A 56,732-nucleotide genomic window follows, 5' to 3' on the forward strand; every position below is an offset into this window, starting at 1 on the left:
CCAATTTCGGCTGCGCGATGCAGAACAATCTCGCAGCGCAAGTCGCCAATCCCGCCGATCTTCTTGGACCGCGCGCTTCCTCTCCAATCGATTCCGACCGCACGACAGAACGCCTCAATGGCGATCAGGGTTACACCAAAATGTCGACTGCGCAGACGGATAACTGGAAAGAACCCCGCAGCGAACAGGCAAACTATTAAGAGCGCGCCATGACAGATATCGCCTTCGAACCGGAAGCCGGCAACGACCTTGCCGAACACCGCGCGCCGATCATGCTGGAAAATGTGCGGCCTATTCCGCGCATTTCCATCCAGGCGTTTTGTGAAAACGAAAGCGTCGCCATTCCCATCGAACGCGCCGGTAACGACCGGCGCATGGCCAAGACACATCTGAAAGTCTCGCCGGGCGGCATCGAGGCCGCCATCGACTTCTATCAGACGGCCTCGACGCCCAATCTGATCATTGTCGAATCATCGTCGGAACCGAATGTTCTGCTCGATGAACTCAAGCGCCTGTCGGAAGTCTGCGACCCGGGTTCCAAGGTGCTCGTCGTAGGCCATTCCAACGAAGTCTGGCTCTATCGCGAATTGCTGCGCCGCGGCGTGTCGGAATATATCGTAGCGCCCGTTTCGCTGGCCGATGTTCTGGCCATCGTCTCATCGATCTTTCTCGATCCGGGTGCCGAGCCGCTTGGACGCTCCATCGCCTTTATCGGCGCCAAGGGCGGTGTCGGCGCGTCGACCATCGCCCATAATGTCGCCTGGTCGATCTCGCATCTCTTCCGGCACGATGTCGTTCTTGCCGATATGGATCTGCCTTTCGGCACGGCCAACATCAATTTCGATCAGGACCCGACGCTCGGCATCGCCGACGCCGTGTTTTCTCCTGAGCGCGTGGACGAGGTCTATCTCGACCGCCTGCTGGTGCAATATGGCGAACATCTCTCGATTCTTGCCGCTCCCTCCAGTCTGGAGCGCACCTTCGATTTTCAAGAGGATGCATTCTCCGAAATAATCGACGTTGCACAGCGCACCTCGCCGCTGATCGTTCTCGATCTCGCGCATGGCTGGAACGGCTGGACCCGCACCACATTGATGCGGGCGGATGAAGTGGTGATCGTGGCCGCGCCCGATCTCGCCAATCTGCGCAATACGAAGAACCTGCTCGATACGCTGGCGCAATTGCGCCCCAACGATCTGAAGCCGCATCTGGTGCTCAATCAGGTCGGGGTTCCGAAGCGCCCCGAAATCGCGCTGTCGGATTTCTCCGAACCGCTTGGCATCGACCCGATTGCAGCCATCGAATTCGAGCCGCAGCTTTTCGGCAATGCCGCCAATACCGGACGCATGATCGCGGAAACCAGCCCGGAAAGCCCGGTTTCTGCGACCATCACGCATATAGCGCATGTGCTGACGGGGCGGGCGGATGTTCAACCGCGCAAGAAGAATGGCATCTCCGGTCTTTTGGGCAAATTCGCGCGCAAGACGAAGTAACGGCGGAAAATCATGTTCGGCAAAAGAGGCAACGATTCAGGAAGCAAACAGGACGGCAGCATTGCAAAAGCAATCGCGCCCCAGCCTGTGCAGCGCACGGAGCCCGTTCAGCCGTCCCGCATGCAGGCCGCCGTTCCCAACACGCCAGCGAGACCCGCAGCCGCTGCCAGCAGCGGACGCGAGAAGAACGAAGGCTATTACGACACCAAAGCGCAGGTTTTTTCGGCCCTGATCGACACGATTGATCTGTCGCAGCTTTCGCGCATGGCACCCGATACGGCCCGCGAAGAAATCCGCGATATCGTCAATGATATCATTGCGATCAAGAACTTCGTCATGTCGATTGCCGAACAGGAAGAACTGCTCGACGACATTTGCAACGACGTCCTCGGCTATGGTCCGCTGGAACCGCTGCTCGCCCGCGACGACATTGCCGATATCATGGTCAACGGTTCGCGCCGCACCTATATCGAAGTCGACGGTATGGTGCAGGAAACGGGGATCCGTTTTCGCGACAACCAGCAGCTTCTCAATATCTGCCAGCGCATCGTCAGCCAGGTCGGCAGACGCGTCGACGAATCAAGCCCGATCTGCGATGCGCGCCTGCCGGACGGCTCGCGCGTCAACGTCATCGCCTCGCCGCTGTCGCTTGACGGTCCGACACTGACCATCCGCAAGTTCCGCAAGGACAAGCTGACGCTCGACCAACTGGTCCGCTTCGGTGCGATCTCCAATGCCGGTGCGGAATTGTTGCAGATCATCAGCCGCGTGCGCTGCAATGTCATCATTTCGGGTGGTACGGGTTCCGGCAAAACCACGCTGTTGAACTGCCTCACCCGCTATATCGACACGCATGAACGCATCATCACCTGCGAAGATTCCGCCGAACTGCAATTGCAACAGCCGCATGTCGTGCGCCTCGAAACCCGCCCGCCCAATCTGGAAGGCGAAGGCGAAGTGACGATGCGCGATCTGGTCAAGAACTGCCTGCGTATGCGGCCTGAGCGAATTATCGTCGGCGAAGTGCGCGGACCGGAAGTGTTCGACCTGTTGCAGGCCATGAATACCGGCCATGACGGCTCCATGGGCACCATCCACTCCAACAGTCCGCGCGAATGCCTCAGCCGTATGGAAGCCATGATCGCCATGGGCGGCTATACGCTGCCGCAGAAGACTGTGCGCGAAATTCTGGTCAACTCGATTGATATCATCATTCAGGCGGCGCGCCTGCGTGACGGTTCGCGTCGCATCACCCATGTGACGGAAGTGGTGGGGCTTGAAGGCGACGTCATCATCACCCAGGATTTGATGCTTTACGACATCAAGGGGGAGGATGCATCCGGCCGCATTCTCGGCACGCACAGCTCCACCGGCATTGGCCGCCCGGCTTTCTGGGACCGTGCGCGCTACTACAATGAAGACAGCCGCCTCGCCTCTGTTCTCGACAGTATGGAGAGCGTTGACTGATGACCGCCTCACCCGTCAGCATTCTGGTCTTCATTCTTCTGGCGGTGGTCGCCTGTGCCGCGCTGGCTTACGTGCTGTTCTACGACAGGCTGGCCAGCAAGGACCCCGCTTCGCGGCGGCTGGAAACCGTGCGCAACTATGCCGAACGCAGCGTCACCCGCAGCGAGCGGGACAAGAACACCGATATTCAGAAACGCCGCAAGCAATTGCAGGACAATATCAAGGATCTTGAAGCACGCCAGAAGCAACGCGAGAAGAATCAGAAATACCCGCCGCTGCGCATCATGCTGACGCAGGCCGGGCTTAGCATCACGTTGCGCCAGTTCTATATTTATTCCGGCGTGACAGCCTTTGTCGGAATCCTGATCGGCTTTATCTTCGGTCTTCCGCTCCTGCTTCTTCCGGGCATTGCCATTGCCTGTTTTTTCGGCCTGCCCCGCTGGTTCGTGCTGCAAAAGCGCAAGCGTCGCCTGAAGAAGTTTCTGGAAGAATTTCCAAATGCTCTCGACGTCATTGTCCGCGCGACGCGAGCGGGCCTGCCGCTGAATGATGGGCTGCGCCTGATCGCCAGCGAAGCGCTGGAGCCGGTGAAGGCTGAGTTCAAGAAAGTCGTCGAAGCCCAGCAGATGGGCCTGTCTATACCGGAAGCTGTTGGCAAGATGCCCGACAGCATGCCTTGCCCCGAGACAAATTTTTTCGCCATCGTGATCCAGATTCAGGCTCAGGCCGGCGGCAATCTTTCGGAAGCGCTGAACAATCTCTCCAAGGTGCTGCGTGACCGCAAGAAGATGAAAGCCAAGGTCGACGCGCTTTCCATGGAAGCAAAGGCCTCTGCCGCGATCATCGGTGCACTGCCGCTTATCGTCATGGTGCTCGTCTATCTGACCAGCCCGCAATATATGACGCTGCTCTTCACCTCATCGACCGGCCATATGCTGCTGGGGATCGCTGCCGTTCTCATGGCGACTGGTGTCTTCATCATGAAAAACATGATCAATTTCGATATGTGAGGCGCAAATCATGTTTTCTCTCCTCATCGAAAGGCTGACAGACCCGCAATTCCTGATCGCCATGCTGATCACGATTGCGGTTTTCGCCGCCATCGTCACGGTTCTGTTGCCGATACTCAGCACCAGCATCTTGAAATCGCGCATGAAGTCGGTCGCCACCGAACGCGAGGCGATCCGATCTCGCGAGCGCGCACGACTGGCATCTGAAAACGACCGGCGCAACAGCCTGCGGCATCAGCAGAAGCAGGGCATTCGCGACTTTGTCGAAAGGCTCGACCTGAAAAAGGCGCTTGCCGACGAAAAGACAATAGCCGCGCTCAGAACCGCCGGTTTTCGCGGGCAGAACCCGCTCAACATCTTCCTGTTCATGCGTTTCGTGCTGCCATTCGGCGCAATGACGCTGGCCGCTTTTTACGTCTTCGTGCTCGGCAATCTGCCGGAACATTCCTTCTTCGTCCGACTTCTGGTCTGCATTATCGCCGGTTATATCGGCTTCTATGCGCCGAACCTCTATGTTTCCAACAAGGCAGCCAAACGCAAGCAGTCGATCCGCCGCGCCTGGCCGGATGCGCTGGATTTGATGCTGATCTGCGTGGAATCCGGCATGTCGGTCGAAGCAGCCTTTCGCAAGGTCGCCGATGAAATAGGCATACAATCGGTGGAACTGGCGGAAGAGCTGATGCTCACCAATGCCGAACTGTCATTCCTGCCTGAACGGCGTCAGGCCTATGACAATCTTGCCATCCGCACCGGCGTCGATCAGGTGAAGTCGGTATCGCAAGCGCTCATTCAGGCAGAGCGTTACGGCACGCCGGTCTCGCAGGCGCTTCGGACACTTTCTCAGGAAAGCCGTGATTTGCGTATGCTGGAGGCGGAAAAGAAAGCGGCGGCCCTGCCGCCGAAACTCACCGTGCCGATGATCGTGTTCTTCCTGCCGGTGCTGTTTATCGTCATTCTCGGCCCGGCCTTTATTCAGCTTGGCGCGCAAGGCGGATTCTTCGGCGGGCACTGATCGCCGCCGCCGAAAAAGACCAAAACAAAGAATGTGACTGTCGTATCAGCCCTTCGGCTTGTCCTTGAGCATATTCCAGGAATTTTGCTGCGCCAGCATGGAACGCAGATAATCCGTGTTGGCCTTGGCCTGCTGCGGCGAAAGCTCCTGCGCGGCAATTGTTTCGGCTTCCTGGAAACGCCCCTGCAAGCCGACCGAAAGCGCCAGATTCTGGCGGACGCGGCTGTCCGCGCCCGGCAGCACAGATGCCTGCCGGAAATAGTTTTCCGCCGTCTTGGAATCACCGGCCAGAAGGTAGGACATGCCCATATTGGAGAGGATCGACGGCTCGCCCGGCTTGATCTGTAACGCCTTCTGATACATGGCGCGAGCCTGATCGCGATTGCCCATCTGGTCGAGAATAGCCCCTTCGGCGGATACGAGTTTCCAGTCCGGATAGGCCGGGTCTTGTGCGCGGCGGATCGCATCGAGGGCGGTGTCGAACTGACCCGCACCGGCAAGCGCCTTGCCATAGGCGGCGAGAACCTGCTGATCCTTTGGATAGGTGATGACCAGCGCGCGCATGACGGCTAAAGCCTGATCGTTGCGTCCCAGACGGGTCAGGGCGCTGGCATAATTGAGCGCGGTGCCACGGTCCTTGGGATTGCGCTCATATTGCGCGCCAAGACGGCCCACCATCGCGGCAAGCTGTGCATCGTTCATGTGATCGAAAGTGGCGGCGGTTTCGACGCGTCGCACCGAACCTGTGGTGGTGCGATCCACCGTGTTGCAACCGGTGAGGACGAGCGCTGAAAGGACAGAAGCCACGCCAAGGCGGAAACCAGCGCCGCCCATTAACCCCAAGTTGAGCATCCCGCCTCCATATGCGGCCGGACATTGCACACCGAATGCCCCAGCCCCTCAAGCCCGATTTCTCCTTCATCAATAATCCGTTAACCCTAATGATTGGTTAACGGACCTTGCATGCGCCTGTTTCCAAACGAGGCGAAGCGTTCTATCTGTTTTCAAAACTGCCTTGATCGGCCCAATCTGCCTTGGTGAGAAAGAGTGCCATGTCTGTCGAAATCATTGCCCAAAAATCGGAACAAAGCCGTCCAATCTGGTTTACGAAAAAGGGAAAGCTGGAAGAAAACACGCTTCCGGCTCCTGTGACTGTCTGGGCGAAAGCCCATGATTTCGACGGAGAAGCAGGCAAGGTTCTGGTTCTGCCGGGACCGGATGGTGCGATCTCCGGCGCGCTGTTCGGCATTGGCGATGGCGTCAAGAGCGGCCAGTCGCAACTGCTTGCTGGCAAGCTCGCGCGCAGCTTGCCGGAAGGTGACTGGCATTTCGAAAATGCGGACGACGATGCCGCCCTCGCGGCGCTCGCCTTCCTGATGGGCAGCTATAATTTTGCGCGCTACCGCAAGGCAAATGGCAAGACAATCCGCCTTGCTTTACCGGATGGCGTGGATGAAGCCGAGACGAAGCGCATCGCCGCTGCGGTGACACTCACGCGCGATCTGATCAATACGCCGACCAACGATATGGGCCCGGACGCACTGGAAAACGCCGCACGCGCACTGGCAAGCGAACATAAAGCGGAAATCAGCGTCACGGAAGGCGAAGCTCTTCTGGAACGAAACTTCCCGATGATCCATGCGGTCGGGCGTGCGGGAGCGATTGCGCCGCGTCTGATCGACCTCACATGGGGCAAGGAAAGCGATCCTAAAGTCACGCTGGTCGGCAAGGGTGTCTGCTTCGATACGGGTGGTCTCGACATCAAGCCCGCAAGCGGCATGCTGCTGATGAAAAAGGACATGGGCGGTGCTGCCAATGTGCTTGGCCTTGCCTCTATCGTCATGGACGCGAAACTACCGGTGCGGCTGCGCGTCTTGATCCCGGCGGTTGAAAATTCGATTGCCGGAAATGCCTTCCGTCCGGGCGACGTCCTGCAAAGCCGCAAGGGACTGACCGTCGAAATCGGTAACACAGATGCCGAAGGCAGGCTGGTGCTGGCCGATGCTCTGGCGCTGGCCGATGAGGAAGAGCCGGAATTGCTGATCGACATGGCCACCCTGACCGGTGCTGCACGCGTGGCGCTCGGCCCGGACCTGCCGCCATTTTTCACGCATGATGACGCATTGGCCGAAGCCATTGCCGCCAAGGCCGAGGAGACAGCCGATCCGCTCTGGCGGATGCCGCTCTGGCAGCCTTATGCGCAGAAACTGTCGTCACGCATTGCCGACATCAACAATGTCACCACCGACGGTTTTGCCGGAGCGGTGACGGCGGCCTTGTTCCTCAGCCGTTTTGTGGAAAAGGCCAAGGCGCATGTGCATTTCGATATTTTTGGCTGGGTGCCAGTGGAAAAGCCTGCGTCGCCGGTCGGCGGCGAAGCGCAGGCCATCCGTGCGCTCTATCTGTTGCTCAAGGAAAAATACGGCAAGTAAGAAGCCCGCGGCTTATAACGACAGTTGCAAATTCGTCAGGCCGTGGCGAAAAGAGTGATTTTCGAGCACCGGAGCGGAGCGTACTTAAGGGTACGTGAGCACCGGAGCGCAGAAAATTGCTCTTTGCAGTCCGGCATCACGAAGAATGCAACTGTCGTGTTATCAGTCGAAGACTTCGCCGGGATACACACCCCACAGGTCCGACTGCCGGATCCAGCCGCGCACGCCGCTGACATCCATGCGGCACCACTGGCCATTGCATTGGCGCACGGTGCCGACAACACCCGGCTCGATATCGGCGGCGACAGCCGCCGTATCGTTGGCATCGCGGCGCATGGTGATCATCTTGCTTTTGTCGTTCTTCAACCAGGGCGCGGTGATCGCGGTGCGCTTGCCGGACAGAAGCGACTGGTAGACCCAGCCTTCCGTGCCGTCAGCATCGCGAATGCGCCGCCAGTTGTCATATTCCTGAATGATCTCGACCGGCAGCCCTGATTTCATGAACAGCCACGAAACCGGATAGTCGCGCCCCGGGCCGATGCGCAGATTGACGCGTGCCGGCTTGAGGCTGACGAAGCGCGGCACAGGCAGACCGCTGGCGCCTGTCGCCGTACCGTTTGCGCCTTCGGCTTCGGCTGCGTTCACACTGATCGGCATCGCCACGAACAGGAGGGCCAGACAAGCCGCAAAGGCCATGAGAAGGCGCTTTACCGACATGCCCTTAGCCAAAAACCTTTGGGGAAGTACTCTAATCAACTGCGCCTCTCGCCGTCCTGTTCTTAACCCAAGACGACCATGCCTTCAGCGGAAGCGTAAAACAGCAGGGGCTGCCCGGCATCGTGACCGTCTTGTTTATCGGTCCTGTTTTTCTTTGTCTTTGCCCCGCCGCCTTGATAGAGATGAGCAGCCGAAGCAATATCCCATATTGCGCCTTCTTGGTTAAGGAGGTCTCAACATGAAGCTTCAGCATATAAGTTTGCCCGGAAACAGGCTCAAAAAACGGGGTGGAGATGTCGAACAAAAAGAAGCCGCTGGTCGTTCTTACGAGAAAACTGCCGGACCCGGTGGAAACCCGAATGCGGGAACTGTTCGATGCACGTCTCAACATAGACGATCACCGCATGAGCCAGCCGGAAATCATCGCCGCGCTGAAGGAGGCTGACGTTCTGGTGCCTTGCATCACCGACGTGATCGACGCCGCTGCCATCGAGCAAGCCGGACCCAATCTCAAGCTGATCGCCAATTTCGGTAACGGCGTCGACAATATCGATGTCGCAGCCGCCGCAAAGCGCGGCATTACCGTGACCAATACGCCCAATGTCCTGACCGAAGATACAGCCGACATGACGCTGGCGCTGCTTCTGTCGGCACCGCGCCGCCTCGTGGAAGGCGCGAATGTGCTCAACGAGCGCGACGGCAAATGGCCGGGCTGGTCGCCGACATGGATGCTCGGACGCCGCATCTGGGGCAAGCGCCTTGGCATCGTCGGCATGGGGCGCATCGGAACCGCCGTTGCGCGCCGCGCCAAGGCTTTTGGCCTTTCAATCCATTATCACAATCGCAAGCGCGTCAGCCCGCAGGTTGAGGAAGAACTGGAAGCGACCTATTGGGACAGCCTCGACCAGATGCTGGCCCGCATGGACATCATTTCAGTCAATTGCCCTTCAACGCCCGCAACGTTTCACCTGCTATCGGCCCGTCGCATCGCGTTGATGCAGCCGACGGCCTATCTGGTCAATACGGCGCGCGGTCAGATCATCGATGAAAACGCCCTGATCGATCTGATCGAGCAAGGCCGGATCGCCGGTGCGGGGCTGGACGTGTTCGAGAACGAGCCAGCCGTCAATCCACGCCTGCTGGCGCTTGCGGAAAAGGGCAAGGTTGTACTGCTGCCGCATATGGGTTCGGCCACGATTGAAGGCCGCATCGATATGGGCGACAAGGTCATCATCAATATTAAGGCCTTCGTCGACGGGCACCGGACGCCGGACAGGGTTCTTCCCAATCGGGTTTAAATTCGGCTGTTCGTTTTTCCATCGATGAATTTCAGGACCGTGTGGGCGTAAAGCCGGGGATTTTCCACCGGCACGCCGTGGCCAGAATCGGGCAGAATGATCAGTTCGGCACCGGGAATCTGGCTGGCGATGAATTCCGTATGTTCCCGGGTAATGGCCGTATCATGATCGCCGATCACGATAGCCGTGCGCACCGAGATCTGTGACAGATCTTCATCGGTGTAATTGGGTTCATTGGCCCAGAGCGCGTGGATTTCCTTGTCGATGCTCTCGTAATGGCGAAGCTCAGGGATTGGACGTCCTTCGGCCCGCGCCTCGATATAACCGGTATTGCCCTCGGGCGTGACATTGGCAGCCTGCGCGAAAAGGCTCTTCAGCCGCTCAGGGTACCGCATCGCAATATCCAGCCCGATAATACCGCCATCGCTCCAACCGACCAGATCAACCTTGTCGATATGCAGAAAATCGAGCAGCGCCACATAGTCGTCAGCCATCAGGCCATAAGTCAGCGGCTCCGTCGTGCGGGTGGAACGCCCCTGCCCGCGACTGTCGGCAACGATCACCGTATGATGACGCGCCAGGATCGGCAATTGCGCGTCCCAGACATGCTGGTCGGAAAGACCGCCCGGTATCAGCAGAATAGGCGGTCCTTTGCCGACGGTCCGGTAATACATCTCGATACCGTTGACCTCGGCAAAGGCGGCAGGCGAAGCGGGAATGGTCACGCGCGCTATCCTTTCGGACGACACCGCTGAAGGGATGAGAACAGCAAGGCCAAGCACCACGGCCACGAAGCCTGCACTTTGAAATATCCTGTTTCCCGTCATCGGCCCGACCTTTCATGGACCTGTTTAGGGTCTGCGGATCAGCGTCGGCAGATCATAGAGATAAGCGATGCGCTTGATCGCATCCTGCAACGGCTCCAGCGTCACCGTCATCGTGTGGCCGCTGGCATGGATCAGCATGTCGGGCGCAGCGCAGATCGCGACATGCCCTTTCCAGAACACGAGATCGCCGCGCTGGAGATTGGAATAATTCCCATTCGGCTCGAGAACTGTGCCAAGCGTATTCTGCTGCATGTCGGAATCACGCAGAACCTTGCGGCCAGCCACCCACATGGAAAGCTGCACGAGACCAGAGCAATCAATGCCGAAGCCCGACGTACCGCCCCACAGATAAGGCGTGTGCAGCAGCGTTTCCGACACGGCCACATAATCAGCCGCGTGTTCGCCGATTGGCGCCAGATGGCTTGCGATCATCGCCTCGCCGCTTTCCAGCACGGCATATTGGGTGCCGCGCGTTTCAGACGAGCCGACAATGCGAACGCGTGAGCCGAGCGACAGCGCCTGCGTATGCGGAAAACGCAAATCCGAGCCGGGATAGACAAAGCTTCGCGGCACAGTGACCATATGCGTGGCCGCGCCCTGCGGCTTTTCGATAAACGAGGCGGAGACATAGCCCGTATAGCCGTCGCGCTCGGCCTGAACCCAGCACCAGCCGTCCATTTCCTCGAAGACACGCACCGTGTCGCCATAAATGATCTGCGTCTGAGGTCCGCTATCGGGGCGTGGCTCGCTGCGCAAATCCACGACCGATGCAGTCACCTGCATCTCGGTTCCGGCTATAAAGCGGGCAGCCTCCACCTTGTCGGTCAGTCGCTCATCAGCGAGATCGGCGCGATAGGCATTGAGGCGGCGGTCGAGCGTGGTCACATTGAGACTCATTGGCGGACACTCATAAAGGTAACTCTCTGGCTTTGGCGATCACCAGATCGCCCAGTCGTTCAACATAAAGCGCACCGGCGACTGTTCTCTTAACTAGCACATTTCGCCGGTCTTTTTCATCACGATGACGGGATAGAAGGTCGAGTGTGCCCATCGTATCGAGTGCGCGCGTGATTACCGGCTTCGTCACATCCAGTTTTGCCGCAAGCCCGCGCACCGTGTGCGGCGGTGGCTCCAGATAGATTGTCAGAAGGATAGCTGTTTGCCGCGTCGTGAGATCGGGCATCTCATCACGCACCTGCCCCAGCGACAGGGTCTTCAACAATGTCAGCGCCTGTATCGGCTTCAACTCAACCGGCATCCGTTATCCTCAAGCCAAGGATTGTTTCGGAACCGTTTTATTCAACCCGCTTTCGCTGTTTCTGGCAAGAACTTTATGGCAGCTAACAAAAAAGCGGCCGAAGCCGCTTTTCAGAACCGATAAGGACCAGACGCCTACCGCGTCTAGCGACACCTAATTTTCATTACTGCGTCTTGCGACGCAGGCGGACGATAATATCGACGTTGACGATTTCCATACCTTCCGGCGCGTCCGGCATGTTGGCAACGGTCGGCTGCCCGCGCTCGCCATGCGGAATATCGAACACAACATTTTCCCCTTCGAGGAAGAAGTGCTGATGGTCCGAAATATTGGTGTCGAAATAGGTCTTGGAGCCTTCCACCGCGATGATGCGCAGCATCCCGGCTTCCGTGAACTGGTGCAGCGTGTTGTAAACGGTGGCCAGAGACACCGGCACATCCGCCATAACCGCCTGTTCGTGGAGGTCTTCAGCGGACAGGTGGCGATCACCCTGCGCAAAAATCATGCTCGCAAGTGCAACACGCTGGCGCGTCGGACGCAGGCCAGCATCGCGGAGCCGTTCTTCCATAGAGACCGTCGAGTGGGTATGTGTAGACTGCATATTCACCGCTGGTTCCGTTACAAGCTTGTAGCAAATTCGTCAAAGATTGAACGGGCTGTTGCCCATTGCATACTGACATTGATATATGCCGTTGCGAAATAAGTATCAATAGGCTTGGAGTTTGCCCGTTTTTTCGGGAAAATCCATTGCATATTTTTATGGTCGCTAAGGTTTTGTACGGGAACCAGTCTGTGATAGGGGTGTTCCGACTTAACGACCAGAAAGAGATAGAGCGGTTTGGGCGTTTGCGCTAAAACCGTTCCAAATGACAACCGGGCCGGATTGCTGGCCGATAGCGAATAAACCTCAAGGGAGGCGAAATGGCAGAACAGAAATCAAGCTATGGGTATGAAGAACTCCTCAGCTGCGGGCGCGGCGAGCTGTTCGGCCCCGGCAATGCCCAGCTTCCCCTGCCGCCAATGCTGATGGTGCATCGCATCACCGATATTTCCGAAACCGGCGGAGAGTTCGACAAGGGCTACATCCGCGCCGAATACGACGTGCGCCCCGACGACTGGTATTTTCCGTGCCATTTCCAGGGCAACCCGATCATGCCGGGCTGCCTCGGCCTGGACGGCATGTGGCAGCTGACCGGCTTCTTCCTTGGCTGGCTCGGCGAACCGGGTCGCGGCATGGCGCTTTCGACCGGCGAAGTGAAGTTCAAGGGCATGGTGCGCCCGCACACCAAGCTTCTCGAATATGGCATCGACTTCAAGCGCGTCATGCGCGGACGTCTCGTGCTCGGCACTGCTGACGGCTGGCTGAAGGCCGATGGCGAAGTGATCTACAAGGCCACTGACCTGCGTGTCGGCCTTTCAAAGGACGGCGACGCTTAAGCATCGCCTGAATCCACCATCATTCACGGGCGCGACAGCAAAAAATGAACAGTTTTCATGCGGCCGCGCTCAAAACATGCGAAGATCGCACCTATGTAACGGCGACGAGGCAGTCTTGACCCAAGCGACTGCCGCTCGACGAGCAAGGGTGTAAAGGAGAACGCGATGCGGCGTGTGGTCGTAACGGGTATGGGGATCGTATCCTCGATTGGCAACAACACCGAAGAGGTGACGGCCTCGCTGCGCGAAGCCAAATCCGGCATCTCGCGCGCGGAAGAATATGCCGAACTGGGTTTCCGCTGCCAGGTGCACGGCGCTCCGAAAATCGATGTCGAATCCCTCGTGGACCGTCGCGCCATGCGCTTCCACGGTCGCGGCACCGCCTGGAATCACATCGCCATGGATCAGGCGATCGCCGATGCAGGCCTTTCGGACGACGAAGTCTCCAACGACCGCACCGGCATCATCATGGGTTCGGGCGGTCCTTCGACCCGCACCATCGTTGATTCCGCCGACATTACCCGTGAAAAGGGTCCGAAGCGCGTCGGCCCGTTTGCTGTGCCGAAAGCCATGAGCTCCACGGCCTCCGCGACGCTGGCCACTTTCTTCAAGATCAAGGGCATCAACTATTCGATCTCTTCGGCCTGCGCGACATCCAACCATTGCATCGGCAATGCGTTCGAGATGATCCAGTATGGCAAGCAGGACCGCATGTTTGCGGGCGGCTGCGAAGATCTCGACTGGACGCTCTCGGTGCTGTTCGACGCCATGGGCGCGATGGCGACGAAGTATAACGACACGCCTGCTACTGCTTCGCGCGCTTATGACAAGAACCGCGACGGCTTCGTAATTGCAGGCGGCGCTGGTGTTCTGGTGCTGGAAGACCTCGAAACCGCGCTTGCGCGCGGTGCGAAGATCTACGGCGAAATCGTCGGCTATGGCGCAACCTCTGACGGCTACGACATGGTCGCTCCGTCCGGTGAAGGCGCGATCCGCTGCATGAAGATGGCGCTTTCGACCGTCAAGACCAAGATCGACTACATCAACCCGCACGCAACCTCGACGCCTGCTGGCGATGCGCCGGAAATCGACGCTATCCGTCAGGTGTTCGGTTCGGGCGACGCCTGCCCGCCGATTGCCGCGACCAAGTCGCTGACCGGCCATTCGCTGGGCGCAACGGGCGTGCAGGAAGCTATCTATTCGCTTTTGATGATGCATAACAATTTCATTTGCGAAAGCGCGCATATCGAAGAATTGGACCCTGCCTTCGCGGACATGCCTATCGTCCGCAAGCGCATCGATAATGCTCAGCTCAATACCGTGCTCTCCAACTCCTTCGGGTTTGGCGGCACGAATGCGACGCTGGTTTTCCAGCGCTACCAGGGCTGAGGGAGAGGGGAATATGGAAGGTTTGATGCAAGGAAAACGCGGCCTCATCATGGGGGTCGCGAATAATCATTCGCTGGCATGGGGCATCTCGAAGCAACTCGCCGCACAGGGCGCAGAACTGGCTTTCACCTATCAGGGCGATGCGCTGGGCAAACGCGTGAAGCCGCTGGCCGAACAGGTCGGCTCCGACCTCGTTCTGCCTTGCGATGTTGAAGACATTGCAACGGTCGACGCGGTTTTTGCCGAGATCGAAAAGAAGTGGGGCAAGCTCGATTTCATCGTTCACGCCATCGGTTTTTCCGACAAGACCGAACTGAAGGGCCGTTACGCAGACGTCACCACGCGCGATAATTTCAGCCGGACCATGGTGATTTCCGCCTACTCCTTCACGGAAATGGCACAGCGCGCCGAAAAGCTCATGAAGGACGGCGGCTCGATCCTGACGCTGACCTATGGCGGCTCCACCCGCACCATCCCGAACTACAATGTCATGGGCGTTGCCAAGGCAGCGCTTGAAGCCATGGTTCGCTATCTGGCTGCCGATTACGGCCCGCAGGGCATCCGCGTCAACGCCATTTCGGCTGGCCCGGTGCGCACGCTGGCTGGTGCCGGCATCGGCGATGCGCGCGCGATCTTCAGCTATCAGCGCCGCAATTCACCGCTGCGCCGTACAGTCGATATCGACGATGTCGGCAAATCGGCTGTCTACCTGCTGTCCGACCTGTCGAGCGGCGTGACCGGCGAAGTCCATTATGTGGATTCAGGCTACAACATCGTTTCGATGCCGACGCTGGAAGAGCTGAAAAGCTCTGACGCCGAACGCGGCGAATAAGTGTTCCGGAATTTAAAAAGCCGCCCTTAGGGGCGGCTTTTTTGTTTCACTTCTTCGCATCAAAGATTTTGAAACCGTCTGCTTCTTCCAGTGTCGTCACCGACTTGAACAAGCCCTTGAGCGTGACCTCATAAGGCAATTGCCGGTTGGCGACCATCAGCAGGCGACCGCCAGGTTTCAGGCGGGACGCCGCCGCCGAGATAAAGCTTTGGCCGAGCGAAACATCCGTAACGCGCCCCTCGTGGAATGGTGGGTTCATGATGACCGTGTCATAGATACCGGTCACCTTCTCACTGGTAATATCAAACCAGTTGAATGAAATCGGCACCGAAGCGCCCAGACGCTCCAGATTGCCGCGCGCGGCCTCCAGCGCCTCGTAATCGGCCTCGAACAGATCGATGGACTTGATACGGTCGGCATATTTCAGGCTCTGCGCTGCGAGATAGCCCCAGCCCGCACCAAAATCCGCAACGTTGCCGAACACGATCTTTTCCATATGCGGCACCAGCAGCGCCGAGCCCTTGTCGATCGCGCCATGCGAGAACATGCCCGGTTCCGTGCGGAACACATCGTCAATTGCACTTTCGAGAGGGCGCAGAGCGGCGATGAAATCATCATCCAGATCGGCAGGGCGCTGAAGCCAGAACGAGACAGCGTGGTTCTTGGACATACGATCGCTAATTTCGGCGATATTGCCCACCCATTTGCGGAAACTGTCGACGCCGAGCTTCTTCTCACCGCAGACGACGATCCAGCCGCCGGGCTGAACACGCGTCAGAAGCTCGGAGAACCACGCCTCGTTGCGTCCACGGTGTTTTCCGAGCAGGAGTAGCCCGCCAGCAAAACGGCTGTCTGCGGCCAATCTCGGCTCTGCACGAAAGCCTTCCATGCCGAGCGCCAGAAAATCAGGTCGCCATGGTTGCAGGCAGGTCAGGACCTTTTTCCATTCCGGATCGAGAAGCCGGTCGGCGGAAAGGCCACAAGCGAGAAAGGATTGCCCGTCTTCGGGCATATCGAGAATGCCCTGCTCGAAGGGAAGGAAAAGTGTTTTCTGTGCCGGTGTCATCATGATCGTTCTTTACCCCGCAAGATCGCATCCGAAAAGACCGCACGATCCCGATCAATCTCGTGAAAAAACAAAAAAGCGCGCCCAAAGGCGCGCTTTTCGATTTCAAAGAAGATGCAAAGCTTATTCAGCGTCTGCTTCTGCCTTCTTTTCCTGGACAATTTCCTTGCCCGTTTCCTGATCGACGACCTTCATCGACAGGCGAACCTTGCCGCGTTCGTCGAAGCCCATGAGCTTGACCCAGACCTTCTGGCCTTCCTTGACCACATCAGTGGTCTTGGCAACGCGGTCGGAAGCGAGCTGCGAGATGTGAACCAGACCGTCACGCGGGCCGAAGAAGTTCACGAAAGCGCCGAAGTCAGCGGTCTTGACGACCGTACCTTCGTAGATTTCGCCGACTTCCGGCTCGGCAACAATCGAGTGGATCCACTTCTTGGCGGCTTCGATTTCCTTGCCGTTCGACGAAGCGATCTTCACCGTACCGTCGTCTTCGATGTTGATCTTGGCGCCAGTCTTTTCCACGATTTCGCGGATGACCTTGCCGCCCGAACCGATAACATCACGGATCTTGTCGGTCGAAATGTTCATCACTTCGATGCGCGGAGCAAATTCGCCGAGTTCGTCACGCGATGTGGACAGAGCCTTCGCCATTTCGCCGAGAATGTGAACGCGACCGCCCTTGGCCTGCTCCAGAGCGACCTTCATGATCTCTTCGGTGATACCGTCGATCTTGATGTCCATCTGAAGTGCGGTGATGCCGTTGTCAGTACCGGCTACCTTGAAATCCATGTCGCCGAGGTGATCTTCGTCGCCGAGGATGTCGGAAAGGACAGCATAACGGTCGCCTTCCTTGATCAGGCCCATGGCGATACCGGCAACCGGACGTGCGAGCGGAACGCCTGCGTCCATCAGAGCCAGCGAGGTGCCGCAAACAGTCGCCATCGAGGACGAACCGTTGGATTCGGTGATCTCGGAAACCGAACGGATCGTGTAAGGGAACTGGTCGGCAGCCGGCAGCATCGGGTGGATAGCGCGCCATGCGAGCTTGCCATGACCAACTTCACGACGGCCTGGCGAACCCATACGACCGGTTTCACCAACCGAATATGGCGGGAAGTTGTAATGCAGCATGAAGGATTCTTTGTAGGTGCCGGTCAGGGCATCAATCATCTGCTCGTCTTCGCCGGTGCCGAGCGTGGCAACAACGATAGCCTGCGTTTCGCCACGAGTGAACAGCGCCGAACCGTGGGTGCGCGGCAGAAGGCCAACTTCCGAAACGATTGCACGAACGGTCTTCAGATCGCGGCCGTCAATGCGGCTGCCGGTGTCGAGAATGTTCCAGCGAACAATCTTGGCCTGCAGATGCTTGAAAATGGTCGCGAACTGCTCGGCCGACATTTCCGGCTCTTCAACGCCTTCCGGGAAGAAGTGAGCCTTCGCCTTGGCCTTTGCAGCGTCAACAGCAACGTAACGAGCCTGCTTTTCGGTGATCTTGTAAGCGTCGCGCAGGTCGTTTTCGATAACGGCGAGCACCTTGGCTTCGAGGTCCGACAGGTCTTCCGGCTGGAAATCACGTGGTTCCTTGGCAGCAACTTCAGCGAGCTTGATGATCGCGTCGATTACTGGCTGGAAGCCCTTCTGGCCGAAAACAACGGCGCCGAGCATGACTTCTTCGGAAAGTTCCTGCGCTTCCGATTCGACCATCAGCACTGCGTCGGCAGTACCGGCAACGACCAGATCGAGCTTCGATTCCGGCATTTCGTCGATATTCGGGTTCAGGACGTATTCGCCGTTGATGTAGCCAACGCGTGCGCCGCCGATCGGGCCCATGAAAGGAACGCCGGAAATGGTCAGCGCTGCGGAAGCTGCAACCATCGACAGGACGTCGGGGTTGTTTTCGAGGTCGTGCTGAACAACAGTCAGAACAACCTGCGTGTCGTTCTTGTAGCCATCAACGAAGAGCGGACGGATCGGACGGTCGATCAGGCGCGAAACGAGGGTTTCGTTTTCGCTCGGACGACCTTCACGCTTGAAGTAGCCGCCAGGGATCTTGCCGGCAGCGTAGGTCTTTTCCTGATAGTTGACGGTCAGCGGGAAGAAATCCTGACCTGGCTTTGGTTCCTTGGCAGAAACGACAGTCGCCAGAACGACGGTTTCGCCATAGGTTGCCAGAACAGCGCCGTCAGCCTGACGGGCGATCTTGCCGGTTTCGAGCGTGAGCGGACGACCGCCCCATTCGATTTCCACTTTGTGGGTATTGAACATATCTTGTCCTCATATGGAGACGCCGCGCAAAGCGCTAAGGCATCTCCCGGGTTGGCGGACAGGCCACGGGCAAGACAACGGGAAGCTCAGATTGATAGTATGATCTTATCCGAAAACCGGTTCCCACTTTTCGGGATCATACTTTTCCCGGGTATTCTCTCATCCGAAAAGTCTGCAACTTTTCAGGATCATACCCGCCGAACTACCTGCAATCCTGCCCCATGACTGGTCCAGGTCATGAGCCTTATGGCTCGTCATCGGCATGACGGAATGCACCTTGTGCGCCGTCTCATGCCAGTGGGCATTCGCCCGATACTCTCGCATTCTCTTTTGGAAAGCGGCTATCCGCTCTTCCTCGGAATGCTCAAATCAAACGGGCGACGCTTGTGACGTCGCCCGATTTACCGTTAGCGGCGCAGGCCGAGACGGCCGATCAGCGCCTGGTAGCGCGCTGCGTCCACGCCCTTGACATAGTCAAGAAGACGACGGCGCTGCGAAACCAGCTTCAGAAGGCCGCGACGCGAATGATTGTCATTCTTGTGGCCCTTGAAGTGTTCGGTGAGGTTGGCGATACGCTCGGAAAGAACGGCAACCTGAACTTCAGGAGAACCGGTGTCACCTTCCTTGGTGGCGTATTCCTTGATAAGTGCTTGCTTACGCTCAGCAGTAATCGACATCGTAAACCCTTTCTTGATGAGAGGAAAAACAGACGCCCAGGCCGGGATGTCGTCCAGCGCGGGCCAACTTACACGATCTGATCTGCATTTCTGCATGATCGCTGATGGGGCATATAGTGCAAAAACGGCAAGAATGCCAGCATCAAATATGCCCCAGCAATTGCGAAGACTTTTTAGCACCACAGTTGCATTCTTCGTGATGCCGCGCTGCAAAGAGCAATTTTCTGTGTTCCGGTGCTCACGTACCTAAAAGTACGCTCCGCTCCGGTACTCGAAAATCACTCTTTTCGCCACGGCCTGACGAATTTGCAACTATGGTGTTAGTTAGCCGTGAAAACGCGCTTCGGCTTGAACTGACCATGCTCGATATAGCCAATGGCGAGCAGTTTTCCGCGCGCGGTGACACAGGCTTCATCCGCTTCCAGCGGGGCATCGCGGCCACGCAGGATGACCGGATTGCCAAGACGCACACGCTGCGCCTGTTCTTCGGTCAGCGGAATCTGCGGCAGGCAGTCGAGTGCTGCGCCCGTATCGATCACCAGAGCATCAAGGCCGGAAAAATCGCGACGCGGCACAGGTTCGACCGCGTTGCCATCCTCGTCCTTCGGTGGCAGAGGCGGCCAGACGGCTTCCAGTTCCGTCAGCGTGACGAAATCTTCTTCCGTGAACGGAGCGACTTCGATGCGGCGCAACTCGGAAATATGGCCGAAGCAGCCGAGATCGCGCCCCATATCGCGCGCCAGCGAGCGCACATAGGTGCCCTTGGAGCATTCGACTTCGAATGATGTGCGGTTGTCGTCGTGGAATTCGACGATCTCCAGACGATCAATCTCGACTTCGCGTGCCGGGATCTCCACCGTTTCGCCTTCACGGGCGAGATCATAGGCGCGTTCGCCGTCGATCTTGATGGCGGAGAACTGCGGCGGAATCTGCGAGATGAGGCCGGTATAGTTTGGCAGCAGAGCTTCGACGTCTTCACGCGACGGGCGCTTGTCGGAGGTCTTGGTCGCCTGACCTTCCAGGTCGTCGGTCGAGCGTTCTTCGCCCCAGGTCACCGTGAAACGATAGACCTTGGTTCCGTCCATGACATAAGGCACGGTCTTGGTGGCTTCACCCAGAGCAATCGGCAGCATGCCGGATGCGAGCGGGTCGAGCGTACCGGCATGGCCGGCCTTCTCGGCATTGAACAGCCACTTGATCTTCGAGACCGCTTCGGTCGATCCCATACCTTTCGGCTTGTCGAAAATAACCCAACCGGAAACCGGACGGCCTTTTTTCTTACCCCGTCTTGCCATGCTTTATTCGTCTCCATTGCGGGAGGTTTCATCCTCGCCAGCGTCTTCATCGTCATGCGAAAGATCACGCGCCACTTCCGGCGAACGCAGAAGAGCGTCGATCTTCGAAAAATTGTCGAAACTTGTGTCGGAGCGGAAGCGGAACTCCGGCATGTATTTCATCTGGCCAAGAACCGGCGCCATGCGACCACGAATGAATTTCGCGTTTGCGGCCAATGCCTTGACGATGGATTGCGGGTCAACATTGCCAAGCGGCATAATGAAACAGGTGGCGATCTTCAGGTCGGGCGACATGCGCACTTCCGAAACGGAAATGACGGTGCGCTCGATCAGATCGTCGCGGATTTCACCGCGCTGGAGCAATTGCGCCAATGCATGACGCACCTGTTCGCCAACGCGAAGCTGGCGCTGCGAAAGGCCGCCTGAGCCTTTGGGGTCCGGAGAACGTGCCATAGCTATATCCTCGATAAACAGCCACAAACCGGTATCCAGCCTCACGGGCTGTCCGACAACATGACTTGAAAATTATGGGCGTAACTTACCACAATTCAGATGGGAGTCAGACCCTCGGAACCGGGCAATAAAAAGCCGGACCGCCCCTGTCGGGCGGTCCGGCACATAGTTGTTAGAGCGTGCGCGTAATATGTTCGACGCGGAACGCTTCGATCGTGTCGCCGGCGCGAATGTCGTCGTAGTTTTCGAACGCCATACCGCATTCCTGGCCCATCGGCACTTCCTGCACTTCGTCCTTGAAGCGCTTGAGCGTCTTGAGCTTGCCTTCGTGGATAACCACGTTGTCGCGGATGAGGCGAACGCCTGCACCACGTTCAACCTTGCCGTCGATAACACGGCAACCGGCAACCTTACCAACCTTGGTGATGTTGAAGACTTCAAGAATCTCAGCATTACCGATGAAGGTTTCACGACGTTCTGGCGACAGAAGACCCGACATCGCTGCTTTCACATCTTCGATCAGATCGTAGATGATGTTGTAGTAGCGGATTTCAGTGCCCTGCTGCTCGGCAGCGTCACGCGCCTGCTTGTTGGCACGAACGTTGAAGCCGATGATTGCTGCATTGGAGGCTTCGGCCAGCGACACGTCGCTTTCCGTGATACCACCTGCGCCCGAATGGACGATGCGAGCACGCACTTCGTCGGTGCCGAGCTTGTCGAGCGCCGTAATGATTGCTTCGACCGAACCCTGCACGTCACCCTTGATGACGAGCGGGAATTCCTTCAAGCCATTCACCTGAAGCTGGCTCATCATCTGCTCAAGCGAGCCGCGCTGACCAGTCTGACGGGCAACAGCCTTATCGCGAGCAAGGCGCTGGCGATAATCAGCAATTTCACGAGCCTTGGCTTCGTTGGCAACAACTGCGAAGCGATCGCCTGCCTGCGGCGTACCCTGGAGACCAAGGACTTCAACCGGCATTGCAGGTCCTGCTTCCTTGACGTGTTCGCCACGGTCGTTGACCAGAGCGCGCACACGGCCCCATTCGTTACCAGCAGCGATAATATCGCCCGGATGCAGCGTACCCTTCTGAACCAGAACGGTTGCGACCGAACCACGGCCACGATCAAGCTGCGCTTCGATGACGACACCTTCAGCCGTACGCTTCGGATCTGCCTTGAGATCAAGGATTTCAGCCTGCAACAGAACTGCTTCAAGCAGCTTGTCGAGGTTGATCTTGTTCTTGGCCGACACTTCGACGTCGAGCACTTCACCGCCCATCGATTCCACGAAGACATCGTGCTGCAACAGGGCAGTACGAACCTTCTGCGGATCGGCAGATGGCTTGTCGATCTTGTTGATCGCAACGATGATCGGAACACCAGCCGCCTTGGCATGGTTGATCGATTCAATCGTCTGCGGCATCACGCTGTCGTCAGCGGCAACCACCAGAATGGCAATGTCGGTCGCCTGCGCACCACGGGCACGCATTGCGGTAAAGGCAGCGTGGCCCGGCGTATCGATGAAGGTGATCTTCTGGCCGTTCTGTTCGACCTGATAAGCACCAATATGCTGGGTGATACCACCGGCTTCGCCCGACACCACGTTGGCGTGACGGATCGCATCGAGGAGCGACGTCTTGCCGTGATCGACGTGACCCATGATGGTCACGACCGGAGGACGCGAAACCAGTGCTGCCTGATCGTCCGCAACGTCAAAGATACCTTCTTCAACGTCCGATTCCGCAACGCGCTTGACGGTGTGGCCGAATTCTTCAGCAATCAGCTGCGCCATATCGGCATCGATCACGTCACCCGGCTTCATCATCTGGCCCTGTTTCATCAGGTACTTGATGATATCCACCGAACGCTCGGTCATACGCTGTGCGAGTTCCTGAAGCGTGATGGTTTCAGGCACAGTCACTTCGCGAGAGATTTTCTCGCGGGTTTCCTGCATCTGCGAACGCTTGAACTTTTCCTGACGGCGACGCATGGCCGACAGCGAACGCGAACGACCTTCGTCTTCCAGATTGCTGGAGATCGTCAGCTTGCCACGACGGCGATCGTCTTCGGTCTTGACCACCTTCGGGGCGCGAGCGTCCGGCTTGGCGGGCGTGCCACGACGAGCAGCGGTTGGGCTGCTGCCACGACGATCATCTTCATCGCCGGACTGGCCAGGCCTGCGAAGCTGGCTCTGCGGCAGCGGCTTGCCCGGTCCGGGAGCGGCTTCTGCAAGTGACGGCGCCGGACGCGGTGCGCCCGACTGCGGGCGATTGCCCTGCTGCGGACGGCCAGCGTGCTGCGGACGGTTGCCCTGCGGTGCGCCACGCGAATCGTCGCGGCGTTCAGGACGCTCGGTGCGCTGCTCGCCACGTGCTTCCGGCTGCGGAACGCGCTTGGCAGCTTCTTCCTCGGCCTTGCGGCGTGCTTCGGCTTCAGCCTTGAGACGTGCTTCTTCCTCAGCCTGACGGCGTGCGGATTCTTCACGCTCCTTGGCGCGGCGTGCATCTTCTTCGGCGCGGCGCTTGGCTTCTTCAACCGCACGTGCGCGTTCTTCGACTTCACGCACCTGCGCTTCTTCAAGCGCGCGGCGGCGTGCGTCCATTTCGGAGCGCGACAGCGTGTTCAGCACCATGCCGGAGCGATCGGTCGGGCGCGGACGCGGTGCCTGCTGGTTGGGACGCTGCTGCACGGGGCGCTGCTGTTGCTGCGCGACATGCGGCTTCGCTACCGGAGCAGCAGCAGCTGGTGCTACCGGTGCCTTCGGCTGAGGCGTCGGCGCAGCAGGAGCGGCTACAACAGGCTTGGGAGCCGCTGCTTCCACTTCCGGCTTGTCGTCTGGCCGTGAGAACTTGCGCTTCTTGGTTTCAACGACGACAGCCTTGGTGCGGCCGTGGCTGAAATTCTGGCGCACGGTGCTCTGCTCAACGCCTGGCCGCTTCATGGTCAGGGTCTTCTTGGGGGTGACGCCCAGCGTCTTGTCGTCGTTTGTGTTATCGCTCATTACGTTCCGTTTCCTTCGCGGCTCCGGCCGCTCTACTCGAGCATTATCCAACGCGACCCAGTCGGGTTGGATAATGCTCCAGTCATCCACTCAACGCATAATCCGGTATGAGGCCTGCCAGCCTCGGCAAGATTACGCTCTAATTCGAATCCGTTGCGCTTTCACCGCGATAGCGATGCAGCAATTGCGCCCGCTTTACGAACCCGACAGCCGCCTTTCCTTCAAGCACGGCTGCATGTATCACATTTCCGCCCCCAAATGCCAAATCCATTTCTTCTCCCGTAAAAAGGGTGAAGGCAGGGATATCGGGGCCATCAAGATGCACCACGGCGCGCCGGGCCTGATCGAGCTTGCGCACGCCATCGGCTGCCGCTTCCTGCGCATGCAGCACCATGGCCGCCGTGCCCGTGCGGATCGCCTGATCCACCTTGGTCGAGCCCGTTACCACCGCGCCAGCCTTGCGCGCCAAGGCGAGACTGCCCAGGGCGGATTTTGTCAGCAGCTGGTCTACCAGCGCGCCAAGATCGTCCTGCGGCTTCACGCCTTCCTTCAGCGCCCGCGCAAAAAGCTTGCGCTTGATCGCTTCATCCACCAGACGGCGCTCGGCCTTGACCCAGCATCCCCTGCCCGGCAGGTTTCTTTTCAAGTCCGGCACGACGGAACCGTCTGGCCCTGCAACAAAGCGGATCATGTCATCGGCAGAACCGCTTTCGCGCGTGACGATACAGGTTCTGTCATTCATATCCTGCTCCACGCAAACTCCCGCTCTGCCGTATACGGACTTGTACTCAACTTCAAAACTGGCAACGCTTCCGCCGCATTGTTCTCAAATCGGGCGGTTTGTTGCTCCGCCGGACATATCGAATGCAACGCGTGGCGCTGTACCAGAGCCGGGGCCTCGCCACAACCCGAAACGTCGCGGAAAGCCCACTGAAACCGGAACGACCCGATCAAATCGGACAAACAGGCCTCATTTTTCGGTATCAAGTATTGGAGCCGCACAGCTTACTCCTGAATTGCTTCAGACGTAAGAACCCGTGCGGCCCCAGAACTTCTCAGCGCTTCTTACGAAGCAGCTTCTTCTTCACCGGCTTCAGCCTCGACTTCCGCTTCGGCTTCTTCCTGAGCGGCGGCTGCCAGCTCTTCTTCCGTGATCCAGCCAGCCTTGAGGCGGGCAGTCAGGATCATCTGTTCGGCATCGACGCGCGAAACATCGAAAGACGAGAGAATGCCGCTATGGGTGACGGTGTCGCCATCCTTGCGCTCACGCCAGCCAACGAGATCGTCGACAGCGTAACCGGCAAAGTCTTCGATCGACTTCACGCCGTCTTCACCGACAGCAACCAGCATGGCGGTCGTCAGGTTCGGCAGTTCGCGAAGTTCGTCTTCGACGCCCAGTTCCTTGCGGCGCGCATCCAGTTCACCTTCGAGGCGATCCAGATATTCACGAGCACGCTGCTGGATTTCAGAAGCCGTATCGTCATCGAAACCATCGATGGATGCAATTTCACCCGGCTCGACATAAGCCAGTTCTTCAATCGAGGCAAAGCCTTCGGAAGCAAGAACCTGACCGACCATTTCGTCGACGTCGAGGGCTTCCATGAACAGGTTCGAACGCTCGGTGAATTCCTTCTGACGACGTTCGGACTCTTCGTCCTCCGTCAGAATGTCGATGTCCCAACCGGTGAGCTGCGAGGCGAGGCGGACATTCTGGCCGCGACGACCGATCGCTAGTGATAGTTGGTCATTCGGGACGACAACTTCAATACGTTCCGCGTCTTCATCGAGAACAACCTTGGCAACTTCAGCAGGCTGAAGCGCGTTGACGATGAAGGAAGCCGCATCCGGCGACCACGGAATGATGTCGATCTTTTCGCCCTGAAGTTCGGCAACAACGGCCTGAACACGCGAACCGCGCATACCAACGCAGGCGCCGACCGGATCTATGGACGCATCGCGCGAAACAACGGCGATCTTGGCGCGCGAACCCGGATCACGGGCTACCGACTTGATCTCGATAATGCCGTCATAGATTTCCGGCACTTCCATGGTGAAGAGCTTCGCCATGAACTGCGGATGGGTGCGCGACAGGAAAATCTGCGGGCCACGCTGTTCGCGACGCACGTCGTAAACATAGGCGCGGATACGGTCGCCATAACGGAAAGCTTCACGCGGGATCAGTTCGTCACGGCGCACGATGGCTTCGCCACGGCCCAGATCGACGATCACATTGCCGTATTCGACGCGCTTCACGGTGCCGTTGACGATCTCGCCAACGCGATCCTTGTATTCGTCATACTGGCGGTCACGCTCGGCTTCGCGCACTTTCTGCACGATGACCTGCTTGGCCGACTGGGCAGCGATACGACCGAAATCCATCGGCGGCAGCTGATCAGCGATGAAGTCGCCAATCTGCGCATCCGGGTTGCGGTCACGTGCGGTGAACAGCGAAATCTGCGTGGCGTAGTCTTCGACATTCTCGACCACTTCGAGCAGACGCTGAAGCTTGATCTCGCCCGACTTCGCATTGATGTCGGCGCGGATATTGCTTTCCTGACCATAACGCGAACGCGCTGCCTTCTGGATCGCATCGGCCATGGCCGCAAGAACGATCTCGCGGTCAATCGACTTCTCGCGTGCGACCGCATCGGCGATCTGCAGAAGCTCCAGCCTGTTAGCACTGACTGCCATAGGTCTCTCCTTGGTGTCGCACCCGGCTTCTCCTTGCGCCGAATGCCTGAAACTTGTTTCGTCGGCTTATTTTTCGTCAGCCGTATCTTCTGTCGTCACTTCTTCCGGCGCATCGCCCAGATCGGCTCCCAAATCGTCTCCCAAATCGTCTCCAGGAATGCGGCCTTCGCGAAGGGCCTTGTCCTTGCGCAGCGCATCGCGGATCAGATCGTCGGTCAGGACCAGACGCGCATCCGAAATCACGTCGAAGGGAATACGCACGACCGGTTCGTTGCCGTAAGACACCTGATCACTTTCGATCACGACTGTCTCGGCATCGCCCAGCACGATACGACCGCGGAACTTCTTGCGGCCTTCATGCACGATGGAGGTTTCCACCTTGGCAATATGGCCCGCCCAATCGGCGAAATCCGACTTGCGCACCAGCGGACGGTCGATGCCCGGCGACGAAATTTCCAGATGATACTTGCCGCTGATCGGGTCCTCGACATCGAGCACCGGCGCGACAGTGCGGCTGACCAGCTCGCAATCGTCAACGGTCATCGTGCCGTCGGGACGTTCGGCCATGATCTGCAAGGTCTGGCCGTTGAGACCGGAAAGACGCACGCGCACAAGACGAAAGCCCAGCGTATTGAGCACCGGCTCAATAATGCCTGCCACTTTCGCATCGATGCCCGTTTCGCGAATGATGCGCTCATCCACAGCCACTTTCGGCGTCTCTGCTTCGTTTGCCTGAACCTGTTCCGTCAACTCTAAACCTCTCAAAGGGGTCGAAAAACCTCTATTTCCTAAGTCTAAGTAACAAAAAAGAGCGGGACCGGACGGACCCACTCTTGTTCGTTCGACCAAGAATTTGAGAGTTATATACCAGCGGAAGCGGATTTTTTCAAGTCCCGCTTCCGTAAAGCATTTCCAGCAAAAGTGCGCAGCGGTTTTGCGTAGGATAATGCGTAAAAACAGATAGATAGAGCGGCTTCACGACGCCGTTTTGATCGGAACTGCTCTAGAAATTCAACGCCTGATAAATGTCAGATAGGCAGCCTTGCGGCCCTCGCGGAAGGCCTTGGCCTCATAACGCGTGCCCGGCCAGCCTTCATAAGCGTCATTCCAGTCCGACGGTCCTTCCGCCTGCCACTCGAAGGCATCGTGACGACGGCAATGCTGTAGCGTCCAGTTCACGTAATGCTCGATATCCGAAGCGAAGCGGAATTTCGCGCCAGGTTTCAAAATGCGGGCGAAGCGATCCAGATTAGCGTCGCTGACAAAACGGCGCTTCCAGTGGCGGCGTTTATGCCAAGGGTCAGGATAGAACAGGTCGATACCGGACAAAGAGGCATCCGGCAGCCAGTCGAGAACCGCTGTCGCGTCTTCATCGTAAAGCCGCATATTGGGACGCGGCTCCGGATCGAGCGCCGCCAGCATCTTGGCCATGCCGTTGACGAAAGGCTCGACGCCGATAAAACCCGTCTGCGGATAGCGACCCGTTTCGTGATGCAGATGCTCGCCGCCGCCAAAGCCGATTTCCATGCGCACGGCGTCAACCGCGATGGGGAACAGCGCGCGCAGATCCTGCGGGGCAGGCTTGGCAAGGTCGAGCTTCAGCTCGGGCAGAAGTTCCTCGAACAGGTTCCGCTGATGGCTGCGCAGTGGTTTGCCGTGACGACGGCCAAAAAAGTTTCCGGCACCGCGCAGAGGATGGGTTTCTTCGGTCATGTTCTATCCGTCGGAATAAGCGAAGAGCGCGGTCAATGACCGCGCTCTTTGATATTTGCAAGACACATAACGCCAAGCGGTCTGTGATGCAACTTTTGGAACAGGCTTTAAGCGACAGATGCCTTCAACGCCTTGGTAAGATCGGTCTTCTCCCAGGAGAAGGAACCGTCACGACCCGGCTTGCGGCCAAAATGACCGTAAGACGAGGTCTTGGCATAGATCGGCTTGTTGAGATCGAGATGCTTGCGGATACCGGTCGGCGACAGGTCCATCACTTCACGCAGCGCTTCTTCAACAGCGGCTTCAGCAACCTTGCCCGTGCCGTGCAGATCGACATAGACCGACAGCGGCTGTGCAACGCCAATCGCGTAGGAAAGCTGGATCGTGCAGCGGTCGGCAAGATTTGCCGCCACGACATTCTTGGCCAGATAACGCGCAGCATAAGCAGCCGAACGGTCGACCTTGGTCGTGTCCTTGCCGGAAAATGCGCCGCCGCCATGCGGAGCCGCACCGCCGTAGGTGTCGACGATGATCTTGCGGCCAGTCAGGCCTGCATCACCGTCCGGGCCGCCAATGACAAATTTGCCGGTCGGGTTGATGTACCAGTTGCAGGTGGCTGCAATCGGAAGCTCGCCCAGCGCATCACGGATATAAGGCTCGACAACCGAGCGAACCTTCTTGGAATCCCAGCTGGCATCCAGATGCTGCGTCGAGAGCACGATCTGCGTAACTTCGGCAGCCTTGCCGTTTTCGTAACGCACCGTAACCTGGCTCTTGGCGTCCGGGCCAAGCTTGCCCGCATCGCCTTCGCCCTTATGGCGCGCTTCGGACAGCTTTTCGAGAATCTTGTGCGAGTAATAGATCGGGGCAGGCATCAGATCCGGGGTTTCGCGGCAAGCATAGCCAAACATGATGCCCTGATCGCCAGCGCCTTCTTCGCCCTGACGGTCGGCAGCATTGTCCACGCCCTGCGCAATGTCGGCAGACTGCGGATGCAGAAGCACGTCGATCTTCACCGTCTTCCAGTGAAAACCGTCCTGCTCATAGCCGATTTCACGGATTGCCTTGCGCGCTGCCGAACGGAAGCGGGCCGGATTGATCAGCGGATGGCCGGCGGCATCCTTAGCGATCGAGCCGTCCTTGTTCTTCTTCAGGAAAGTCTCCGGTACGCGCACTTCGCCGGCAATCACCACGCGATTGGTGGTGGCAAGCGTTTCGCAGGCAACACGAACAGACCACGGATCCACGCCAGTGCGGCGGGCTTCCTTGTAGATCATGTCGACGATTTCATCGGAGATGCGGTCGCAAACCTTGTCCGGGTGTCCTTCAGACACAGATTCGCTGGTGAAGAGATAAGAACTGCGCGACACGGGTAACCCCTCTTGAAAATCCAACGGAGAACATCTCCGCCTAGGAAACACAGTAGCGCCCGGAACTTTCCGGGCGCGTCAAAGTGTTAGCGAAGTTAGGATCGAACCGTCAATGCATTTTCGTATCGCGACGGGGCGCAGCCGGAAAAATTCATTCCCAAGGCCGCCAAGCCTACGCCAAAAGGGGAAAAAGGCGAATAAACCGCCAAAATGCAGGGGTAACAGCGGATTGCTTACTCGGCGTCTGCTGCGAGCGACTTCACCAGATCGATGATTTTCCGGCGTACCTTCGGATCTGAAATCTTCGTGAACGCACGGGTGAGCTGAACGCCTTCATTGGAATTCAGGAAATCGACCACATAGGTCGCTTCATTGTCTTCCGCAAAGCCTTCCTGGCCAACAGGGGTCGATCCCGGTGCATCTTCGAAGAAAAAGGAAACCGGAACATTGAGAATGGCGGAGATCGCCTGAAGGCGGCTGGCGCCGACGCGATTGGTGCCCTTCTCGTATTTTTGAATCTGCTGAAACGTGATGCCCAGATTCTCGCCGAGCTTTTCTTGACTGAGGCCCAGCATGTTGCGGCGGAGACGAATGCGGCTGCCGACATGTACGTCGATTGGGTTGGGCTTCTTTTTATTCTCAATCATACAGCTGTCACTCCTCGCGGCTGCGAGCTTTCATTCATGTACTGTTCATCTGAACAGGGATAACATCACGTTGTGGGAGGTAGTCTGACGCGTTTCGCACGACTTCGCACGTGGGAACCGTCACCGCGCCGGTATAACATCTTAACAAAATTGCCGTGTCAATGAAAACGCCTACGGAATGACACCCTGAAAGCAGCGTTGACAAAGAGTAAGGTTAACAGGATCGATATCGTCTGTTTCGATCCGGGAGCGGTGCCCCAAAATGGAGCACGAGCTGACGGTAGGGAAGCATCAGCAACCCCGACGACGTCCAGTGCCAGCCCTTCAGTGATTCGACCGTAGGAATCCGTCACCGCCGAAAGGCCGTTATTGGCCGCGCGTATCAGTGGTAAACCTTGCTCCACTGCACGAATCTGCGCTTGCCTGAAATGCTGATAGGGGCCCGGCGTGTCGCCATACCAGCCATCATTCGTGACATTGACAATGGCATTGGGGACGACGGCATTGGGAACGCCTGCCTGCGCGCCGGAAAAACCAAGCTCGTCCGGGAAAATCGCTTCGTAGCAGATAAGCGGCAGGAAAGACTGGCCCGGCCTGACATTCAAAAGGCGCCGCGAGGAGCCGGCGGTAAAGCCGCCCGGCATTTCCACCACTTCCTGAAGCCCCAGACCGCGCAGAAAGGTCTCGAACGGCAAATATTCGCCGAACGGAACAAGATGCACCTTGTCGGTTGCGTCGGTAATCTCGCCCCGGTCGTTGATCGAATAGATGGAATTATAATAGCGCGGCTCGCCATTGCCTGCCGCCTTCTCCTCGCGCACGGCGCCGGTCAGAAGCACCTGGCCGTCCTGCAATGTATTGCCAATCAGCGCGAGCGCGTCCGGCGTCGATGTCAGAATATAGGGCACCGCCGTTTCGGGCCAGATGATGATATCAGGCTTCGGCTTGCCATCGGCTGGCGCTTGCGCCGTCAGAGCAATCAGCTTGTCGAAGATCGAGCGCCGCTGGGCATTATCCCATTTCATGCTCTGCGGGATGGAGGGCTGCACGATACGGATATTGACCGTGCCCTTCTCATCACCGATGGCGGGCGCATGCGACAGGGTCCACACGCCAAAGCCGACATGGGCTGCGGCCAGAAGAATGGCCAGAACGATGCCGCTCTTTGCCAACCGTCCACCAATAAGCAATGCAGGCGATGCGAAGATAAACACAGCCAGCGCGCTCATGCCGACAAGGCCGACCACGGCGACCGATTGCATCAGCACCGGCACCGGCATGGCCGCATAGCCGATGGCATTCCATGGAAAACCGGTCAGCAGAAACGTGCGCAACCATTCCGCAAGCGCGAAACCGAAGGCCAGCGCGAAAATACGCCCCAGCCCGTCCGACCAGAAGATGCGCGCGACCATGGTCGCGAAGGCATAGAAAATCGCCAGAAAGGCAGGCAGTCCCAGAACGGCCAGCGGCAAGGCCCAGGCAAACTGGTCTGCATCGACCAGAAGAGCTGTGCCGATCCACCAGAGGCCCGAGACGAAATAGCCGAAGCCGAACCACCAGCCGACCATTGCAGCGGGCAGAACGCGACGGATGGGGCCTGCATCGGCACGCGCCAAAGCGCCGTCGATCAGCCAGACGAGGATCGGGAAGGAAACAAAACCGGCAATGAAGAGATCAAAAGGCGGCTGGGTCAGTGTCGCAAAGGCGCCGCTCAAAAAAGCGGCCAGCGCACGACGCCAGCCGCTAGAAAGAATGATCCTGCCCGCAAACCGTTCGATCATCAGGCCTCTTTGAAGGTTTCAGCATCCTCGACCGTGGCCGGTGACTGCTCTTCAGGCTTGGTGGTGACGACAGCGCGCTGCTGTCTGCGGCGGTCGGCAGCGGAAAGCGGCACGATACGCACCTTCTTCACGCGGCGCGGATCGACTTCGAGCACATGGAATTCGTAACCCGGTACAGCCTGTACCACCTCGCCACGCACCGGAATCCGGCCGAGAACAGAGAAGATCAGGCCGCCGACCGTGTCGACATCCTCGCCATGTTCGCCCACCTCGAAAGAGGGACCAATCTTTGCGGCGAATTCATCCAGATCAGCTCGCGCATCGACGACGAACACGCCATCGGCTTCCTCGGCGATCATGATTTCTTCGTCGTCATGCTCGTCTTCAATATCGCCGACAACCATTTCGACGATGTCTTCCAGCGAAACAAGACCATCGGTGCCGCCATATTCATCGATGACCAGCGCCATCTGGATATGGGTTGCCTGCATACGGGCCATCAGCCCGCTTGCCATCATCGACGGCGGCACGAACAGCACCTTGCGCATGAGGTTAAGCTCGCCAATCGTCTTGGTGAGATCGATGCGGCTCATATCGAATTTCGGTGGCGTTGCCGCAGCAGGGGTCTTGGCCGTCGTGCGGCGGCGCGTTTTCTGGCGCGCCTGACGCGTGATGAAATTCAAAACATCGCGAATGTGGATCATGCCGCGCGGATCATCCAGCGTTTCGGCATAGACCGGCATACGGGAGTGACCGGATTCCTCGAAGAGTTCCAGCACTTCCCAAAGCGGCGTGGAAATTTCCACCGCCTCGACATCCGCACGCGGAATCATCACATCTTCGACGCGGATTTCACGCAGGCGCAGGATGTTGTGCAGCATCGCCTTTTCTTCGGGCGAGAATGCGGAATCCTGTTCGCTCGTCGTACTGGACAGGGCATCGGCCAAATCTTCACGCAGGGAAGACTGCTGTCGCGAGCGGATGAAAGGGAAAATATTTGACAGAAGGGAGCGCTTTTCGGCCGCTACAGGCCGCTGCGTACTTTGCCCTTCGGCGTCTTGGGTCTCGCTGCGATTCTCGCCAGCGGACGGAGGTTGTGAGGTTTGATCAGCCATGGTCAATCGTTGTTAATGGTCTCTTCGGATACAGCATAAGGGTCGGGGATGGCAATAGCATGAAGAATTTCGCGCTCACGGCGCTCCATTTCTTCTGCTTCCTCGTCGGTTTCATGATCGTATCCCAAAAGATGCAGGAATCCATGCACGACAAGGTGTGAGAGGTGATGGTCGAGAGGTTTGCCTTCTTCAACCGCTTCACGCTCTACAGTTTCGCGAGCGATGACAATGTCGCCCAGCATCGGTCCCGGCTGGGCACCAGCCTTGACCGGAAAAGCAGGAAACGACAACACATTGGTAGGCTTGTCCTTGCCGCGCCATTCGGCGTTCAGCTCCTGAATGGACGCATCGTCGGTAAAGACGACGCTCAATTCGCTGTCGGCATTCTTGAGGCCAAGATTGGCCCATGCCGCCTCGACAGACTTTCTGACAAGTCCTTCAAGTGTTGTTTCATCCGGCCAGTTGCCGGCTTCGATTGTTATATCGATATGGATCGCGTTGTCTGACACGTTCTGCGGCGGCTTCCCCTCACAGCAAGCCGCTTCGTCCTTTCAGTTGTTCGAAAGCCGTCTGCCCCAAAAAGGCAGACAGCATTTTTTAGATCGTAACTCTGACGACCAATTACAAGTCCTTGGCCTTAATCGGGTCGCTCCTATTCCGGACGAACCGGCTGCTGGACATGCGTCTTGGCATCGCGGTCATAGGCGTTGACGATTGCCGCCACCAGTGGATGTCGCACCACGTCTTTCTGGGTGAATCGCACCTTGATGACGCTTTCCACATCGTCCAGCACGCGAAGCGCTTCGACAAGCCCGGATTTCTGACCGGGAGGAAGATCGATCTGGCTTGGATCTCCCGTCACGATCATCCGCGATCCTTCACCGAGACGCGTCAGGAACATTTTCATCTGCATGGATGTCGTGTTCTGCGCTTCATCGAGGATCACCGCCGAATGGGCCAGCGTGCGCCCGCGCATGAAGGCCAGCGGCGCGATTTCGATGACGCCTGCGGTGATGGCGCGCTCGACCTTGTCGGCGGGCATCATATCGTAAAGCGCGTCATAGAGCGGACGCAGATAGGGATCGACCTTTTCCTTCATGTCACCCGGCAAAAAGCCCAGGCGTTCGCCCGCTTCAACAGCCGGGCGGGAAAGGATGATCCGCTCCACCAGACCGCGTTCCAGCAGCATGGCTGCATGGGCGACGGCCAGATAGGTTTTACCCGTACCGGCAGGACCGACACCGAACACCAGTTCGGAACGGTCGAGCGCCCGCATATAGGCGTCCTGTGTCGGCGTGCGCGCGAAGATCGTCTTCTTGCGCGTGGAAATCTGGGCGGCGGATAGCTTGCCCTTGTTTTCCATCGTCGGCAGATCCAGCTGATCATCAGCCGCAATGGCCATGCGCAAGGCGCCATCGACATCCGATGCCGTCAGTTCATGACCCTTCTGCACGGTCTCATAAAGATGATCGAGCGTGCGGCGCGCCTGTTCGGTCGCGGTTGGTTCGCCCCGGATCGAGAGTTGGTTGCCCTTGGAGCGAACATCGACACCGAGTTTTTGCTCGATACGTGCCAGATTTTCGTCGAACTGACCGTAAAGCGCACTGGCCAGGCGGTTGTTCTCGAAAGTGAGCACGATATGGGCCATATCCGAGGCCCCGGTAGTCGGGCTTTTTTGCGTTAGAGTGGTTGGCTTGGCAGGTCTCAGCTTTTCCGTGGCGCTCAACCGTATCTCCTCAAGAGTTCACGCATTGCAATCACAGTTCCGACGGGATCATCGGCCCGACAGGATTATCGGCGCGAGACTCAAGCGCCGAAACATCTGCCTGAACGGTATCATGCCTTCACGCCAGTTTTTGCGCAATAAGGCTATTGGTCCCAGTGGAGGTGATTTTCACATGAATAATTTCGCCGACCTGATCATTGTTGTCGTCGATGATCACCGGGAGAAGCCAGGGCGAACGTCCCACCATCTGTCCCGCCTGACGGCCGGGCTTTTCCAACAGCACGTCCATCTCGCGACCGATCATGGATTCCTGGAACGCATATTGCTGTTCAGACAGCAAAGCCTGAAGGCGCTGGAGCCGCTCATCCTTCACCGCTTCTTCCACATGATCAGGCAGATCTGCGCCGGGCGTGCCGGGACGCGGCGAATATTTGAACGAATAGGCCTGCGCATAATTGACGTCGCGCACGAGCTGCATCGTGTCCTCGAAATCCTGATCGGTTTCGCCCGGGAAGCCGACGATGAAATCGCCCGACAGCGCCATATCCGGACGCACCTCACGGATGCGCTCGATCAGGCGTCGGTATTCGTCCGCCTTGTGACGGCGGTTCATCGCCTTGAGAATACGGTCCGAGCCGGACTGTACCGGCAGATGCAGATAAGGCATCAACTGGCGCAGGTCGCGATGGGCAGCAATCAGACTGTCATCCATATCGCGCGGATGGCTGGTCGTGTAACGCAGGCGCGCCACGCCCGGAATGCGTGCGAGGCGGAACAGCAATTCGCCAAGCCCCCATTCGCGGCCATCGTCGCCCTCGCCATGCCAGGCATTGACGTTCTGGCCAAGCAGGGTCAGTTCGCGCACACCGCTATCGGCAAGGCGTTCAGCTTCCGCCACGATCTGCCTGACGCTGCGCGAGACTTCAGAGCCACGCGTATAGGGCACCACGCAGAAGGTGCAGAACTTGTCGCAGCCTTCCTGCACCGTCAGGAAAGCGGAAACGCCGCGCTTGCGCGTTTCTTCGCGCTTCGGCGATGGCAGATGCTCGAACTTGTCTTCAAGCGCATATTCAGTCTCGACGACCTTTTCACCGCCCCGAACGCGTGCCAGCGCATTGGGCAGGCGATGATAGGTCTGCGGTCCAATAACCAGATCAACATTCGGCGCACGGCGCAGAATTTCATGCCCTTCGGCCTGCGCCACGCAGCCCGCAACGCCGATGGTCAGTTCCTTGCCATTGGCTTCGCGCGCGTCCTTCATCTTGCGCAGGCGTCCCAGCGCAGAATAGAGCTTCTCCGACGCTTTTTCGCGAATATGACAGGTGTTCAGCAGCACCAGATCGGCATCGTCCGGCGTATCGGTCGCGACATAGCCTTCCGCTGCAAGGCTGTCGGCCATGCGCTGGCTGTCATACACATTCATCTGGCAGCCATAGGTTTTGACAAAAACCTTGCGTGCATTTGGACGCGTATCGGCGTGTTCTGCCGCTGGCACAATATCGGTGATGTTTTCGCTCATGCGGGGCTATCTACAGCTTTTGTTGCCGCATTGGAAGGTGACAAACTGAACGGCTTTTTCGCTATCGCATTTTCGAAAGCGATTGCGCGCACTAATCGTCGGCAATCTCGCGGCCCAGAAGCGCACTTTGCAAAAGCGCCCTCACCCGGGCCTCCATAGTGCGGGCCAGCATCTTGCGGTCTGTGGCTGCCGTGACAACCATCGGCTCTCCGAAGCGGATTTCAACATCGATGGCGCCTTCGCGCAGGATGCCTTTCAGATGCGGCATCAGCTCGACATCGCCCGGCCAGGATGCAATCGGGCGAAAGTAACGCCCCATGGCCATACCGTGCACGCCGGTATAGGCAATGGCGACCGGCTGCACGAGCACTTCCGGCACGCCGGCTTCCTTGATCGCCGCATGGGCAGCGCCGAAAAGAGCGGTCTTGAACGGCAAGACCCGATTGCCATCGGATGTTGTGCCTTCGGGAAACAGTACCATCGCATCTCCCTCGCTCATCCGTGTTGCAATTTCAGAGGTTTGTTCGCCGGTCTTGCCGCGCCGCTCGCGCTCGACAAAAACAGTCCGCTGCAAAACAGCGAACATGCCGAAAATCGGCCAGTTGCGCACCTCGGACTTGGCGATGAAGGACACCTGCCCGACCGAGGACAGAACAACAATATCGCTCCAGGACGTATGATTGGCGACGAGCAACAACGGGCGACCACGATGCATTTCACCGACCGTGCGCACACGAAAGCCGAACAGCCGCGCAATCATGCGGTGGAACGTGTTGGGCAGGCTGCGTTTCCAACCGTTCTTGAGCTTTAGAAACACATATTGAACCGGGATCAGCGACAGGCTCAGCATGACCATGGCCGCAAGAACGAGAAAGACCCGGATCGCGCCGATCATTGCGGTCTCTTCAGATCGCGCCGCAGAACGAGCGCCGCCGAGCGCCCATTGGCGGTTTCGTAATAGGCCGGACGATCGCCGACCTTCTGGAAGCCGAGGCGACGGTACAGCGCCTGCGCAGCGACATTGGCTTCATCGACTTCGAGAAACAGCGTTTCCGCCCGCTCCTGATAGAGATAGCGCAACACCGCATCCATCAGCGCCCGCCCGACACCCTGTCGCTGCACGTCGCGTGAAACGGCGATGGTGAGGATTTCCGCCTCACCAGCCACCAGCCGCGCCAGCACGAAGCCGCAGGCGTCATTGGGCTTGCCTTCCGCACGAGCGACAAAGCCGAAAACCGTATCCTGCGCGATCAGCGAGCGAAAATCGTCGGAACTCCAGCCATGATGAAAAGCGACGGCATGAATGCGCTGGATCGCATGGCTGTCCTGTGCGCTTAGAGCTTCCACTGAAACCTGTCGGCGTCCGAAGCGACCGAATGGCAAGCCCATCATCGGCTATTCTCCGGCCTGCCTGCGTGGCAATGCAAACCCCACTTGCGGCTTGGCATCAGGCCCGCGCATATAAAGCGGCTTCGGCGCATCACCGGCTGTGCGTGTGGCTGCCAGACGGGCGAAAGTGGCAATAGTGGCGGTCGGTTCGATGGGACCGAGCGCAAACTTGTCGCCCAAAGCCTCGTTTATCGATCTTGCTGCCGATCCGGCCAGTACGGTTTCGAGGGGCGCATTGCCTGCAAAGGCTTCCGCTTCTTCCCGCGACAAAACCGATGGCTTGGACAGAGCAGCGCCGTTAGCGTCGAATGTCTGCCCATAAATCTCGCCGCGATGCGCGTCGAGCAGGATCGTCACCGGCTTGCCCGGCACTCGTGCAAGTGTCTCGTCAGCCAGCGCCTCGAATGCCGTCACGCCAATGGCCGGGCAGCCGAGCGCCAGCGCAAAGCCTCGCGCCGCCGAGACACCAATACGAACGCCCGTGAAAGAACCGGGGCCGATATTCACCGCCACACGGTCGATATCCTTTATCGTGACGCCCGCTTCCGCCAGTGCACGCGAGACATAATCCATCAGCACTTCTGCATGCCCCTTGCCGATATTCTCGCTGACCTGAGCAAGAACGACATCGCGGCCAGCGTCATAGACGGCTGCTGCGCAATAGGAAGCGGCGGTATCGAGGGCGAGTATCTTCATGCACTTCCGGGTAAATGAGAATTGGCCCCGCGACAAGCCTAACCGTAATGAGCCGACACCAAATCACTCTCAAAGAGCAGCGGTTCTTGCGATTTTCGGCATTTCCTGCGGAACAAAATCCCTCGGCAGGCGTTATCTCGCCGGGTGCGGGAAGGTCTTGTTGTTGCCTTTGCGGCAACAGGTTTGCTGCAATACGGGCCTTTTACAGATTTGACGGTGCCGTTTGTGCGTCGTTTCGACCGCTCCCAACGCTGGCGATTTCCCCAATCGCTGCGAGCTGGCCAATCGCTCGCGCCTGATTGTGCAAAGGATATGAGGATAAAATGTCCAATAAGTCGACGCATGCAACCCGCAACGATCTTCCTTCCAATACCAAGACGACCATGATCGCGCTTCTGAACGAAAATCTGGCTGCGACCATCGATCTTGCGCTGATCACCAAGCAGGCGCATTGGAACCTCAAGGGGCCGCAATTTATCGCAGTGCACGAGATGCTCGACGGTTTCAGAACTGAACTCGACGATCACGTCGACACGATTGCCGAACGCGCGGTTCAGCTTGGCGGCACGGCCTATGGCACATCGCAGATTGTCGTAAAGGACACGAAGCTGAAGCCGTATCCGACCGATATTTATGCGGTTCACGACCATCTGGGCGCGCTGATCGAACGCTATGGCGATGTCGCCAATCTTCTGCGCAAGTCGATCAAGGATTCGGATGAGGCGGGCGACGACAACACGGCAGATATTTTCACTGCCGCATCACGTTCGCTGGACAAGGCGCTTTGGTTCCTCGAAGCCCATGTGCAGGAAAAGAACTGAGACTAACCCTCACACAGTCAAACAAAAGGCCGGGAAATATCCCGGCCTTTTCCATTTCTGCTATCCAGCTCTTAGCTCGCCCATTCGCCGCGACGCATCACCGGCTCGCGGCTGCCATCGGCCTTGATGCCGTCGACATCGATCTCGCCAGAGCCGATCATCCAGTCGATGTGGATGAGGCTGGAATTGCCGCCCTGCGCCTTGATCTGTTCCGGCGTCAGCTTGGCGCCATCGATGAAGCACTTGGAATAACACTGGCCAAGCGCGATATGGCTCGCGGCGTTTTCATCGAAAAGCGTGTTGTAGAATAGAAGGCCGCTTTGCGAGATCGGCGAGGAATGCGGCACCAGCGCCACTTCACCGAGCCTGCGCGCGCCTTCATCCGTATCGAGCACTTTCGACAGCACTTCTTCGCCGCGGGTCGCTTTGGCTTCGACGATACGGCCCGCCTCGAAACGCACTGCGATGTTTTCGATCAGCGTGCCCTGATGCGAAAGCGGCTTGGTGCTGGCGACATAGCCATCGACGCGCAAGGCATGCGGCGTGGTGAAAACCTCTTCCGTCGGAATATTCGGATTGCAGGTAATGCCATTCTTGGCCGTCGACGCGCCGCCATGCCATTCGTGACCATCGGCAAGCCCGACCGTCAGATCGGTGCCCGGACCCTTGAAGTTCAGGGCGCTATAAGCCTTGCCGTTCAGGAAGCGAGTACGGGTGCGAAGCGCCGCATTATGTGCAGCCCATGCGCCAATCGGATCTTCCACATCCACACGCGAAGCGGCGAAGATGGCCTCGGCCAGCTTGCGAGTCGCAACCTCTTCCGGCTCATTGGGGAACATCAGCTTCGCCCATGCCGCATTCGGATAGGAAACGATGTTCCAGTTGATGTCGAACCCGGCGATCTTTTCCAGCGCCGGCTGATAGGCCTTGGAGTTGGCGCGATTGGCACGCGAGACCTTGGCGGCGTCCTGACTGGACAGAAGCATCGGATTGTCGGCAGCAATCGCTAGACGCGCCGCACCTTCCGAATAGGCCTTGGCCATGCCCTGATAGAGCCAGTCCGCGGCGCGGTCGAAGCTTGCATCGGGTGCATTTTCATAGCGGGCCAGTGCAATCTGGTCATCGGCGAAGAACGGCGTCACCAGACCTGCGCCCGCCTTATAGGCATGTTTGGCAATCAGTCGAACCAGCGGCAGGGCGACAACCGGCGCCGTGATGATCAGATCCTGTCCCTCGCGCAATTGCAGACCGACGCGCACGGCGACTTCCGCCAGACGTTCAAGCTTTACGGGATCGATGACGGGATTTTGCATATCGTGAGCCATGGGCTGCGGACCTCTTTGATGCGAAAGCGCCTCCCTCAAGAAAGGGGGCGTCATGAAAGAATCACTTCTGTACACTTGCCGCCAGTTTATCAGATGGCGCAATTAAACCACGTTCTTTTCGGGATATGGTCTATACTGGATGCTGCGGTCAGCAATATGGAAAGCAAAGAGAATGAATAAGAAAGCGCTTGTTTTATTGGGACTTGCAGGCCTGCTGGCCGGTTGTGTCACCATGACGCCGGAAGAGCGCCGCGCCGCCGATGAACAGACATGTCTCGGCTATGGTTTCAAGCCGCGGACAGACGCATTTGCCAACTGTCTGCAACGGCTCGATCTCGACCGCCGGGCGGATCGCCGCGCATGGGAAAACCGCGTCGATTTTTACGACCAGCCCATCATGCTCTATCAGCCGATCTATCGTCCAGTTGTGGTTCGCCCCCGCTAATAGCGATGGAACGCAGAGCTCAAATGAAAATGCGGGCCAATCGGAAAGATTAGCCCGCACCGAAGCTGTTCAAATCAACTTATAGAGGCGTTTCCGGACGATCCTGCGACAGAAGCAATGCGCCGATTGCATCGGCCTGCTTCTGGTCTGCCGCGGCATAGCCGAGCGTTTGCGGCTGGCTTGCAGGCGCCGACGTATCGAATTGCGGCTGGTAGGATGCGACCTGCTGAATCTGCGGCTGTGCCTGCGCTAAGCCATTCTGGTGCGAGAGGCGATTGCCGCGTGCCTGCGGGCCAAGGCCGCTGCCGCGAATGGAGGTTTCCATCTTTGCGGCATCCGCCAGCGCGACCTGTACGGTGGGCGCTGCTTCCGGCACGGGTCCGGCTTGCGGCAGCGTCACGTCATAAGACGGATCTTGCGGTGTGGATGGCGATTGCGGCGAATAGGCGAGAGCCAGATTGTATGGCTCCTGTGGCACCGGGTTCTGCAACGAACCGTCGCGATTGCGCTTCTCGTAGAAAGAATTACCGCCGGCAACCAGCACGTAATGCATGTTGTTATACGGGAACGACAGGCCAGCCGTGTGGAAGAACATGGCATTCTTCAGCTTCGGATGGCGCTGGCCCTTCAGCACGGCATCGGCTGCGGCCTGAACGTCGGGCAGCTTGCCGGATTCCATCTTGCGGCTGAGCACGCCGGGCGCGAACTGGTTCTTCTGGCCGACAACGCCACAGATCGTATCCGGATAACGGCCCGATGCGAGACGGTTCATGACGACCGTGCCAACGGCCATCAGACCATCAGGGCTGGACCGGTTCGATTCGAAGAACATTGCGCGCTCGAGGCACTCCCTGTCCTTCGCCGTGTAGGTATAGGTCTTGACGCCGTTAACCGACTTGACGTGGCTTACAGCCGCCGTCTTCTCAGTCTTGGCTGTGGTGCCGGTCGTCGTGCAGCCCGTCACTACGAAGGGCGCTACGAGCAGTCCTGCCAATACAGGCAGCTTCCAATTACCAGCGCGCGTCAACGGCTCAGTCTCATATTCAGGACCCTTAACTGAAGCAGTCGATCCGAAGGCCAAGAATGACCAGTACGGGTCTAGCTGCGGTGCAAGTCAAAGCAGGTGAAGATCAAAAATCAAACAACCTGCCGTCGCTCGTCTTCTTCAAGGTTTTGGAATTTTTAGGCCAAAAAAAGGCAATGGGTCAAATTCCGAAATTGCCGAAACCATCGAAACGGCTGCAAATGAAACCCGAATCACGAGCGTAATTGCCCACACAAACCATTCAAAACTATTAATAATTTCTTAATGCACCTGCAGAAAAGAGATAAACCTTTGATTTGATGGAAATCATAGTTCCTCAATACAGGCCACATCGCTGCCTTAATTCGCAACTGCTGTAAAATTTTGATATATCTTGCTTCATCGGGTTGGGAAAATCTGCGGCGTAACTGTTTTAGCAAGTCTTGCGCCGGTTCCTTCAACTTTGGTGCACGTGGCGTAACATTCCGTGAGATTGGCCATTTTTGGCCTTTTCGGCGCCTCATCTGGCCGAATCGGCTGACACGGACAACTGGCAAAACGGGCATTTCCAAAAGTGATCGAGCCCGCCTTTCGGTCACGAAAGACGGGCTCAAAGAGCAGTTTTTATCGAAGTTCAATCAGCCGAAAGAATAACCGGCGCCGCGCACCGTGCGGATCGGATCGAGCGCGCGACCGAAGTTGATGGCCTTGCGCAGGCGTCCGACATGGACGTCGACAGTGCGATCATCGACATAGATGTCCGGTCCCCAGACACCGTCGAGCAGCTGGCTGCGGGAGAAAACGCGGCCTGGCGACATCATGAAATATTCCAGCAGGCGGAACTCCGTCGGTCCAAGACGAACTTCCTTTTCCTTGCGGTAAACGCGATGCTGCTGGCGGTCGAGCACCAGATCGCCGACCTTCAGCACATGCGACAGCAGGCTTGGATTGGCACGGCGCAGCATGGCCTTGACGCGAGCCAGAAGCTCAGGGGTCGAAAACGGCTTCACCACGTAATCATCGGCGCCGACGCTTAAGCCCCGAACGCGTTCGCTTTCCTCGCCACGGGCGGTCAGCATGATGACCGGCAAACGTTCCGTTTCCGGCCACTGGCGCAGACGGCGGCACAGTTCGATGCCGGATACGCCAGGAAGCATCCAATCGAGGATGAGAAGATCCGGTACGTTCTCGCGCAGCGCGATTTCAGCCTCGTCGCCGCGTAGCATCGTATCCACCTGATAGCCCTCGGCCTCAAGATTATAGCGCAGCAGAACGCTCAGCGCTTCTTCGTCTTCCACCACAGCGATTTTGGGTACCTGTGACATCCAATATTCCCTATTAAAATCCGGCGAGCGGAAGATACACGTCCCCCCATCGACCGCGTGTCGCCGCGCTATTCACTCATTCTCCACCGCGTTGTGGAGCACCTTTCGGCAAAGCCGTCCTGATGTGCTCCAAACGCAGCGCTTACTCAGGGCTTGCGTGCCTCATCCACGACGATGCCGTGGCTCAGGTCTTCTTTCGGTCGTTCGGCAGGCATCTGCAGGCCGGTAACGATGTAATAGACGGTTTCCGCAATGTTGGTCGCGTGGTCGCCGATGCGCTCGATATTCTTGGCGCAGAACAGAAGATGCGTGCAGGCCGAAATATTGCGCGGATCTTCCATCATATAAGTGAGCAGCTCGCGGAACAGCGAGGTGTACATGGCGTCGATCTCGTCGTCGCGATCCCGCACGACATTGATCTGCTGCACCGAGCGCGACGCATAGGCGTCGAGCACGTCTTTCAGCTGGGTCAGCGCCAGTTCGGCCAGGGTTTCAAGGCCGCGATAGAGCTTGACCGGCTGGCGGGACTCCGAAACGGCTGCAACGCGCTTGGCAATGTTCTTGCCCAGATCGCCAACACGCTCCAGATCGGCAGAGATGCGGATCGAACCGATGATCTCACGCAGATCGACAGCCATCGGCTGACGCTTGGCGATGATCATCACGGCCTTGTCGTCGATTTCGCGTTCGCTGGCGTCGAGGATCAGGTCGTCGGAAATGACGCGCTGTGCGAGAGCGTTGTCCGCATTGACAATAGCGGCGACCGACTGTTCGACCATACGTTCCGCATGTCCGCCCATTTCGGCGATCTTGTGGGTGAGAAACTTCAGTTCCTCATCGTAGGAACGAACGGTATGCTGAGACGGCATGGTAGACCTCGTAATATAAATTGCGGGGAAGCCGCACTTCTGTTTGTTCTGGCACAGTCCGCGAGCAAGGGTGTTTGTCCCCTGCCCCGGTTTGTTAGCCAAAGCGTCCGGTGATGTAGTCCTGCGTGCGCTTTTCGGTCGGCGCAGTGAACATCGTTTCCGTGTCGCCCACTTCGACCAGATTGCCGAGATGGAACATGGCAGTGCGCTGCGAAACGCGGGCCGCCTGCTGCATGGAGTGGGTGACGATGACGATGGTGTAGTTCTGGCGCAGTTCGTCGATCAGCTCTTCCACCTTTGCGGTAGCAATCGGATCGAGCGCCGAGCAGGGTTCGTCCATCAGAATGACTTCCGGGCTAACCGCAATCGCACGTGCAATGCACAGGCGCTGCTGCTGACCGCCGGAAAGACCCGTTCCCGCATCGTGGAGGCGATCCTTCACTTCCTCGAACAGGCTGGCCTTCTGAAGGCTCGTCACGACGATCTCTTCAAGATCGGTCTTGGAACGGGCCAGACCGTGAATGCGCGGGCCATAAGCCACGTTCTCGTAGATCGACTTCGGGAACGGGTTCGGCTTCTGGAACACCATGCCGACACGGGCGCGCAGTTCCACCACATCGATCTTCGGATCGTAGATATCCTCATTGTCGAGGGTGATCTTGCCACCGATGCGGCAACCTTCAATCGTGTCGTTCATGCGGTTGAGCGAGCGAAGGAATGTCGACTTGCCGCAGCCGGAAGGACCGATCAGCGCCGTCACCATCTTTTCCGGAACATCCAGATTGACGTCGAAAAGGGCCTGCTTCTCACCATAGAATACGCAAACCTTGTCGCCGCGCATCTTTACGGAACTGGCGTTGGCGTTCATCTTTTCTCCTACGGCTTTCTCGAGAGTACGTTCTGTCATCAAGTTCATAGCTTCGACTCCCGTTTACCAGCGGCGCTCAAACCGGCGGCGCAGAATGATTGCTGCAATGTTCATCACGGCCAGGAACAGAAGCAGGACGATGATAGCGCCGGACGTGCGTTCCACAAAGGCGCGTTCTGCTTCATTGGCCCACATATAGATCTGGACAGGCAAGGCGGTTGCCGGTTCCATCGGGGTGGACGGAACATCCGCCACGAAGGCCACCATACCGATCAGCAGAAGCGGAGCGGTTTCACCAAGCGCATGGGCAAGCCCGATGATGGTGCCCGTCAGAATGCCGGGTGCGGCCAGCGGCAGGACGTGATGGAAGACCATCTGTGTCTTGGAAGCGCCGAGACCAAGCGCTGCGGCACGGATCGATGGCGGCACGGCGCGAAGTGCGGCGCGCGTTGCGATAATGATCGTCGGCAGCGTCATCAGCGTCAGAACCAGACCACCGACCAGCGAAGCCGAACGCGGCAGGCCGAAGAAGTTGACGAAAACCGCCAGACCCAACAGACCAAACACGATGGACGGTACGGCTGCGAGGTTGTTGATGTTCACCTCGATCATATCGGTCCAGCGGTTCTTCTTGGCGAACTCTTCCAGATAGATCGATGCGGCGACGCCGATAGGCAGAGCCAGACCCAGCACGATCAGCATCATATAGAGCGAACCGACCAGCGCCACACCGAGACCGGATGTTTCCGGGCGGCTCGATGCGCCAAAGGTGAAGAGGCCGGTATTGAACGCCTCCTTCATGACGCCTTCTTCCGAAAGCGTCTTCATCCAGCCGACCTGACGGTCGGAAACCTTGCGGCTCGTTTCAGGCACGGTCAGATCGATCTGCCCCTTGAAAGCGGAATCGATGTCTGCGCCTGCCAGAACCGGAACGGTCTGCGTCGTGCCGATGAGTGACGGATTGTCCATCACCATCTGGCGAAGCTGAATGCGTACGCCATCCGAATAGAAGCGACCGAGATCGCGCATGGCCGGACGGTCCGTGGGCGACACGCCAAGCTTTTCAGCAAGGGCGTTGCGCACCAGAAGCGGATAGTTCGCTGTGATCAGCACATTCGGATCGGTCGCGCGCTTGTTGCCCGGATCGATCACCTGCGCTTCAAGCTTGACCGGCAGGTAAAGCGTCGTCTGCCAGAAAGCGGTGTAGCCCTTGGAGAAAACCGAGAACAACAGCGCGCAGAGGAAGAACACACCAATCGCGATTGCAGCAATGCCATAGAGGCGGAAGCGGCGTTCGGCGGCATAGCGGCGCTTGAGCCCGATATCGCGGCGCACCGGCTTTGCAGAAACCGCGCCGCTTGCGTTGAAGGTCGTATCGGTCATTATTCGTACTGCTCCCGGTACTTGCGCACGATGTGCAGCGCAAAGATGTTCATGATCAGCGTCAGGACGAAAAGCGTGATGCCGAGCGCAAAGGCAACCAGCGTCTGCGGCGAGTTGAACTCAAGATCGCCGGTCAGCTGATTGACGATTTTCACCGTGATGGTGGTCATCGCGTCGAATGGATTGATATTGATGCGTGCCGCAACGCCTGCCGCCAGAACCACAATCATGGTTTCGCCGATGGCGCGTGAGGCTGTCATCAAAAGTGCGCCGACAATGCCCGGCAGAGCCGCTGGCAGCACAACGCGCTTGACGGTTTCGGAGCGGGTTGCGCCAAGACCGAGCGAGCCGTCGCGCAGCGTGCGCGGAACGGCGGTGATGATGTCGTCGGAGAGCGAAGACACGAAAGGAATGAGCATCACGCCCATGACGAGACCAGCTGTCAGAACGCTCTGCGCCATGATGAAGCCCTGACCGCCCGCAATCGCGGCGGAAAGGTCACGCAGGAACGGGCCAACCGTCACAAGGGCGAAGAAGCCGTAGACGATACTTGGAATACCGGCCAGAAGCTCAAGCACCGGCTTGACCACCGTGCGCACGCGCGGCGAGGCATATTCGGCCATGTAGATGGCGGCGAACAGGCCGACCGGAACCGCGAACAGCATCGCAACAAGCGCGATATAGAGCGTACCGGCCAGAAGCGGGATCAGACCGAACTGGCCCGTTTCACCACCGGAACCGGCAGCGGCAAAGCGCGGATCCCAGACCGTACCGAAGAAGAAGTCCCAAGGGGAAACAGCCTGAAAGAAGCTGATCGTCTGGAACAGCATCGAGCAGATGATGCCGATGGTTGTCAGAATGGCGATGCCGGAAGCGGCGATCAGCCCCCACAGCACGATGCGCTCGACATTGTTGCGGGCGCGCATGCGGCGGTTGATCGTGGAGAGGCCGAAAATCAGACCGGCAACAGCAATGACCAGCGCCACGGCAGCGCCGATAGTGTGGGTGAGGTCCGTCGCCTTCTTCAGATAGAGGGCGATGGGCACCATATAGTCCTGACCCTCGGTCGCGAGAGCCACGCCCTTGTTGCCAAGAACCGTGCGCGCATCCTGATAGCTGGATGGGAAGCTTTCCAGCTCAGCCGGCGTCAGGCGCTCAAGACCATTGGCGAGGCCGCGCACCATACCGAGCTGAAGGCTGCGATTGGTATAGGAACCACCCTCGACCGCATCGGGCAGGCGCGAGGAGGCGCTGTGATCGAGATAAACAGACGCTCCGATGGCCCAGACAGCAAGAAACAGAACTGCAGGCAATGCAGAAACGAGGAAAACCCACCAGCCATGATAATGCGGGCGGGAATGCATTTTCTCGGCCGTCGGCCCTTGTGGGGCGACAGGCTGCGCTTTGTCCAGTGCAACAGCGCGCTGACGGCCGATAAAGAAGCCGACTAACCCGATTGCAATGACGCTAACGAGAACCAGAAAGAAGGACATTCAATTTCCCCGGTTGCCCTGAAAAATGCGAAACGACATAGACATGACCCCTATGACCAGACTGTCAGTTCCGCGCGATTGCGCCTCTCATATTAGAATGGCGCGAAAGGAGAAGAACGCGGGGAGGTTTCATCCCCGCGTTCCACAGTTTTAGTCTTACTTTGCAGCCATCGTCTTGCCTTCGGTGAAGGCAGCGCGCTGTGCTTCGCGCTCTGCATCCGGAGCCGGAACCAGACCGTATTCAGCGAGCGGGCCGTCAGGACCGATCATCTGATCGTTCAGGAAGAAATCAACATATTCCTTGAGGCCCGGAACGACGCCGAGGTGAGCCTTCTTCACGTAGAAGAACAGCGGGCGCGAAACCGGATATTCACCCGAAGCAACGGTGGCAGCCGACGGCGTGATGTCGTTGACGGTCGCAACCTTCAGCTTGTCGGCGTTGTTTTCGTAGAAGTAGAGGCCGAAAACGCCAACGCCGGTCTTGTTGGAGTCGATGCGAGCCAGCGTTTCAGCATAGTCGCCGTCGATGTCGACAGCCTTGCCGTCCTTGCGAACTGCGATACAGGCCGAAGCGGCAGCCTTGTCGTCGAGACCGGCCTTCTTGATTTCGTCCAGAGCGCCCGAGTGCTTGCAGCCGTCAGCAAGAACCTTTTCTTCGAAAACTTCACGGGTACCGTGCTTTTCGCCCGGGATGTAGGCAGCAATGTCCCAATCCGGCAGGTTCGGGTTGACCTGGTTCCACTTGGTGTTTGGATTGTCGACCAGCTTGCCGTCGACAACAACCTTGGCGGCCAGAGCCTTGTAAACGTCTTCAGGCTTCAGCTTCCAATCCGGACCCTTAGCGTCGGTCGCGAATACGATGCCGTCATAACCGAAGCGCACTTCCTGAACGTCCTTGACGCCAGCGTCGACGCAAGACTTCAGTTCCGTGTCCTTCATGGCGCGCGATGCATTGGCGATATCGATGGTGTTTTCACCGACGCCCTTGCAGAATTCCTTGATACCTGCGCCCGAACCGCCCGATTCAACAACCGGCGTCTTGAAGTTCGGGAAGGTTTCGCCGAAGGTTTCAGCGACGATCTTTGCGTAAGGCAGCACGGTCGAGGAACCGGCAACCTGAATCTGATCGCGCGCCTGGGCAGCGGAAACCGACAGAACGGCAGCAATGGCCAGCGCCGCGGTCGAGGAAATCATCTTGTTCATGAGCAGCAGCTCCTGTTGTAAAAAGCCTATGACGATTAGCGTCAGTAGCCGTCTACGCGCTCTATATTACATTCATATGACAGTAATGTTACAGGTTTGTATCAATGCTCCGCGCCACCAATTGTGTGGGGTTTCGCAGGCATTGGAAGAGCTGCTGGAACTGGTATGGGAATCAAAGCCGTAGGCGCAGCAGACGGGCCCCCGTGGCCTCGATGCCCGCTACATCGGCGTTGGCAAAGGCAAAACGCAGAAACGCTTCCTGTCCTTCACCGAAGAAGACGCCCGGCAATGTGACAATGCCGAGCGACTTTGCAAGGCGCTCTGCCACCGTCACAGAAGATACGCCGTCAAAGGGATGGCGCACGAAGGCAAAATAGGCTCCCACCGCCTCGACGCGCCAGCCATCGACGCCCGCCATGACGGAACGAAGCGCTGCCGCCCGGCGTGCAATCTCCTTGCGGTTTTCATTGCGCCATGCTTCCAGCGGCGCAAGCGCACGGGCAACAGCCACCTGCGGCGCACGCGTGGCGCAGATTTGCAGATTGTCCATTACCTTGGCGATATTGGAAACCATATCGGCACCCGCAACAATCGCCCCCAGACGATGCCCCGGAATGCAGAAGGATTTTGAGAAACTATAGAGCTGGATCAGATGCGACGGCCAGTCGGCCTCGCCGAACAGCCCGTGCGGCGCTTCACCGGCATTCGGCAGAAAATCGCGATAGGTTTCGTCGAGTATCAGCCACGTGCCGTTGGCACGGCAGAGCGCGTAGATCTGGCCAAGCAGTTCTGGCGGATAGACCGCGCCAGTCGGATTGTTCGGAGAAACCAGCGTCAGCGCTTTCACACCGGGATGCAGCGCCGCCCGCACATCCTCGACTGTCGGCACAAAGCCGTTTTCCGCAAGACATGGAAATGAAGCCGGCTTGATGCCGAGCATTTCCAGCGAAGAGCGGTGGTTGAAATAGAACGGATCGGTGGTCAGAACCGTATCGCCGCAGCCAGCCACGCACATGATGGCGGCGATGAAAGCCTGATTGCAGCCGGATGTAACATGCACATTGTGCACTTCAATCGATGCACCATAAAGCGAAGCGACATGTTCGGCATAGGCCTGACGCAGCACGGCCTCGCCTTGAATCGGTCCGTAGCCAGCGCAGGCGAGCGACCCTGCCGCCTCGCCCAGAAACTGCAACATGTCAGGATGCGGCGGATAGCCCGGAACCGCCTGCGAAAGGTCAATCAGCGGACCGTGGCTGCCGTCATAATCCCGTGCCCAGGCCTGCACAGCCGGAATGGGCGGTGCGGAGAGTTGATCGATCAGCGGATTGACGGCAGGCAGATTCATTGGCGGCTCCCATGGCAATTGCGCCACTCTTATCGTGAAGGGCCGGTCGGTTGAAGCCGTTTATTCGCTGGGTCGCGAAAGCACATAGGCCGCAGACCCCAGCATGAAGATCGTCACGGCAATTGCCAGCAGCGGGCCCGGATGAGCGCCCCACCAGAAAAGCCCGTAGCCGAAAGTCATGCCCAGACAGGCATAGAGCTTTGCTTTTGGCGGAATGGCGCCACGGTCGCGCCACTTGATGATCAGCGGGCCGAAACGCGGATCGCGAAGAAGCCGCGCTTCAAGCCGGGGCGAAGACCGCGCGAAGAACCACGCCGCCAGTATGATGAAAATCGTTGTCGGCATGACCGGCAAGAGCGCCCCGATAATGCCAAGCGCCAGCATGACAAATCCGAGCACGAGAAACAGCACCCGCTTGCCGGTGGAGATCGCCGGAACGGAGGCATTCGTGTTCGTGTCGGAAGGATCGTCCTGCATGGTTTCCGTTGGAATCGCACCTGTTCGCCACAGGCTTATAGCAGGATTTCTTCCATAAATTGCACTGGCTGCACGGTCAAAGAAACGTCATAAGCCCCGTTTTCCGGCCTGTGGATAACAAAAAGGCGACCTGTGAAAATTGCCATTCACACGCCAAAATTGTAATTTTGCCCGGGAAATGCCGCATTTCAACAACTTTTAGAAGGCGCTTCAAAACTTAGTCTACAAATAAAAATTGTAGGCTCAGACGCGAGCTTAGCAAAGGTCGCAAGCAGCTTTTCTTGGATTCAGCAGCCGAAAACATGGACGCGTTGAGCCACGCGCCAGATTCCTAACGAATCGTAAACGCTTTTACAGCAATCGAACTGAATCTTTCCAAATATTCCTCAGTTTTGTTTCGGATCATAAGTAAACAACGCATAGTATAGGATGATTTTCCGCTGCGGATATAGATTCAATTACCGCATAATGTTCTCATTCGAACCACGTCATCGCCACATTTAGATTCCACTTCGCTCAGGTCTTTCTCAGCAAAACTGTCAAAGCGCCCCGTTAACAACTAGTGGAACTGGTATGAACTTCAAGACCCGTATGGCTATGCTCGGCTTTGCAGCAACCAGCCTTCTCGCTGTCAGTGCAATCGAAGCCTCGGCACAGCAATGCGGCGGTGCCTCCTGGTACGCCCTGACCTCCCGCACGGCATCGGGTGAACGTATGAACCCAGCCGGATTGACCGCAGCGCACCGCTCCCTGCCGCTTGGCAGCAAGGTCAAAGTTACCAATCAGAGAAATGGCAAGTCGCTCGTCGTGCGCATCAACGACCGCGGCCCGTTCATCAAAGGACGCGTGCTGGATCTCTCCAAGGGTGCTGCAAGCCGTCTCGGCTTCATTGGCGCCGGACACACCAAGGTCTGCTTCACGCCGATGTAATCCGGCGTAAAGACATCTTCGGATAATAAAGTGATAGCGGCCCGGATTGGACCGCTATCACTTTATTTGCGATCCAGCCGGTCGGTGAACCACCTGGTCAGGTTGATCCAGACGTCATCCTTTTCCGCCGCATCTTCGATGCCGTGTTCGAGATTGGGATTGTCGTTGACTTCGATCACCACGACACCGTCATCGGTTTCCTTCAGATCGACACCGTATAAGCCATTGCCGATGCACCGCGCGGCGCGCAGGCCTGTTTCCAGAACCGCTTGCGGGGCCTCTGCCAGCGTGTAGGTGCGAAAGCCGCCCTCAAGCGGTTTGCCGCCGGTATCGTGCTTCACAATCTGCCAGTGGTTTTTCGCCATCATATACTGGCAGATGAAAAGCGGTTTGCCGTCGAGAACGCCGACGCGCCAATCGAAGCGGGTCGGCATATATTTCTGCGCCAGCAACAGATCGCTATCCTGAAGCCACAGCATCGCCAGCGCCTTCAGCTCACCCAGATCACTCACCTTCTTCACGCCGCGCGAGAAAGAGGAATCCGGGATCTTGATGACCAGCGGAAAGCCAAGCAGATCGGCAGCTCGCTCCAGATCCTCCTCACCCGCAATCATCACGGTCTGAGGCACCGCCACATCATTGGCCTGCATCAGCTCGTGCAGATAGACCTTGTTGGTGCAGCGGATCATCGAAATCGGATCGTCGATGACCGGCATGTTTTCCTGCTGCGCCCGGCGCGCAAAGCGATAGGTGTGATTGGAAATCGACGTGGTTTCGCGGATGAACAGCGCATCGTAATTGGCAAGACGCGAGAGGTCCTTCTTGCCGATTGGTTCGACCTCGACACCAAGTCGCGCCGCAATCTTCGCCCAGTGCTTCAGGGACGCCATGGATGATGGCGGCATCGCCTCTTTCGGATCGCAGAGCGTCGCCACGGAATAACGGGCCGGAACTTTGGGCTTGGCCGCCCGCCATTCGCGCTGGGTATAGCGGTCGAGCGCATCTTCAAAGCGCTCCTTTTGATGTTTCGAGAATTTTGAAATATTGGAGAAGCCGATTTTCTGGATACGCGCCCACTCACCCGGCTTGATCGTCACTTCCAGCGACGGCGCGCGGAACCAATCGAACAAAAGCCTGCCGAAACGCTCGAATTCCGGGTTTTCAGCCAGACCGAAATGGACGTGAATGGTTTCAGGCGCTTTTTCCGGATGCTTGCCCAGCGCCTTGTTGAGCATGTCTTCCAGTTCGGGGATGGCATTCTCATAGAGCCGACGCTCGGAAAGGTCGATCATCGTCTCGACGGACGGAACGATCCGGTGGCCGCGCGCTTCCGCCAGAAGCGAGGCATAATAGCCGCGGCTCTGATAGGCATAGGTGCGCGACAGGTTGATGATGCGCGGGCGCTGCTGGCCGTTGAACAGCGCCGGATGTGCGAGATAGTCACGATTGGTCATGACCTTGTGCGGTGTGGCGCCATTATCGATATCCGAGAGGCGCCCAACGAGAATGACGCAGATCGTCATCAGTCTGTCCCTTTTTCGAGAATCACTGCTGCCCTGAGCCCATCGCTGCCGAAACGGGCGATGCGGTCGAAGATGTGGAATGGAACCGGCACATTGGCCGCATCGGCGATGCTTTCGCCCTGTTCCTCTTCCACCCATGGATCATGAATAAAAATGTGACGGCCATCCTCGCCATGGGCGAGCACCCAATGCGGCACTTTGTTGCCGAACATAAGATAGCCGCTGATCAGAACGATCACCGACGCGCCACGCCGGAGCGCGGTGACGATGTCGAACAAGGTGAAGCCACGATAATCCACCGGGATACCATAGGCTTCCGTGCGCTGGCGAAAATCGGTTTGCGCAAGTTGCATCACCCGGCGCTTTTTCTCCGAACGCACCGATTGCAGAAACAGCATGTCCTCAATGGAAACGATGATGGACGCTTTCAATCCGTGTTCATAGCCCGCGACGGCAAGGCCGAAAGGTTCGCAGCCGCCTGGTCCGGACATCATGTAAATCGTGGTCGCGTCACGCCACAGGCGCACTTCCAGCACCGGATCGAGTTGCACCACCGGCTTGTGATAGGCGAGCGCCATCATCAGACAGGCCGCCCCGCAGGTGAAGTCGGTCGTCTGCCGGTAATAGGGGAATGTCGTGATCGGCGGAACGCCTCCGCGCACCGTCTTTTCGAAGCGCAGGGCGTCGGAATGATCGGCATAATAGTCGAGATAGCGCCCGATTGGGCGATAACCATTGCGCTTATAAAGCGCGATGGCCCGTGCATTGTCCTCGCGCACTTCGAGCCGCAACAGCGGCCGGTCGTGCTCATAGGCCGCCGTTTCAGCAGCCTGCAACAGAAGCCCGCCTATTCCCTTGGCGCTCGCATCCGGATCGACGGCGATCGAATAGAGCCGCGCCATCGCCGTACCGTGCCGGAAAAGGATCATCGCATAGCCGATGATGTGGCCATCGACTTCCGCAATAATCGTTTCAGCCGTGGGGCGCGCGATCAAGGCGCGGAAGGAGCGTCGGGAAATGCGGTCTGCTTCGAAGCAGCGCTCTTCGATGCGTAACAACGCATCAATGTCGTCTGCCGTGGCCTTGCGCGTGGTTGCGCTTGTCATCCCGTGGCCTTTGCAAATGGACCTCAAAGGTCCCGTGGAATGTGCCAACCATTGGCATATTCGCTGGCAAAAACAAGCTCCCCGAGCATGGCAAAATTATGAGTGGCAACTGGGCATCCTCACGGTCTGAAAAACACAATAAATTCAATCTATAGTTGCACAATTGCGCAATACCCGCGTTAACCATTAATTAAGATGTTGGGCGATGAAGCGGCAAATCGAATTGACTCCGGAGTGTTTCAGATTTTAACGTTTCGTTAATAAACGAGTATCCGGCAAGGGCGTTGAGTATGTTTTGCGTTGTTCGCTCGACCAAGAAAATTATGGCAGCAGCTGCTTTCGCGGCTTCGGTGCTGATGACAGGCTTTGGTGCTGAAGCAGCCTCTGGCGACTTCATGCATACCGGGAAAGTCACTTCCCAGCCGATAGGCCATTACGAGTTCTGCAAGCGCGAAGCGCAGGAATGCAATATCGTAAGCCGGGACACCAGCCCGTTGCAGCTTGACCATGCCAACTGGCAGCGCATTGTCGACGTCAATCTCTCGGTCAATGAACGCATCAAGCCGATGACCGATATGGAAATCTACGGCGTCGAGGAATATTGGACTTACCCAACCACCGTTGGCGATTGCGAAGACTATGTGCTTCTCAAGCAGCGCGAGCTGCAAAAGGCCGGTATTCCGATCAGCGACCTTCTGATCACCGTCTTGCGCAAGCCGGATGGCGAAGGCCATGCCGTCCTGACCGTCCGCACCGATCGCGGCGACTTCGTCCTCGACAATCTGACTGATGAAGTGCTGCGCTGGAACGAAACCGATTACACCTATCTGAAGCGTCAGGCCACGAACAATACCGGCCGCTGGGTCACCATCGAATCCCCGGACAACCTGCTGGTCGGCTCGGTTCGTCACTAAATCGTAAGCTACCGAAAATTGAACTCAGGCCCGGAACATGCTAGACAGTCCGGGTCTAAAAAGGAGAGGCCGGTGCGGTTAGCCCGGCTCCCGTGCAAAGGTTTCTCAAGTGATGCCAGACACGGGTCCTGACCTTCGCGGTTCTGTTTGCAACCCTGTCGAGTCCCCTGACCTTCAACTTCGGAGCAATGGTGCGCCGGAGGATCAAGGGTTTGGGCAATGAAACAGCAAATCTCCGTTATCACACTTGGTGTCGCCGACTTGGCCCCTTCGCGTCGCTTTTACGTCGAAGGCTTCGGCTGGACGCCGATATTCGAGAATGAAGAGATCGCCTTCTACCAGATGAACGGTTTCGTGCTCGGCACCTTTCTCAAAACTTCGCTGGAAACCGACATGAACCGGAGCGGCCTCTTGCAGCCCGGCGCATTTTCACTCGCCCATAATGTGGAGCAAAAATCCGATGTCGCGCCGCTGATGCACCGTCTGGTGGAGGCTGGCGGTACGCTGCTGCGCGCCGCCGACGCGCCTCAGCATGGCGGTTTTCGCGGCTATGTCGCTGACCCCGACGACCACGCCTGGGAAATTGCCTGGAATCCGGCCTGGCAGATCGATGAAAACGGGCTCGTGACCTTCGGGCTTTAGGCGCGCAACACACTCAGCTTTGTTTGAAACCAGCCCGAAGAGGCTGTCGGACTGCCTCTTCGGTTACCCCCATTCAATTCGGCGGCAAAGCCCAAGAGGCGATTCCGCATCGCCGCTATTTGCGTTATGATTTGATTCTGGCTGCTTCCACGCCTCCCCCCTCCAATCGGGAAAGCATTTTTCATGCGGGAAGTATCAATCATCGAACCAACTGTTCGAGCAAAAAGCATGAGGAGGGATTGCGATGACCGCTCGCCACAGAAGGTCACAACGATGAAATTGTCGTCTCCCATCTATCACCTGAAGCACCGCGCCAAGCGCCTTGCACGCGATGCCCGAATTCCACTTCATGCCGCGCTGGATCAGATGGCTGCGCAGGAGGGCTACAAAAGCTGGAGCATGCTCGCTCAGAAATCGTCAGCCTCCATGTCCGGCAAGGACCTGTATCAGAGCTTGCACG

The 56,732-nt window shown here is 57.9% G+C and carries 55 protein-coding genes (2 of these 55 only partly in view); 17 read left to right on the forward strand and 38 right to left on the reverse strand.

All coding sequences use genetic code 11. The annotated features are described in order from the left end of the window. The 5 genes from FGI60_RS03870 to FGI60_RS03890 form a co-directional block, all read left to right on the forward strand. A protein-coding gene (locus FGI60_RS03870; RefSeq protein WP_138784020.1) for a CpaD family pilus assembly protein crosses the window boundary here: on the forward strand, positions 1-200 show its 3' portion. The gene continues 511 nt to the left of window position 1, outside the view; only the last 200 of its 711 coding nucleotides appear in the window; the start codon falls outside the window, past its left edge; the stop codon is at positions 198-200. Between the two features lie 9 nt (positions 201-209). Further along, the gene (locus FGI60_RS03875) at positions 210-1,493 is read left to right on the forward strand and encodes an AAA family ATPase (protein ID WP_138784021.1); all 1,284 of its coding nucleotides are present in this window, start codon (positions 210-212) and stop codon (positions 1,491-1,493) included. A gap of 120 nt (positions 1,494-1,613) precedes the next feature. After that, positions 1,614-2,960, forward strand: a complete 1,347-nt coding sequence (locus FGI60_RS03880) for a CpaF family protein (protein ID WP_374843095.1) — start codon at positions 1,614-1,616, stop codon at positions 2,958-2,960. Then, complete coding sequence (locus tag FGI60_RS03885) at positions 2,960-3,970, forward strand: type II secretion system F family protein (RefSeq protein ID WP_138784022.1); 1,011 nt, start codon at positions 2,960-2,962, stop codon at positions 3,968-3,970. The genes FGI60_RS03880 and FGI60_RS03885 overlap by 1 nt, the downstream gene beginning before the upstream one ends. Before the next feature lie 10 nt (positions 3,971-3,980). Beyond that, positions 3,981-4,982, forward strand: a complete 1,002-nt coding sequence (locus FGI60_RS03890; protein ID WP_138784023.1) for a type II secretion system F family protein — start codon at positions 3,981-3,983, stop codon at positions 4,980-4,982. Positions 4,983-5,027: 45 nt separating this feature from the next. Here the strand turns inward: FGI60_RS03890 and FGI60_RS03895 are convergent, their stop codons facing one another. Next, a complete protein-coding gene (locus FGI60_RS03895) occupies positions 5,028-5,834 on the reverse strand; it encodes a tetratricopeptide repeat protein (RefSeq protein ID WP_138784024.1) in 807 nt (268 codons plus the stop codon). Positions 5,835-6,034: 200 nt separating this feature from the next. Between FGI60_RS03895 and FGI60_RS03900 the strand changes: the two genes are divergently transcribed. Next, entirely contained in the window at positions 6,035-7,414 is a 1,380-nt protein-coding gene (locus FGI60_RS03900) for a leucyl aminopeptidase family protein (protein ID WP_138784025.1), read from the forward strand. 162 nt (positions 7,415-7,576) lie between these two features. On the opposite strand, the gene FGI60_RS03905 is transcribed toward FGI60_RS03900, so the two are convergent. Beyond that, positions 7,577-8,071 carry an SH3 domain-containing protein gene (locus FGI60_RS03905; RefSeq protein WP_235889738.1) on the reverse strand — a complete coding sequence of 165 codons (495 nt, stop codon included), beginning with the start codon at positions 8,069-8,071 and terminating at the stop codon, positions 7,577-7,579. A gap of 353 nt (positions 8,072-8,424) precedes the next feature. On the opposite strand from FGI60_RS03905, the gene FGI60_RS03910 reads away from it, so the two are divergent. Continuing rightward, positions 8,425-9,429 (forward strand): 2-hydroxyacid dehydrogenase, encoded by a 1,005-nt coding sequence (locus FGI60_RS03910; RefSeq protein ID WP_078337743.1) that lies wholly within the window; start codon positions 8,425-8,427, stop codon positions 9,427-9,429. Here FGI60_RS03910 and FGI60_RS03915 read toward each other — a convergent pair. The 4 genes from FGI60_RS03915 to irrA form a co-directional block, all read right to left on the reverse strand. Continuing rightward, positions 9,426-10,256, reverse strand: coding sequence for an alpha/beta fold hydrolase (locus FGI60_RS03915; protein WP_138784026.1), 831 nt, complete (start codon positions 10,254-10,256; stop codon positions 9,426-9,428). The genes FGI60_RS03910 and FGI60_RS03915 overlap by 4 nt on opposite strands. A gap of 24 nt (positions 10,257-10,280) precedes the next feature. Further along, positions 10,281-11,153, reverse strand: coding sequence for a C40 family peptidase (locus FGI60_RS03920; RefSeq protein WP_138784027.1), 873 nt, complete (start codon positions 11,151-11,153; stop codon positions 10,281-10,283). A 10-nt stretch (positions 11,154-11,163) separates the two neighbouring features. Next, a complete protein-coding gene (locus tag FGI60_RS03925; RefSeq protein ID WP_078337740.1) occupies positions 11,164-11,514 on the reverse strand; it encodes a MarR family transcriptional regulator in 351 nt (116 codons plus the stop codon). A gap of 163 nt (positions 11,515-11,677) precedes the next feature. Continuing rightward, complete coding sequence (gene irrA, locus FGI60_RS03930; protein ID WP_138784028.1) at positions 11,678-12,115, reverse strand: iron response transcriptional regulator IrrA; 438 nt, start codon at positions 12,113-12,115, stop codon at positions 11,678-11,680. Between the two features lie 320 nt (positions 12,116-12,435). On the opposite strand from irrA, the gene fabA reads away from it, so the two are divergent. From fabA to fabI, 3 genes are all read left to right on the forward strand, one after another. Then, entirely contained in the window at positions 12,436-12,951 is a 516-nt protein-coding gene (gene fabA / locus FGI60_RS03935) for a 3-hydroxyacyl-[acyl-carrier-protein] dehydratase FabA (protein ID WP_078337738.1), read from the forward strand. A 165-nt stretch (positions 12,952-13,116) separates the two neighbouring features. Further along, positions 13,117-14,340, forward strand: coding sequence for a beta-ketoacyl-ACP synthase I (gene fabB / locus FGI60_RS03940; RefSeq protein WP_078337736.1), 1,224 nt, complete (start codon positions 13,117-13,119; stop codon positions 14,338-14,340). A gap of 13 nt (positions 14,341-14,353) precedes the next feature. Next, positions 14,354-15,172: an enoyl-ACP reductase FabI gene (fabI, locus tag FGI60_RS03945; protein ID WP_078337735.1), complete on the forward strand. Its 819-nt coding sequence runs from the start codon at positions 14,354-14,356 to the stop codon at positions 15,170-15,172. A gap of 46 nt (positions 15,173-15,218) precedes the next feature. Here the strand turns inward: fabI and FGI60_RS03950 are convergent, their stop codons facing one another. The 20 genes from FGI60_RS03950 to tsaB all read right to left on the reverse strand — a co-directional run bounded on the left by FGI60_RS03950 (position 15,219) and on the right by tsaB (position 38,576). Then, on the reverse strand, positions 15,219-16,241 hold the full coding sequence (locus FGI60_RS03950) for a class I SAM-dependent methyltransferase (RefSeq protein ID WP_138784029.1): 1,023 nt from the start codon (positions 16,239-16,241) through the stop codon (positions 15,219-15,221). 120 nt (positions 16,242-16,361) lie between these two features. Then, positions 16,362-18,503: a polyribonucleotide nucleotidyltransferase gene (gene pnp / locus FGI60_RS03955; protein WP_138784030.1), complete on the reverse strand. Its 2,142-nt coding sequence runs from the start codon at positions 18,501-18,503 to the stop codon at positions 16,362-16,364. A gap of 407 nt (positions 18,504-18,910) precedes the next feature. Beyond that, positions 18,911-19,180 (reverse strand): 30S ribosomal protein S15, encoded by a 270-nt coding sequence (rpsO, locus tag FGI60_RS03960; RefSeq protein WP_078337732.1) that lies wholly within the window; start codon positions 19,178-19,180, stop codon positions 18,911-18,913. A gap of 320 nt (positions 19,181-19,500) precedes the next feature. Next, positions 19,501-20,475 carry a tRNA pseudouridine(55) synthase TruB gene (truB, locus tag FGI60_RS03965; RefSeq protein WP_138784031.1) on the reverse strand — a complete coding sequence of 325 codons (975 nt, stop codon included), beginning with the start codon at positions 20,473-20,475 and terminating at the stop codon, positions 19,501-19,503. 3 nt (positions 20,476-20,478) lie between these two features. Then, entirely contained in the window at positions 20,479-20,928 is a 450-nt protein-coding gene (gene rbfA, locus FGI60_RS03970; protein ID WP_138784032.1) for a 30S ribosome-binding factor RbfA, read from the reverse strand. 172 nt (positions 20,929-21,100) lie between these two features. Continuing rightward, positions 21,101-23,929 (reverse strand): translation initiation factor IF-2, encoded by a 2,829-nt coding sequence (gene infB / locus FGI60_RS03975; protein WP_138784033.1) that lies wholly within the window; start codon positions 23,927-23,929, stop codon positions 21,101-21,103. Positions 23,930-24,068: 139 nt separating this feature from the next. Then, the gene (locus FGI60_RS03980) at positions 24,069-24,671 is read right to left on the reverse strand and encodes an RNA-binding protein (RefSeq protein ID WP_078337726.1); all 603 of its coding nucleotides are present in this window, start codon (positions 24,669-24,671) and stop codon (positions 24,069-24,071) included. Positions 24,672-24,994: 323 nt separating this feature from the next. Further along, positions 24,995-26,620: a transcription termination factor NusA gene (gene nusA / locus FGI60_RS03985; protein WP_078337725.1), complete on the reverse strand. Its 1,626-nt coding sequence runs from the start codon at positions 26,618-26,620 to the stop codon at positions 24,995-24,997. 66 nt (positions 26,621-26,686) lie between these two features. Continuing rightward, positions 26,687-27,370, reverse strand: a complete 684-nt coding sequence (gene rimP / locus FGI60_RS03990) for a ribosome maturation factor RimP (RefSeq protein WP_138784034.1) — start codon at positions 27,368-27,370, stop codon at positions 26,687-26,689. Between the two features lie 261 nt (positions 27,371-27,631). After that, positions 27,632-28,333 (reverse strand): tRNA (guanine(46)-N(7))-methyltransferase TrmB, encoded by a 702-nt coding sequence (gene trmB, locus FGI60_RS03995; protein ID WP_138784035.1) that lies wholly within the window; start codon positions 28,331-28,333, stop codon positions 27,632-27,634. Between the two features lie 107 nt (positions 28,334-28,440). After that, complete coding sequence (metK, locus tag FGI60_RS04000; RefSeq protein ID WP_138784036.1) at positions 28,441-29,703, reverse strand: methionine adenosyltransferase; 1,263 nt, start codon at positions 29,701-29,703, stop codon at positions 28,441-28,443. A 233-nt stretch (positions 29,704-29,936) separates the two neighbouring features. Beyond that, a complete protein-coding gene (locus FGI60_RS04005; protein ID WP_138784037.1) occupies positions 29,937-30,350 on the reverse strand; it encodes a helix-turn-helix domain-containing protein in 414 nt (137 codons plus the stop codon). Between the two features lie 158 nt (positions 30,351-30,508). Continuing rightward, the gene (gene lnt, locus FGI60_RS04010) at positions 30,509-32,131 is read right to left on the reverse strand and encodes an apolipoprotein N-acyltransferase (protein WP_138784038.1); all 1,623 of its coding nucleotides are present in this window, start codon (positions 32,129-32,131) and stop codon (positions 30,509-30,511) included. After that, positions 32,131-33,246 (reverse strand): hemolysin family protein, encoded by a 1,116-nt coding sequence (locus FGI60_RS04015; protein ID WP_138784039.1) that lies wholly within the window; start codon positions 33,244-33,246, stop codon positions 32,131-32,133. The genes lnt and FGI60_RS04015 overlap by 1 nt, the downstream gene beginning before the upstream one ends. Positions 33,247-33,248: 2 nt before the next feature. After that, on the reverse strand, positions 33,249-33,755 hold the full coding sequence (gene ybeY, locus FGI60_RS04020; protein ID WP_138784040.1) for an rRNA maturation RNase YbeY: 507 nt from the start codon (positions 33,753-33,755) through the stop codon (positions 33,249-33,251). 143 nt (positions 33,756-33,898) lie between these two features. Then, positions 33,899-34,972: a PhoH family protein gene (locus tag FGI60_RS04025; RefSeq protein WP_171058692.1), complete on the reverse strand. Its 1,074-nt coding sequence runs from the start codon at positions 34,970-34,972 to the stop codon at positions 33,899-33,901. A gap of 118 nt (positions 34,973-35,090) precedes the next feature. Further along, positions 35,091-36,491, reverse strand: a complete 1,401-nt coding sequence (miaB, locus tag FGI60_RS04030) for a tRNA (N6-isopentenyl adenosine(37)-C2)-methylthiotransferase MiaB (protein ID WP_138784041.1) — start codon at positions 36,489-36,491, stop codon at positions 35,091-35,093. 91 nt (positions 36,492-36,582) lie between these two features. Then, positions 36,583-37,386, reverse strand: a complete 804-nt coding sequence (locus FGI60_RS04035; RefSeq protein ID WP_138784042.1) for a lysophospholipid acyltransferase family protein — start codon at positions 37,384-37,386, stop codon at positions 36,583-36,585. Next, entirely contained in the window at positions 37,383-37,883 is a 501-nt protein-coding gene (gene rimI / locus FGI60_RS04040; RefSeq protein ID WP_138784043.1) for a ribosomal protein S18-alanine N-acetyltransferase, read from the reverse strand. The genes FGI60_RS04035 and rimI overlap by 4 nt, the downstream gene beginning before the upstream one ends. 3 nt (positions 37,884-37,886) lie before the next feature. After that, positions 37,887-38,576: a tRNA (adenosine(37)-N6)-threonylcarbamoyltransferase complex dimerization subunit type 1 TsaB gene (tsaB, locus tag FGI60_RS04045; RefSeq protein WP_138784044.1), complete on the reverse strand. Its 690-nt coding sequence runs from the start codon at positions 38,574-38,576 to the stop codon at positions 37,887-37,889. 323 nt (positions 38,577-38,899) lie between these two features. Here tsaB and dps point away from each other — a divergent pair, with 323 nt between their 5' ends. Beyond that, the gene (gene dps, locus FGI60_RS04050; protein WP_138784045.1) at positions 38,900-39,397 is read left to right on the forward strand and encodes a DNA starvation/stationary phase protection protein Dps; all 498 of its coding nucleotides are present in this window, start codon (positions 38,900-38,902) and stop codon (positions 39,395-39,397) included. A gap of 71 nt (positions 39,398-39,468) precedes the next feature. On the opposite strand, the gene FGI60_RS04055 is transcribed toward dps, so the two are convergent. Further along, positions 39,469-40,722: an aminopeptidase gene (locus tag FGI60_RS04055; protein WP_138784046.1), complete on the reverse strand. Its 1,254-nt coding sequence runs from the start codon at positions 40,720-40,722 to the stop codon at positions 39,469-39,471. Positions 40,723-40,894: 172 nt separating this feature from the next. On the opposite strand from FGI60_RS04055, the gene FGI60_RS04060 reads away from it, so the two are divergent. Continuing rightward, on the forward strand, positions 40,895-41,167 hold the full coding sequence (locus FGI60_RS04060; protein ID WP_138784047.1) for a hypothetical protein: 273 nt from the start codon (positions 40,895-40,897) through the stop codon (positions 41,165-41,167). Positions 41,168-41,246: 79 nt separating this feature from the next. Here the strand turns inward: FGI60_RS04060 and FGI60_RS04065 are convergent, their stop codons facing one another. After that, positions 41,247-42,194: a cell wall hydrolase gene (locus tag FGI60_RS04065; RefSeq protein ID WP_138784048.1), complete on the reverse strand. Its 948-nt coding sequence runs from the start codon at positions 42,192-42,194 to the stop codon at positions 41,247-41,249. A 56-nt stretch (positions 42,195-42,250) separates the two neighbouring features. On the opposite strand from FGI60_RS04065, the gene FGI60_RS04070 reads away from it, so the two are divergent. Further along, positions 42,251-42,436 carry a hypothetical protein gene (locus tag FGI60_RS04070; RefSeq protein ID WP_138784049.1) on the forward strand — a complete coding sequence of 62 codons (186 nt, stop codon included), beginning with the start codon at positions 42,251-42,253 and terminating at the stop codon, positions 42,434-42,436. Positions 42,437-42,829: 393 nt separating this feature from the next. Here the strand turns inward: FGI60_RS04070 and phoB are convergent, their stop codons facing one another. From phoB to FGI60_RS04110, 8 genes are all read right to left on the reverse strand, one after another. Next, a complete protein-coding gene (gene phoB, locus FGI60_RS04075; protein WP_138784050.1) occupies positions 42,830-43,516 on the reverse strand; it encodes a phosphate regulon transcriptional regulator PhoB in 687 nt (228 codons plus the stop codon). A 146-nt stretch (positions 43,517-43,662) separates the two neighbouring features. Continuing rightward, positions 43,663-44,385 carry a phosphate signaling complex protein PhoU gene (gene phoU, locus FGI60_RS04080; RefSeq protein WP_006468129.1) on the reverse strand — a complete coding sequence of 241 codons (723 nt, stop codon included), beginning with the start codon at positions 44,383-44,385 and terminating at the stop codon, positions 43,663-43,665. Positions 44,386-44,479: 94 nt separating this feature from the next. Further along, positions 44,480-45,253 carry a phosphate ABC transporter ATP-binding protein PstB gene (pstB, locus tag FGI60_RS04085; protein WP_235889732.1) on the reverse strand — a complete coding sequence of 258 codons (774 nt, stop codon included), beginning with the start codon at positions 45,251-45,253 and terminating at the stop codon, positions 44,480-44,482. A gap of 63 nt (positions 45,254-45,316) precedes the next feature. Beyond that, positions 45,317-46,636, reverse strand: a complete 1,320-nt coding sequence (pstA, locus tag FGI60_RS04090) for a phosphate ABC transporter permease PstA (RefSeq protein WP_138784051.1) — start codon at positions 46,634-46,636, stop codon at positions 45,317-45,319. Continuing rightward, positions 46,636-48,129 carry a phosphate ABC transporter permease subunit PstC gene (gene pstC, locus FGI60_RS04095; protein ID WP_138784052.1) on the reverse strand — a complete coding sequence of 498 codons (1,494 nt, stop codon included), beginning with the start codon at positions 48,127-48,129 and terminating at the stop codon, positions 46,636-46,638. The genes pstA and pstC overlap by 1 nt, the downstream gene beginning before the upstream one ends. 156 nt (positions 48,130-48,285) lie before the next feature. Further along, positions 48,286-49,332: a PstS family phosphate ABC transporter substrate-binding protein gene (locus FGI60_RS04100; protein WP_138784053.1), complete on the reverse strand. Its 1,047-nt coding sequence runs from the start codon at positions 49,330-49,332 to the stop codon at positions 48,286-48,288. A 172-nt stretch (positions 49,333-49,504) separates the two neighbouring features. Continuing rightward, positions 49,505-50,674 carry an aminotransferase gene (locus tag FGI60_RS04105; RefSeq protein ID WP_171058698.1) on the reverse strand — a complete coding sequence of 390 codons (1,170 nt, stop codon included), beginning with the start codon at positions 50,672-50,674 and terminating at the stop codon, positions 49,505-49,507. 66 nt (positions 50,675-50,740) lie between these two features. Further along, on the reverse strand, positions 50,741-51,157 hold the full coding sequence (locus FGI60_RS04110) for a YbaN family protein (RefSeq protein ID WP_138784055.1): 417 nt from the start codon (positions 51,155-51,157) through the stop codon (positions 50,741-50,743). 573 nt (positions 51,158-51,730) lie between these two features. On the opposite strand from FGI60_RS04110, the gene FGI60_RS04115 reads away from it, so the two are divergent. Next, positions 51,731-52,087: a septal ring lytic transglycosylase RlpA family protein gene (locus FGI60_RS04115; protein ID WP_078337695.1), complete on the forward strand. Its 357-nt coding sequence runs from the start codon at positions 51,731-51,733 to the stop codon at positions 52,085-52,087. 62 nt (positions 52,088-52,149) lie between these two features. Here FGI60_RS04115 and FGI60_RS04120 read toward each other — a convergent pair whose 3' ends face one another. Further along, on the reverse strand, positions 52,150-53,610 hold the full coding sequence (locus FGI60_RS04120) for a RimK family protein (protein ID WP_138784056.1): 1,461 nt from the start codon (positions 53,608-53,610) through the stop codon (positions 52,150-52,152). Further along, complete coding sequence (locus tag FGI60_RS04125; RefSeq protein ID WP_138784057.1) at positions 53,610-54,716, reverse strand: GNAT family N-acetyltransferase/peptidase C39 family protein; 1,107 nt, start codon at positions 54,714-54,716, stop codon at positions 53,610-53,612. The genes FGI60_RS04120 and FGI60_RS04125 overlap by 1 nt, the downstream gene beginning before the upstream one ends. A 290-nt stretch (positions 54,717-55,006) precedes the next feature. On the opposite strand from FGI60_RS04125, the gene FGI60_RS04130 reads away from it, so the two are divergent. The 3 genes from FGI60_RS04130 to FGI60_RS04140 form a co-directional block, all read left to right on the forward strand. Further along, the gene (locus FGI60_RS04130) at positions 55,007-55,630 is read left to right on the forward strand and encodes a transglutaminase-like cysteine peptidase (protein WP_138784058.1); all 624 of its coding nucleotides are present in this window, start codon (positions 55,007-55,009) and stop codon (positions 55,628-55,630) included. 219 nt (positions 55,631-55,849) lie between these two features. Continuing rightward, positions 55,850-56,272 carry a VOC family protein gene (locus tag FGI60_RS04135; protein WP_138784059.1) on the forward strand — a complete coding sequence of 141 codons (423 nt, stop codon included), beginning with the start codon at positions 55,850-55,852 and terminating at the stop codon, positions 56,270-56,272. A 273-nt stretch (positions 56,273-56,545) separates the two neighbouring features. Continuing rightward, on the forward strand, positions 56,546-56,732 hold the beginning of the coding sequence (locus tag FGI60_RS04140) for a DNA helicase (protein ID WP_138784060.1). Its footprint extends 530 nt past the window's final position; 187 of the gene's 717 nt are visible here — the first part of the coding sequence; the start codon lies at positions 56,546-56,548; its stop codon lies off the right edge, out of view.

Source organism: Brucella haematophila (assembly GCF_005938105.1).
GTDB lineage: Bacteria > Pseudomonadota > Alphaproteobacteria > Rhizobiales > Rhizobiaceae > Brucella > Brucella haematophila.

What these genes read in the sequence shown, in the direction of transcription:
- FGI60_RS03875 (WP_138784021.1), top strand. Translation starts at nt 210, where the DNA reads ATGACAGATATCGCCTTCGAACCGGAAGCCGGCAACGACCTTGCCGAA.
- FGI60_RS03880 (WP_374843095.1), top strand. Translation starts at nt 1,614, where the DNA reads ATGCAGGCCGCCGTTCCCAACACGCCAGCGAGACCCGCAGCCGCTGCC.
- FGI60_RS03885 (WP_138784022.1), top strand. Translation starts at nt 2,960, where the DNA reads ATGACCGCCTCACCCGTCAGCATTCTGGTCTTCATTCTTCTGGCGGTG.
- FGI60_RS03890 (WP_138784023.1), top strand. Translation starts at nt 3,981, where the DNA reads ATGTTTTCTCTCCTCATCGAAAGGCTGACAGACCCGCAATTCCTGATC.
- FGI60_RS03895 (WP_138784024.1), bottom strand. Translation starts at nt 5,834, where the DNA reads ATGCTCAACTTGGGGTTAATGGGCGGCGCTGGTTTCCGCCTTGGCGTG.
- FGI60_RS03900 (WP_138784025.1), top strand. Translation starts at nt 6,035, where the DNA reads ATGTCTGTCGAAATCATTGCCCAAAAATCGGAACAAAGCCGTCCAATC.
- FGI60_RS03905 (WP_235889738.1), bottom strand. Translation starts at nt 8,071, where the DNA reads ATGCCGATCAGTGTGAACGCAGCCGAAGCCGAAGGCGCAAACGGTACG.
- FGI60_RS03910 (WP_078337743.1), top strand. Translation starts at nt 8,425, where the DNA reads ATGTCGAACAAAAAGAAGCCGCTGGTCGTTCTTACGAGAAAACTGCCG.
- FGI60_RS03915 (WP_138784026.1), bottom strand. Translation starts at nt 10,256, where the DNA reads ATGACGGGAAACAGGATATTTCAAAGTGCAGGCTTCGTGGCCGTGGTG.
- FGI60_RS03920 (WP_138784027.1), bottom strand. Translation starts at nt 11,153, where the DNA reads ATGAGTCTCAATGTGACCACGCTCGACCGCCGCCTCAATGCCTATCGC.
- FGI60_RS03925 (WP_078337740.1), bottom strand. Translation starts at nt 11,514, where the DNA reads ATGCCGGTTGAGTTGAAGCCGATACAGGCGCTGACATTGTTGAAGACC.
- irrA (WP_138784028.1), bottom strand. Translation starts at nt 12,115, where the DNA reads ATGCAGTCTACACATACCCACTCGACGGTCTCTATGGAAGAACGGCTC.
- fabA (WP_078337738.1), top strand. Translation starts at nt 12,436, where the DNA reads ATGGCAGAACAGAAATCAAGCTATGGGTATGAAGAACTCCTCAGCTGC.
- fabB (WP_078337736.1), top strand. Translation starts at nt 13,117, where the DNA reads ATGCGGCGTGTGGTCGTAACGGGTATGGGGATCGTATCCTCGATTGGC.
- fabI (WP_078337735.1), top strand. Translation starts at nt 14,354, where the DNA reads ATGGAAGGTTTGATGCAAGGAAAACGCGGCCTCATCATGGGGGTCGCG.
- FGI60_RS03950 (WP_138784029.1), bottom strand. Translation starts at nt 16,241, where the DNA reads ATGATGACACCGGCACAGAAAACACTTTTCCTTCCCTTCGAGCAGGGC.
- pnp (WP_138784030.1), bottom strand. Translation starts at nt 18,503, where the DNA reads ATGTTCAATACCCACAAAGTGGAAATCGAATGGGGCGGTCGTCCGCTC.
- rpsO (WP_078337732.1), bottom strand. Translation starts at nt 19,180, where the DNA reads ATGTCGATTACTGCTGAGCGTAAGCAAGCACTTATCAAGGAATACGCC.
- truB (WP_138784031.1), bottom strand. Translation starts at nt 20,475, where the DNA reads ATGGCAAGACGGGGTAAGAAAAAAGGCCGTCCGGTTTCCGGTTGGGTT.
- rbfA (WP_138784032.1), bottom strand. Translation starts at nt 20,928, where the DNA reads ATGGCACGTTCTCCGGACCCCAAAGGCTCAGGCGGCCTTTCGCAGCGC.
- infB (WP_138784033.1), bottom strand. Translation starts at nt 23,929, where the DNA reads ATGAGCGATAACACAAACGACGACAAGACGCTGGGCGTCACCCCCAAG.
- FGI60_RS03980 (WP_078337726.1), bottom strand. Translation starts at nt 24,671, where the DNA reads ATGAATGACAGAACCTGTATCGTCACGCGCGAAAGCGGTTCTGCCGAT.
- nusA (WP_078337725.1), bottom strand. Translation starts at nt 26,620, where the DNA reads ATGGCAGTCAGTGCTAACAGGCTGGAGCTTCTGCAGATCGCCGATGCG.
- trmB (WP_138784035.1), bottom strand. Translation starts at nt 28,333, where the DNA reads ATGACCGAAGAAACCCATCCTCTGCGCGGTGCCGGAAACTTTTTTGGC.
- FGI60_RS04005 (WP_138784037.1), bottom strand. Translation starts at nt 30,350, where the DNA reads ATGATTGAGAATAAAAAGAAGCCCAACCCAATCGACGTACATGTCGGC.
- lnt (WP_138784038.1), bottom strand. Translation starts at nt 32,131, where the DNA reads ATGATCGAACGGTTTGCGGGCAGGATCATTCTTTCTAGCGGCTGGCGT.
- FGI60_RS04015 (WP_138784039.1), bottom strand. Translation starts at nt 33,246, where the DNA reads ATGGCTGATCAAACCTCACAACCTCCGTCCGCTGGCGAGAATCGCAGC.
- miaB (WP_138784041.1), bottom strand. Translation starts at nt 36,491, where the DNA reads ATGAGCGAAAACATCACCGATATTGTGCCAGCGGCAGAACACGCCGAT.
- FGI60_RS04035 (WP_138784042.1), bottom strand. Translation starts at nt 37,386, where the DNA reads ATGATCGGCGCGATCCGGGTCTTTCTCGTTCTTGCGGCCATGGTCATG.
- rimI (WP_138784043.1), bottom strand. Translation starts at nt 37,883, where the DNA reads ATGATGGGCTTGCCATTCGGTCGCTTCGGACGCCGACAGGTTTCAGTG.
- tsaB (WP_138784044.1), bottom strand. Translation starts at nt 38,576, where the DNA reads ATGAAGATACTCGCCCTCGATACCGCCGCTTCCTATTGCGCAGCAGCC.
- dps (WP_138784045.1), top strand. Translation starts at nt 38,900, where the DNA reads ATGTCCAATAAGTCGACGCATGCAACCCGCAACGATCTTCCTTCCAAT.
- FGI60_RS04055 (WP_138784046.1), bottom strand. Translation starts at nt 40,722, where the DNA reads ATGGCTCACGATATGCAAAATCCCGTCATCGATCCCGTAAAGCTTGAA.
- FGI60_RS04060 (WP_138784047.1), top strand. Translation starts at nt 40,895, where the DNA reads ATGAATAAGAAAGCGCTTGTTTTATTGGGACTTGCAGGCCTGCTGGCC.
- FGI60_RS04070 (WP_138784049.1), top strand. Translation starts at nt 42,251, where the DNA reads ATGACCAGTACGGGTCTAGCTGCGGTGCAAGTCAAAGCAGGTGAAGAT.
- phoB (WP_138784050.1), bottom strand. Translation starts at nt 43,516, where the DNA reads ATGTCACAGGTACCCAAAATCGCTGTGGTGGAAGACGAAGAAGCGCTG.
- phoU (WP_006468129.1), bottom strand. Translation starts at nt 44,385, where the DNA reads ATGCCGTCTCAGCATACCGTTCGTTCCTACGATGAGGAACTGAAGTTT.
- pstB (WP_235889732.1), bottom strand. Translation starts at nt 45,253, where the DNA reads ATGAACGCCAACGCCAGTTCCGTAAAGATGCGCGGCGACAAGGTTTGC.
- pstA (WP_138784051.1), bottom strand. Translation starts at nt 46,636, where the DNA reads ATGACCGATACGACCTTCAACGCAAGCGGCGCGGTTTCTGCAAAGCCG.
- pstC (WP_138784052.1), bottom strand. Translation starts at nt 48,129, where the DNA reads ATGTCCTTCTTTCTGGTTCTCGTTAGCGTCATTGCAATCGGGTTAGTC.
- FGI60_RS04100 (WP_138784053.1), bottom strand. Translation starts at nt 49,332, where the DNA reads ATGAACAAGATGATTTCCTCGACCGCGGCGCTGGCCATTGCTGCCGTT.
- FGI60_RS04110 (WP_138784055.1), bottom strand. Translation starts at nt 51,157, where the DNA reads ATGCAGGACGATCCTTCCGACACGAACACGAATGCCTCCGTTCCGGCG.
- FGI60_RS04115 (WP_078337695.1), top strand. Translation starts at nt 51,731, where the DNA reads ATGAACTTCAAGACCCGTATGGCTATGCTCGGCTTTGCAGCAACCAGC.
- FGI60_RS04120 (WP_138784056.1), bottom strand. Translation starts at nt 53,610, where the DNA reads ATGACGATCTGCGTCATTCTCGTTGGGCGCCTCTCGGATATCGATAAT.
- FGI60_RS04125 (WP_138784057.1), bottom strand. Translation starts at nt 54,716, where the DNA reads ATGACAAGCGCAACCACGCGCAAGGCCACGGCAGACGACATTGATGCG.
- FGI60_RS04130 (WP_138784058.1), top strand. Translation starts at nt 55,007, where the DNA reads ATGTTTTGCGTTGTTCGCTCGACCAAGAAAATTATGGCAGCAGCTGCT.
- FGI60_RS04135 (WP_138784059.1), top strand. Translation starts at nt 55,850, where the DNA reads ATGAAACAGCAAATCTCCGTTATCACACTTGGTGTCGCCGACTTGGCC.